Source organism: Intrasporangium oryzae NRRL B-24470, assembly GCF_000576595.1.
Taxonomy (GTDB): domain Bacteria; phylum Actinomycetota; class Actinomycetes; order Actinomycetales; family Dermatophilaceae; genus Intrasporangium_C; species Intrasporangium_C oryzae.
On the sequence record NZ_AWSA01000003.1, the window covers coordinates 55,725 to 110,936 of the forward strand.

Annotated in this window: 61 protein-coding genes (2 of these 61 running past the window's edge); 30 read left to right on the forward strand and 31 right to left on the reverse strand. The window is 72.9% G+C overall.

The window, feature by feature from the left end; genetic code table 11:
- Positions 1-18 carry the end of a pentapeptide repeat-containing protein gene (locus tag N865_RS01895; protein WP_051509868.1) on the forward strand. 795 nt of this gene lie to the left of the window's left edge, so only the last 18 of its 813 coding nucleotides appear in the window; the start codon falls outside the window, past its left edge; the stop codon is at positions 16-18.
- A 388-nt stretch (positions 19-406) separates the two neighbouring features.
- Positions 407-1,024 (forward strand): hypothetical protein, encoded by a 618-nt coding sequence (locus N865_RS01900; protein WP_034800924.1) that lies wholly within the window; start codon positions 407-409, stop codon positions 1,022-1,024.
- Between the two features lie 13 nt (positions 1,025-1,037).
- On the opposite strand, the gene N865_RS01905 is transcribed toward N865_RS01900, so the two are convergent.
- The gene (locus tag N865_RS01905; protein ID WP_034800926.1) at positions 1,038-2,024 is read right to left on the reverse strand and encodes a DUF389 domain-containing protein; all 987 of its coding nucleotides are present in this window, start codon (positions 2,022-2,024) and stop codon (positions 1,038-1,040) included.
- Between the two features lie 138 nt (positions 2,025-2,162).
- Between N865_RS01905 and N865_RS01910 the strand changes: the two genes are divergently transcribed.
- Entirely contained in the window at positions 2,163-3,347 is a 1,185-nt protein-coding gene (locus N865_RS01910; RefSeq protein ID WP_051509934.1) for an MFS transporter, read from the forward strand.
- Here the strand turns inward: N865_RS01910 and pdxR are convergent.
- Positions 3,344-4,792, reverse strand: a complete 1,449-nt coding sequence (pdxR, locus tag N865_RS01915) for a MocR-like pyridoxine biosynthesis transcription factor PdxR (RefSeq protein ID WP_034800928.1) — start codon at positions 4,790-4,792, stop codon at positions 3,344-3,346. The two genes, N865_RS01910 and pdxR, sit on opposite strands and share 4 nt — an antisense overlap.
- 96 nt (positions 4,793-4,888) lie before the next feature.
- Here pdxR and N865_RS01920 point away from each other — a divergent pair, with 96 nt between their 5' ends.
- Positions 4,889-6,232: an amino acid permease gene (locus N865_RS01920; RefSeq protein WP_051509870.1), complete on the forward strand. Its 1,344-nt coding sequence runs from the start codon at positions 4,889-4,891 to the stop codon at positions 6,230-6,232.
- A 213-nt stretch (positions 6,233-6,445) separates the two neighbouring features.
- On the forward strand, positions 6,446-8,263 hold the full coding sequence (locus tag N865_RS01925; protein WP_407636734.1) for an APC family permease: 1,818 nt from the start codon (positions 6,446-6,448) through the stop codon (positions 8,261-8,263).
- Positions 8,264-8,343: 80 nt separating this feature from the next.
- Here the strand turns inward: N865_RS01925 and N865_RS01930 are convergent, their stop codons facing one another.
- Positions 8,344-8,877, reverse strand: a complete 534-nt coding sequence (locus N865_RS01930; protein WP_034800932.1) for a GNAT family N-acetyltransferase — start codon at positions 8,875-8,877, stop codon at positions 8,344-8,346.
- 99 nt (positions 8,878-8,976) lie between these two features.
- Here N865_RS01930 and N865_RS01935 point away from each other — a divergent pair, with 99 nt between their 5' ends.
- The 3 genes from N865_RS01935 (at position 8,977) to N865_RS01945 (ending at position 11,942) form a co-directional block, all read left to right on the forward strand.
- On the forward strand, positions 8,977-10,059 hold the full coding sequence (locus N865_RS01935) for a GTP pyrophosphokinase (RefSeq protein ID WP_034800934.1): 1,083 nt from the start codon (positions 8,977-8,979) through the stop codon (positions 10,057-10,059).
- A 132-nt stretch (positions 10,060-10,191) separates the two neighbouring features.
- The gene (locus tag N865_RS01940; RefSeq protein ID WP_034800936.1) at positions 10,192-10,584 is read left to right on the forward strand and encodes a YciI family protein; all 393 of its coding nucleotides are present in this window, start codon (positions 10,192-10,194) and stop codon (positions 10,582-10,584) included.
- A 65-nt stretch (positions 10,585-10,649) separates the two neighbouring features.
- A complete protein-coding gene (locus tag N865_RS01945; RefSeq protein ID WP_034801115.1) occupies positions 10,650-11,942 on the forward strand; it encodes a DUF6596 domain-containing protein in 1,293 nt (430 codons plus the stop codon).
- Here N865_RS01945 and N865_RS01950 read toward each other — a convergent pair whose 3' ends face one another.
- A complete protein-coding gene (locus tag N865_RS01950) occupies positions 11,943-12,482 on the reverse strand; it encodes a DinB family protein (RefSeq protein WP_034800938.1) in 540 nt (179 codons plus the stop codon).
- A 114-nt stretch (positions 12,483-12,596) separates the two neighbouring features.
- Between N865_RS01950 and N865_RS01955 the strand changes: the two genes are divergently transcribed.
- Positions 12,597-13,223: a LysE family translocator gene (locus N865_RS01955; protein WP_034800941.1), complete on the forward strand. Its 627-nt coding sequence runs from the start codon at positions 12,597-12,599 to the stop codon at positions 13,221-13,223.
- An 87-nt stretch (positions 13,224-13,310) separates the two neighbouring features.
- On the opposite strand, the gene N865_RS21490 is transcribed toward N865_RS01955, so the two are convergent.
- Together N865_RS21490 and N865_RS01965 are read right to left on the reverse strand one after the other, a co-directional pair.
- Complete coding sequence (locus N865_RS21490) at positions 13,311-14,300, reverse strand: SGNH/GDSL hydrolase family protein (protein ID WP_051509872.1); 990 nt, start codon at positions 14,298-14,300, stop codon at positions 13,311-13,313.
- Between the two features lie 119 nt (positions 14,301-14,419).
- Positions 14,420-14,650: an inositol monophosphatase family protein gene (locus N865_RS01965; protein ID WP_034800944.1), complete on the reverse strand. Its 231-nt coding sequence runs from the start codon at positions 14,648-14,650 to the stop codon at positions 14,420-14,422.
- 334 nt (positions 14,651-14,984) lie between these two features.
- On the opposite strand from N865_RS01965, the gene N865_RS01975 reads away from it, so the two are divergent.
- Positions 14,985-16,439, forward strand: a complete 1,455-nt coding sequence (locus tag N865_RS01975) for an FAD-binding oxidoreductase (protein WP_245603633.1) — start codon at positions 14,985-14,987, stop codon at positions 16,437-16,439.
- 8 nt (positions 16,440-16,447) lie between these two features.
- Entirely contained in the window at positions 16,448-17,716 is a 1,269-nt protein-coding gene (locus N865_RS01980) for an SAM-dependent methyltransferase (RefSeq protein WP_245603634.1), read from the forward strand.
- Positions 17,717-17,783: 67 nt separating this feature from the next.
- Here the strand turns inward: N865_RS01980 and N865_RS01985 are convergent, their stop codons facing one another.
- The 4 genes from N865_RS01985 to N865_RS02000 all read right to left on the reverse strand — a co-directional run bounded on the left by N865_RS01985 (position 17,784) and on the right by N865_RS02000 (position 19,568).
- Complete coding sequence (locus N865_RS01985) at positions 17,784-18,269, reverse strand: hypothetical protein (RefSeq protein WP_051509875.1); 486 nt, start codon at positions 18,267-18,269, stop codon at positions 17,784-17,786.
- A gap of 157 nt (positions 18,270-18,426) precedes the next feature.
- Entirely contained in the window at positions 18,427-18,687 is a 261-nt protein-coding gene (locus tag N865_RS01990) for a metal-sensitive transcriptional regulator (protein WP_034800954.1), read from the reverse strand.
- A gap of 86 nt (positions 18,688-18,773) precedes the next feature.
- Complete coding sequence (locus N865_RS01995) at positions 18,774-19,109, reverse strand: YnfA family protein (protein ID WP_034800956.1); 336 nt, start codon at positions 19,107-19,109, stop codon at positions 18,774-18,776.
- A 60-nt stretch (positions 19,110-19,169) separates the two neighbouring features.
- Positions 19,170-19,568 (reverse strand): VOC family protein, encoded by a 399-nt coding sequence (locus tag N865_RS02000; protein WP_034800958.1) that lies wholly within the window; start codon positions 19,566-19,568, stop codon positions 19,170-19,172.
- A gap of 134 nt (positions 19,569-19,702) precedes the next feature.
- On the opposite strand from N865_RS02000, the gene N865_RS02005 reads away from it, so the two are divergent.
- Entirely contained in the window at positions 19,703-19,918 is a 216-nt protein-coding gene (locus N865_RS02005) for a hypothetical protein (protein ID WP_034800960.1), read from the forward strand.
- 147 nt (positions 19,919-20,065) lie between these two features.
- On the forward strand, positions 20,066-20,908 hold the full coding sequence (locus N865_RS02010) for an alpha/beta hydrolase (RefSeq protein WP_034800962.1): 843 nt from the start codon (positions 20,066-20,068) through the stop codon (positions 20,906-20,908).
- A gap of 24 nt (positions 20,909-20,932) precedes the next feature.
- Here the strand turns inward: N865_RS02010 and N865_RS02015 are convergent, their stop codons facing one another.
- On the reverse strand, positions 20,933-21,550 hold the full coding sequence (locus tag N865_RS02015; protein WP_034800964.1) for a class I SAM-dependent methyltransferase: 618 nt from the start codon (positions 21,548-21,550) through the stop codon (positions 20,933-20,935).
- On the reverse strand, positions 21,537-22,322 hold the full coding sequence (locus N865_RS02020) for a DedA family protein (RefSeq protein WP_084327863.1): 786 nt from the start codon (positions 22,320-22,322) through the stop codon (positions 21,537-21,539). Before N865_RS02020 ends, N865_RS02015 begins: the two co-directional genes overlap by 14 nt.
- 171 nt (positions 22,323-22,493) lie before the next feature.
- Here N865_RS02020 and N865_RS02025 point away from each other — a divergent pair, with 171 nt between their 5' ends.
- On the forward strand, positions 22,494-23,024 hold the full coding sequence (locus N865_RS02025; protein ID WP_051509877.1) for a flavodoxin family protein: 531 nt from the start codon (positions 22,494-22,496) through the stop codon (positions 23,022-23,024).
- Positions 23,025-23,124: 100 nt separating this feature from the next.
- Here N865_RS02025 and N865_RS02030 read toward each other — a convergent pair whose 3' ends face one another.
- From N865_RS02030 to N865_RS21495, 5 genes are all read right to left on the reverse strand, one after another.
- Positions 23,125-24,060: an alpha/beta fold hydrolase gene (locus N865_RS02030; protein ID WP_034800966.1), complete on the reverse strand. Its 936-nt coding sequence runs from the start codon at positions 24,058-24,060 to the stop codon at positions 23,125-23,127.
- 29 nt (positions 24,061-24,089) lie between these two features.
- Positions 24,090-25,331, reverse strand: a complete 1,242-nt coding sequence (locus tag N865_RS02035; protein WP_034800967.1) for an RNA polymerase sigma factor — start codon at positions 25,329-25,331, stop codon at positions 24,090-24,092.
- A gap of 19 nt (positions 25,332-25,350) precedes the next feature.
- Entirely contained in the window at positions 25,351-25,722 is a 372-nt protein-coding gene (locus tag N865_RS02040; RefSeq protein WP_034800968.1) for a YciI family protein, read from the reverse strand.
- Positions 25,723-25,889: 167 nt separating this feature from the next.
- Entirely contained in the window at positions 25,890-26,264 is a 375-nt protein-coding gene (locus N865_RS02045; protein WP_034800969.1) for a VOC family protein, read from the reverse strand.
- Between the two features lie 106 nt (positions 26,265-26,370).
- Positions 26,371-26,913 (reverse strand): phosphatase PAP2 family protein, encoded by a 543-nt coding sequence (locus tag N865_RS21495; RefSeq protein ID WP_169735682.1) that lies wholly within the window; start codon positions 26,911-26,913, stop codon positions 26,371-26,373.
- A 160-nt stretch (positions 26,914-27,073) separates the two neighbouring features.
- On the opposite strand from N865_RS21495, the gene N865_RS02055 reads away from it, so the two are divergent.
- Both N865_RS02055 and N865_RS02060 read left to right on the forward strand, forming a co-directional pair.
- Positions 27,074-27,886, forward strand: a complete 813-nt coding sequence (locus N865_RS02055) for an HAD-IIA family hydrolase (protein ID WP_407636735.1) — start codon at positions 27,074-27,076, stop codon at positions 27,884-27,886.
- A gap of 98 nt (positions 27,887-27,984) precedes the next feature.
- Positions 27,985-29,220 carry an aminopeptidase gene (locus tag N865_RS02060; RefSeq protein ID WP_051509883.1) on the forward strand — a complete coding sequence of 412 codons (1,236 nt, stop codon included), beginning with the start codon at positions 27,985-27,987 and terminating at the stop codon, positions 29,218-29,220.
- Between the two features lie 135 nt (positions 29,221-29,355).
- Here the strand turns inward: N865_RS02060 and N865_RS02065 are convergent, their stop codons facing one another.
- From N865_RS02065 to N865_RS02080, 4 genes are all read right to left on the reverse strand, one after another.
- Entirely contained in the window at positions 29,356-29,877 is a 522-nt protein-coding gene (locus N865_RS02065) for a DnaJ family domain-containing protein (RefSeq protein ID WP_051509885.1), read from the reverse strand.
- 51 nt (positions 29,878-29,928) lie between these two features.
- The gene (locus N865_RS21500) at positions 29,929-30,399 is read right to left on the reverse strand and encodes an META domain-containing protein (protein ID WP_051509887.1); all 471 of its coding nucleotides are present in this window, start codon (positions 30,397-30,399) and stop codon (positions 29,929-29,931) included.
- 89 nt (positions 30,400-30,488) lie between these two features.
- On the reverse strand, positions 30,489-31,331 hold the full coding sequence (locus N865_RS02075; protein ID WP_034801136.1) for a uracil-DNA glycosylase: 843 nt from the start codon (positions 31,329-31,331) through the stop codon (positions 30,489-30,491).
- 64 nt (positions 31,332-31,395) lie between these two features.
- Positions 31,396-31,935, reverse strand: a complete 540-nt coding sequence (locus N865_RS02080) for a COG4315 family predicted lipoprotein (protein ID WP_034800972.1) — start codon at positions 31,933-31,935, stop codon at positions 31,396-31,398.
- A gap of 197 nt (positions 31,936-32,132) precedes the next feature.
- Here N865_RS02080 and N865_RS02085 point away from each other — a divergent pair, with 197 nt between their 5' ends.
- The 4 genes from N865_RS02085 to N865_RS02100 all read left to right on the forward strand — a co-directional run bounded on the left by N865_RS02085 (position 32,133) and on the right by N865_RS02100 (position 34,976).
- Positions 32,133-32,621 carry a sigma-70 family RNA polymerase sigma factor gene (locus tag N865_RS02085; RefSeq protein WP_034800974.1) on the forward strand — a complete coding sequence of 163 codons (489 nt, stop codon included), beginning with the start codon at positions 32,133-32,135 and terminating at the stop codon, positions 32,619-32,621.
- Entirely contained in the window at positions 32,618-33,388 is a 771-nt protein-coding gene (locus tag N865_RS02090; RefSeq protein WP_034800976.1) for a zf-HC2 domain-containing protein, read from the forward strand. Before N865_RS02085 ends, N865_RS02090 begins: the two co-directional genes overlap by 4 nt.
- 179 nt (positions 33,389-33,567) lie before the next feature.
- Positions 33,568-34,377, forward strand: a complete 810-nt coding sequence (locus N865_RS02095; protein WP_051509889.1) for an HNH endonuclease family protein — start codon at positions 33,568-33,570, stop codon at positions 34,375-34,377.
- A gap of 350 nt (positions 34,378-34,727) precedes the next feature.
- Positions 34,728-34,976: a DUF2630 family protein gene (locus N865_RS02100; RefSeq protein WP_034800978.1), complete on the forward strand. Its 249-nt coding sequence runs from the start codon at positions 34,728-34,730 to the stop codon at positions 34,974-34,976.
- A gap of 76 nt (positions 34,977-35,052) precedes the next feature.
- Here N865_RS02100 and N865_RS02105 read toward each other — a convergent pair whose 3' ends face one another.
- Positions 35,053-35,406 (reverse strand): VOC family protein, encoded by a 354-nt coding sequence (locus tag N865_RS02105; protein WP_211244831.1) that lies wholly within the window; start codon positions 35,404-35,406, stop codon positions 35,053-35,055.
- A 102-nt stretch (positions 35,407-35,508) separates the two neighbouring features.
- On the opposite strand from N865_RS02105, the gene N865_RS02110 reads away from it, so the two are divergent.
- Positions 35,509-36,474, forward strand: coding sequence for a sigma-70 family RNA polymerase sigma factor (locus N865_RS02110; RefSeq protein ID WP_051509891.1), 966 nt, complete (start codon positions 35,509-35,511; stop codon positions 36,472-36,474).
- Between the two features lie 52 nt (positions 36,475-36,526).
- Here N865_RS02110 and N865_RS22570 read toward each other — a convergent pair whose 3' ends face one another.
- Together N865_RS22570 and N865_RS02115 are read right to left on the reverse strand one after the other, a co-directional pair.
- A complete protein-coding gene (locus N865_RS22570; protein WP_157557513.1) occupies positions 36,527-36,676 on the reverse strand; it encodes a hypothetical protein in 150 nt (49 codons plus the stop codon).
- 1 nt (position 36,677) lies between these two features.
- Positions 36,678-37,208, reverse strand: coding sequence for a DUF4396 domain-containing protein (locus tag N865_RS02115; protein WP_211244832.1), 531 nt, complete (start codon positions 37,206-37,208; stop codon positions 36,678-36,680).
- Between the two features lie 185 nt (positions 37,209-37,393).
- On the opposite strand from N865_RS02115, the gene N865_RS02120 reads away from it, so the two are divergent.
- Positions 37,394-38,464, forward strand: a complete 1,071-nt coding sequence (locus tag N865_RS02120; RefSeq protein ID WP_034800980.1) for a patatin-like phospholipase family protein — start codon at positions 37,394-37,396, stop codon at positions 38,462-38,464.
- Between the two features lie 67 nt (positions 38,465-38,531).
- Positions 38,532-39,347: an arylamine N-acetyltransferase family protein gene (locus N865_RS02125; protein WP_051509893.1), complete on the forward strand. Its 816-nt coding sequence runs from the start codon at positions 38,532-38,534 to the stop codon at positions 39,345-39,347.
- A 6-nt stretch (positions 39,348-39,353) separates the two neighbouring features.
- Here the strand turns inward: N865_RS02125 and N865_RS02130 are convergent, their stop codons facing one another.
- The gene (locus N865_RS02130) at positions 39,354-40,145 is read right to left on the reverse strand and encodes an inositol monophosphatase family protein (protein WP_034800982.1); all 792 of its coding nucleotides are present in this window, start codon (positions 40,143-40,145) and stop codon (positions 39,354-39,356) included.
- A gap of 242 nt (positions 40,146-40,387) precedes the next feature.
- Between N865_RS02130 and N865_RS02135 the strand changes: the two genes are divergently transcribed.
- Entirely contained in the window at positions 40,388-41,683 is a 1,296-nt protein-coding gene (locus N865_RS02135; protein WP_034800985.1) for a hypothetical protein, read from the forward strand.
- A gap of 146 nt (positions 41,684-41,829) precedes the next feature.
- Here the strand turns inward: N865_RS02135 and N865_RS02140 are convergent, their stop codons facing one another.
- On the reverse strand, positions 41,830-43,410 hold the full coding sequence (locus N865_RS02140) for a helix-turn-helix transcriptional regulator (RefSeq protein ID WP_034800988.1): 1,581 nt from the start codon (positions 43,408-43,410) through the stop codon (positions 41,830-41,832).
- Between the two features lie 335 nt (positions 43,411-43,745).
- Here N865_RS02140 and N865_RS02145 point away from each other — a divergent pair, with 335 nt between their 5' ends.
- Both N865_RS02145 and N865_RS02150 read left to right on the forward strand, forming a co-directional pair.
- Positions 43,746-44,924 (forward strand): GNAT family N-acetyltransferase, encoded by a 1,179-nt coding sequence (locus N865_RS02145; RefSeq protein WP_034800991.1) that lies wholly within the window; start codon positions 43,746-43,748, stop codon positions 44,922-44,924.
- A gap of 126 nt (positions 44,925-45,050) precedes the next feature.
- The gene (locus tag N865_RS02150) at positions 45,051-45,401 is read left to right on the forward strand and encodes an antitoxin (RefSeq protein ID WP_034800993.1); all 351 of its coding nucleotides are present in this window, start codon (positions 45,051-45,053) and stop codon (positions 45,399-45,401) included.
- Positions 45,402-45,485: 84 nt separating this feature from the next.
- Here the strand turns inward: N865_RS02150 and N865_RS02155 are convergent, their stop codons facing one another.
- On the reverse strand, positions 45,486-46,349 hold the full coding sequence (locus N865_RS02155; RefSeq protein WP_034800995.1) for a slipin family protein: 864 nt from the start codon (positions 46,347-46,349) through the stop codon (positions 45,486-45,488).
- Positions 46,350-46,513: 164 nt separating this feature from the next.
- Entirely contained in the window at positions 46,514-47,593 is a 1,080-nt protein-coding gene (locus N865_RS21505) for a DUF2510 domain-containing protein (protein WP_051509896.1), read from the reverse strand.
- A gap of 320 nt (positions 47,594-47,913) precedes the next feature.
- Here N865_RS21505 and N865_RS22125 point away from each other — a divergent pair, with 320 nt between their 5' ends.
- Positions 47,914-48,303, forward strand: a complete 390-nt coding sequence (locus N865_RS22125; protein WP_169735683.1) for an NINE protein — start codon at positions 47,914-47,916, stop codon at positions 48,301-48,303.
- A 15-nt stretch (positions 48,304-48,318) separates the two neighbouring features.
- Here N865_RS22125 and N865_RS02170 read toward each other — a convergent pair whose 3' ends face one another.
- Together N865_RS02170 and N865_RS21510 are read right to left on the reverse strand one after the other, a co-directional pair.
- The gene (locus N865_RS02170) at positions 48,319-50,229 is read right to left on the reverse strand and encodes a cytochrome c oxidase assembly protein (RefSeq protein ID WP_051509898.1); all 1,911 of its coding nucleotides are present in this window, start codon (positions 50,227-50,229) and stop codon (positions 48,319-48,321) included.
- Complete coding sequence (locus tag N865_RS21510) at positions 50,226-51,335, reverse strand: transposase (protein ID WP_084327866.1); 1,110 nt, start codon at positions 51,333-51,335, stop codon at positions 50,226-50,228. The genes N865_RS02170 and N865_RS21510 overlap by 4 nt, the downstream gene beginning before the upstream one ends.
- A gap of 221 nt (positions 51,336-51,556) precedes the next feature.
- Here N865_RS21510 and N865_RS02185 point away from each other — a divergent pair, with 221 nt between their 5' ends.
- The gene (locus N865_RS02185; protein WP_034800997.1) at positions 51,557-52,333 is read left to right on the forward strand and encodes a hypothetical protein; all 777 of its coding nucleotides are present in this window, start codon (positions 51,557-51,559) and stop codon (positions 52,331-52,333) included.
- Positions 52,334-52,453: 120 nt separating this feature from the next.
- On the forward strand, positions 52,454-53,092 hold the full coding sequence (locus N865_RS02190) for a hemerythrin domain-containing protein (protein ID WP_034801000.1): 639 nt from the start codon (positions 52,454-52,456) through the stop codon (positions 53,090-53,092).
- 48 nt (positions 53,093-53,140) lie between these two features.
- Here N865_RS02190 and N865_RS02195 read toward each other — a convergent pair whose 3' ends face one another.
- Positions 53,141-54,415: an amidohydrolase gene (locus N865_RS02195; RefSeq protein ID WP_051509904.1), complete on the reverse strand. Its 1,275-nt coding sequence runs from the start codon at positions 54,413-54,415 to the stop codon at positions 53,141-53,143.
- A 257-nt stretch (positions 54,416-54,672) separates the two neighbouring features.
- Here N865_RS02195 and N865_RS02200 point away from each other — a divergent pair, with 257 nt between their 5' ends.
- Positions 54,673-55,212 carry the 5' end (the start) of a ferredoxin reductase family protein gene (locus tag N865_RS02200; protein WP_051509907.1) on the forward strand. The gene runs 831 nt beyond the window's last position, so 540 of the gene's 1,371 nt are visible here — the first part of the coding sequence; it begins with the start codon at positions 54,673-54,675; the stop codon falls past the right edge of the window.

Below are 55,212 nucleotides of genomic sequence, written 5' to 3' on the forward strand. Positions count from 1 at the left end.
GCCGCGGCCCGGACCTGAGCCGGAGCGGTCGAGATGGGCCAAGGAGGGACACGTGACGGCGCGCGCTACGGCACTGCCCAGCGAGGTTGAGCAGTGCCGTGGCGAACGCGGAACGGCCCGCACCCCTTACGGCACTGCCCAGCGAGGTTGAGCAGTGCCGTAGCCAACGCGGAACCGCACCCCGCAGCCCTTACGGCACTGCCCAGGAATCGTGAGCAGTGCCGTAGCGAACGCGAAGCAGCACCGCATCACGTCGTGGGTAAGTTCGTGGCGTTCGGGCCCCACCGGGCCGTCCGACGACTGACAATCAGTCGACCCAGACCAGCCAGACCAGCCAGTCCAGCCAGACCAGCGAGACCAACCAGACCAGCCAGACCAGCCAGAACGACCGACCGGGGAGACGGACGTGCGCCACACCACCGCAGCCGCGCTGCTCATCGCCGCTGCCCTGCCCGGACTCGCGGCGTGCACGTCGGGCAACCCCCAGGTCGAGCTCAGCCAGGCCGGGTCGGGGGCTGGGTCGACGCCGACCGTGACGGTGACGGTCGTCGACCCGAACGGTCCACCCGTCACTGCGACGGCCACCGTGACGGTGACGGCGACCCCGACGGTGACCGTGACCATGCCGCCGCGGCCCACGCCGACGACGACGGCGGCGTTCACGCAGGCCGTCGCGCTCGTCAGCTACCAGAACCTCGTGTCCGACATCGCCCTTCTCGACGCCATGACACTGACGGGCAGCCCCGCCGCACTCCAGCTCGACGTCCTCGCGCAGCACTTCGCAACTCTCGAGTCGACGGGGGCACCGCCCGGTCTCGACCCGCCCACGTACTTCGGCCGTCTCGCCTCCCTCCGGCTCTTCGCCGATGCAGCGTCCGAGGAAGCGGCCGCGGGTTCACCCCAGGCCGCAGCCCGCTACGTCGTGATCCGCCGCGAGACCGGCGTGCTCCTCGGGCTCGTCAACGGCGCCCTCCGGACGTCGCTGGCGCTGCCGGCTCCGCCGGCAACCTCGACGACGCACTGAGCGACCACCCCGGTCACGCCGTGTCTCGAGAGGGCGGCGGGTCGGCGTGGACCCACCGCTTGAGGCTTGATCGGCGCCGCGCCGGCACGCGGGACCAGACCGCCTGCTGGAGGGCGAGGGTCGCCCACCCCGCGATGGCCATGCCGGTGAGGTTGACGACGAGCTGCAGGCCGCTGCCGCGCACCTCGTCCCAGGCGCCGAACGCGAGGCCGAGCGCGACGTTGCCTGCCGCCGGGATCGTCGTGACCGAGATGAAGACGCCACTCAGGCCGCCGACCTTCGCCGAGGTGAGGGAGAGGACGCCGGCCGCCGCCGCGAGGACGGCGACGATCACCGACCACTGGTCGGGCGTGTAGATGAAGCCGGTCTGGGGCCGGGGGCCGGTGACGTCCCGGAGGGTCACCCAGCCGAGGGCCCGGCCGAGGAGTCCGGCGCCGGCGGTGACGACGATCGCGACGGCGAAGCCGACGAGGAGGGCCCGGAGAGCCACCCCGAAGAGCAGGGGACGCCGCCGGACCAGGGCGACACCCAGGGCCGCGATGGCCCCGAACTCCGGGCCGAGGACCATCGCGCCGATGACGAGGATCTGCGAGTCGAGGACGATCGCGATCCCCGCGATGAGCGTCGCGAGGCACATGAACGAGATGAACGTCCAGTTGAGCTCGCTGTCGTCGTAGGACCGCTGGGCCACCTCAGCCCAGACGACGGCATCCGCGCTGCTGCCCGGCATCCGCTCGTCGGCGTCGAAACCCGACTGGGAGATCCACGTCGTGACCGGCTCGACGTGGAGACTGCCCTCGCGATGGACGCCGATCTCGCGGAGCCGGTCGATGACCTCGTTCGCCCCCTCACGGGCGACGTCGGCGTGGACGAGGTCGCCGGGCGGGCGCACCGAGGCGCCGCGAACCACCGACAGGGTGCTGACGGCGGGTGAGGCCCCGAGGGCCTCGGTCACCTCGTCCGTGAGGGCGCCTGGCGTCGTGATGGTGAGTCGGAGCATGGGGCTCAGTCTCCACCGCCCCGGGCCGCACGCCCGGCGAGACGCGGCGGGCGGCCAGAGGCCGGCACCCGCCGGCCCACATCTCGATCCCGCACGACCCCTTGACGGCGGAACGCCTCGCCGGGGAGGGTGCGCACCGTGACCTCACTGACCGAGCACCCGCACGCCCGCCACCGCCTCGCGGCCGGGGCCGCCTTCTTCGTGCAGGGGCTGCTCTTCATCTCGCTGACGACGCGCCTTCCCCAGATCCAGCGCAGATGGGACCTCGACGAGCTCGCCGTGAGCGGCCTGCTCCTCCTGGTCGTCCTCCTGGCCGGCGCCGGCTCGGTCCTCGCGGAGCTCGTCGCGGCACGGTCCTCGAGCGCCGTCGTCGTCCGTCTCGGGTTCGTCCTCGCGACCGTGGGGTTCGCGGCGGCGCTCCTCGCCCCGGCGTTCGGGGTGTTCGTCGCCGGGCTCGCCGTGTACGGCCTCGCCCTCGGGATCGTCGACGCCTCGAGCAACATGCAGGCGGTGACTGTCGAGCACCTCTACGGCCGGCCGATCCTCCCGTCGTTCCACGGGTTCTGGACTGCGGGCGGCATCGTCGGCACGCTCCTGACGCTCGCGACCGCCGGCACCGAGCTCGGCGTCCGCCTGCTGCCGCTTCTCCTCTTCCCTGTCGCGGTGCTCGCCGCGCCCTTCGTCACGAAGGACCGCCTTCCCTCCCCCGCCGCAGCCGCGGCGGTGCCGTGGCGGCGCATCGTCCTGCTCGGCCTCGCGATGGTGCTCTTCTACATGGTCGACACCGCTGCCACGACGTGGGGGCCGGTCTACCTCGGCGGGACGCTCGATGCCCCGGAACGGCTCACCGCCCTCGCCACCCTGCCCTACCTCGTCGCGACCCTCATCGCGCGCGGGCTCGGCGACGGCCTCGTCGACCGGCACGGCGCCGTGTGGATGCTGCGCCTCAGCGGGGTCGTCGCGTCGGCCGCTCTCGCCGTCATCGTCTTCGCCCCGACGTGGCCGATCGCCGTCGCCGGGTTCACCGTGCTCGGCGGCGCCGTCGCGACGATCGCACCGCTCAGCTTCTCCGCCGCGGCGGCCATCGCCGGTGGCGACGACTTCGCGAGCAGCCAGGACCGCGTCGACCAGGTCATCGCCCGGTTCAACCAGTTCAACTACGTCGGGGCGCTCCTCGGCGCCGTGCTGACCGGTGCCGTCGGGTCGGGCAACCTCCGGCTCGGCTTCGCCGTGCCGATGGTCCTCATCCTCGGGATCATCCCGCTCGCCTCGCAGTTCGCCATCGTCCGGCGCCGGGTGCCGGCGGTCGCCCCCTCGAGCTAGCGAACGGCGTCGATCGCGCCGGCAAGTCGCCGGACGACGAGAGGGATCGCCTCGGCCCCGACCGCACCGAACCCGAGCGCCAAGCCCTGCCGCGCCGGCTGGTCGCCGTATCGCACCGACAGCGGGTCGACGCGGACCCGCGCGGCGAGCGCCGCCTCGGCCACGTCCACGTCGGAGACCCGCTCGTCGCGCAGCACGGCGCAGACGTGCAGCCCGGCGGCCGACGGGACGACGTCGACAACGCCGGAGAGCTGCCCGTCCAGCTCGCTGAGGAGGGTCTCGCGCCGCTCGCGGTAGACCTTCGTGGCGCGACGGACGTGCGCCGCGTGGTGGCCCTCGGCGAGGAAGCGGGTGAGGGCGCCCTGGGTGACGGGGTCGCCGTTCCAGTCGGAGACCCGCTTCGCCTCCCGGAAGGCCCGCTGGACCGAAGTCGGCACGATGGCGTAGCCGACCCGCAGTGCCGGGAGCAGCGACTTGGAGAACGAGCCGACATAGACGACGCGGCCGTCGGCGTCGAGGCTCTGGAGCGGCTCGAGCGGCCGGTCGGCGAACCGGAACTCGCTGTCGTAGTCGTCCTCGACGACCACCGCGTCATGGCGGATCGCCCACTCCAGCAGGGCGGTCCGGCGGGCGAGCGACATGGCGACCCCGGTCGGGAACTGGTGCGAGGGCGTGACGTAGACGACCCGGGCGTCGTCGGGAAGGGCCTCGACGACGAGCCCCTCCCCGTCGACGGGGACGCCCACGACCCGCGCTCGGTGCGTCTCGAGGAGACGGCGGGCCGCGGTGTATCCGGGGTCCTCGACGGCGACGACGGCGCCGGGCTCGACGAGGACCCGCGCCACGAGGTCGAGCGCCTGCTGGGCCCCGGTCGTGACGACGACGTCGTCACGGGAGGCGACGACGTGACGGGACAGACCGGCGTACCGCGCGATCTCGGCCTGCAGGAGCGGGTTGCCGGGAACGTCGTAGGTCTCCCACCCGTGCGGGGCGCGGCGCAGCTGCGCCGAGACGAGCCGCCGCCACAGGGCGAGCGGGAAGAGCGAGACGTCGGGCACGCCGAGCGTGAGGTCGTATGCCGCCGGGCCGGCTTCCCGTCGGGAGGCGGCGAACGCGGGTGGCGGGTCGACCCCGGCCCAGAGCGGAACCGGCGACACGACCCCGGGACGCGCGTGACGGGCGAGCCGCGGGCCTTGGCGGCAGGCGTCGGTGACGTAGGTTCCCGACCCGGCCCGGCTGTCGAGGAACTGTTCCGCGACGAGACGGTCGTAGGCCGCGCTGACGGTCCCACGTGCGACGCCAAGGGACCGGGCGAGCTGGCGCGTCGGGGGGACGCGCACCCCGGGCGCGAGCCGCCCGTCGAGGACGGCCACGCGGATCTGGGCGTAGATCGAGGTGGCGAGGTCACCGGTGCCGGTCTCGTCGAGGCCGATGTGCAGCTCCATCGGCCCAGCCTAGGCGCGCGACCCGCTGATTGGACCAAACCGAATGCCAGGATCTGGATCTTCTCACCGGTCCACCTGACCGGCAGGCTGGTCAGCATGGCCAGCCGCACCTCCACCCCGCCCGCGCCCGCCCTCACCCGGGACACGGCCGGGACCGGCGCGCCCACGGGCCGCCTCACGGTCGCGCAGGGGGCGGCCCTGACGATCGGCGCCGTCCTCGGTACCGGCGTCATCACCCTGCCCGCCATCGCCGCCGACGTCGCCGGGCCGGCGTCCCTCGTCGCCTGGGCGACGCTCGTGCTCCTGTCGGTCCCGCTCGCGAGCACCTTCGGGGCGCTCGGCTCGCGGTACCCGGACCCGGGCGGCGTCTCCGGCTACGTGCGCCGGGCCTTCGGCGAGCGTGCGGCTGCGGCCGTCGGCTGGTGCTTCTACTTCGCGGTCCCGGTCGGGGCCCCGCCCGCGACGATGATGGCCGGCGGCTACGTCGCCGACGTCGTCGGGGGCGGACGCACAACGACCGTGGCCGTCGCCGCCGCGCTCATCGGCGTCACGTGGGCCATGAACGCGGCCGGGCTGCGCTTCTCCGGGCGGGTCCAGCTCGTCCTCGCGAGCACCCTCGCCCTGCTCATCACCGCGACGGTCGTCGTCTCCGGTCCGCACGCCCGCACCGAGAACCTCACCCCGTTCGCCCCGCACGGGTGGACCGCCGTCGGGTCGGCCGCCGCCCTCCTCGTCTGGGGCTTCGCCGGCTGGGAGGCGGTCGCCTCGCTCGCCGGCGACTACCGCCGGCCGCGCCATGACGTGCCGTGGGCGACCGGCATCGCCGTCGTCGTCGTCGGGGTCCTCTACCTCGGCCTCGCCGCGGCGAGCGTTCTCGTCCTCGGCCCGGGGGCCGCATCGAGCCAGGCACCCCTGTCCGACCTCATGGCCGTCGCGCTCGGCGACCAGGCCCGCGTCGTCACCGCCGTCGCGGCCCTCATGCTGACGCTCGGTGCGACGAACGCCTACTTCGCGGGAGGATCGCGCCTCGGCGCGGCCCTCGCCCGCGACGGCGCCCTCCCGGCCGCGCTCGCCCGGGGGAGCGCGGCCGGGCAGGTCCCCCAGCGCAGCCTCGCCCTCATCACGATCCTGTCGACCGGGTCGCTCGCCGTGTCCGCGCGGCTCGGTCTCGGCCTCGAGCCCCTCATGCTCCTCGCGACGGGCTGCTTCACGCTCGTCTACGTCCTCGGCACGGCCGCCGCCGTGCGCCTCCTCCCCCGGTGGTCGCCGTCGTGGTGGCTCGCCGTCGTCGCCTTCGCGTCGGTCACCGCCCTGCTCGTCGTCAACGGCGTCCACGGCCTGTGGGCGCTCGGCCTCGTCGCCGCCTCCCTCGCCTACCGGGCGGTGCGCCGAACCGCCCCGGCCCCCTCCACGACCGCGGGCGACCCCGAGGCGGGCTGAGCGGCATACGACCGGATGCCGCCGGGGCGGTCCGTTGCGGTCGACCCCTCCCAGACCCAGCCCCTACACTGCTCGGCCGTGACCACGACGCGCGACGAGCGCACCCCCTTCAACCGCTGGTTCCTCGACGCCGACGAGCCCGACCCAGGCGGCTACTACGAGGACGAGCGCGAGGCCCGGACCCAACACCACGTCCAGCCGTGGTGGCGCGTCATGTGCCTCACCGGCGTCGACTACTTCTCGACCCTGGGGTACCAGCCCGGCATCGCCGCACTCGCCGCGGGCGCCCTCTCCCCCATCGCGACGCTCGTCCTCGTGCTCATCACCCTCTTCGGGGCGCTGCCGATGTACCGCCGCGTCGCCGAGGAGAGCCCCCACGGCGACGGCAGCCTCTCGATGCTCGAGCGGCTCCTCTCCTACTGGCCGAGCAAGCTGCTCGTGCTCTCGCTCATCGGCTTCGTCGCGACCGGGTTCATCATCACGATCACCCTCTCGGCCGCCGACGCGAGCGCCCACCTGCTCGAGAACCCCTACCTCAAGACGGCGCTCTCGGGGAAGCAGGTCGCCGTCACCCTGACGCTGCTGCTCCTCCTCGCGGCGATCTTCCTCAAGGGGTTCAAGGAGGCCATCGGCATCGCCGTCGTCCTCGTCGTCGCCTACCTCGGGCTGAGCGTCGTCGTCATCGCCCGGGGCCTGCTCGAGATCCGCAACCACCCGACCGCCGTCGGCGACTGGGTGGACGCGATGACGTCCGCGCACTCGGCCCCGTTCGGGATCATCGGGGCGAGCCTGCTCGTCTTCCCGGCGCTCGCCCTCGGCCTCTCCGGCTTCGAGACGGGCGTCGTCGTCATGCCGCTCGTCAAAGGCGACCCGGACGACACCGAGGAGCACCCGGCCGGCCGGATCCGCAACGCGAAGAAGCTCCTCACGACGGCGGCCCTCATCATGAGCGTCCTGCTCATCGGCAGCTCGCTCGTCACGACCCTCCTCATCCCGCACGCGGCCTTCGAGCCGGGCGGCGCGGCAAACGGGCGGGCGCTCGCCTACCTCGCCCACGACCTGCTCGGCGAGGGGTTCGGCACGGCCTACGACGCCGCGACGATCGGGATCCTCTGGTTCGCCGGAGCGTCCGCGATGGCCGGCCTGCTCAACATCGTGCCGCGCTACCTGCCCCGCTACGGCATGGCACCCGACTGGGCCCGCTCGACCCGGCCGCTCGTCGTCGTCCTCACCGTCATCGCGATCGTCGTCACCCTCTCGTTCCACGCGAGCGTCGACAAGCAGGCAGGCGCCTACGCGACTGGCGTCCTCGCCCTCATGACGTCCGCGGCGATCGCCGTCTTCCTCACCGAGCTGCGCCGCGGCCACCGCGGGACCGCGGCGTTCTTCCTCGTCATCAGCGCGATCTTCGTCTACACGATCGGCATCACGATCGCCGAGCGTCCCGAGGGCCTCATCATCGCCCTCGTCTTCATCGCCATGATCCTGACCTTCAGCGTCTGGTCGCGGATCGTCCGATCGACCGAGCTGCGCGTCCAGCGCGTCGTCTACGACGAGGGTGCGCAGGCGATCCTCGACGACGCGGCCCGCGGGATCCAGCCGCTGCGGTTCATCGCGAACAAGCTCAACGCGGGCGACCGCGACGAGTACCGCGCGAAGTCCCTCGACGTCCGGATGCACAACCACCTGAACGGACGCCAGGGCGCGATCTTCCTCGAGGTCGAGGTCTCCGACGCGAGCGACTTCGCCACGACGGTCCAGGTCACGTCGGCGATCGTCGGTGGCCACTACATCCTCCGCGCGACTGGCCCGTCGGTGCCGAACGTCCTCGCCGCCGTGCTCCTCGACGTCCGCGACCGGATGCCGAAGCCGCCGCACGTCTACTTCGAGTGGAGCGAGAAGGCGCCCGGCCAGAACGTCCTGCGCTTCCTGCTCGCCGGTGAGGGCGACATCCCGCCCCTGACGCACGAGATCCTCCGGCGCGCCGAGCCGGACGCGACCCGCCGCCCGCTGGTCCACGTCGGCGGCTGACCGTCCGGGGTCGCGCGGCACCGCGCGCCAGGCACCGACCCGACCCGGCGGCATACGGCCGTATGCCGCCGGGCGGCCTCTCAGGAGCGCGCGGCCCAGCGCTCGGGCGTGGTACGGAAGACCCGCGACTCGCCCGCGTACCACCGCTCGAGGACACCGAGGTCCTCCATGCCGAGGCGGCGGCAGACCCGCTGGGACGGCTCGTTCGTCGTGTGGGTGATGGCGTAGAGCTCGGGCAGGCCCGCGTCGAACCCGTGCTGCACGACGGCGGCGGCGGCCTCGGTCGCGTACCCGTGACCCCAGGAGTCGGGGTGCAGGTGCCAGCCGACCTCGACCTCGCCGGCCTCGCTGTTGGGCAGGACGGACAGCAGGACCGTCCCGGCGACCTGTCCGGTCTCGTTGACCTCGATCGCCGAGAACCCGAGGGGAGCGCTCTCGTTGCGGACGGCGTAGCGGTCGATCCGCGCGTGCGCCTCCTCGAGGTCCTTCATGAGGACCGGTTCGCCGTCGCCGAGCCACTGGACGACCTCGACCCGGCTCAGGATGTCGAGGAGCCGCGCCGCCTCGTCGTGCGACCAGGGGCGGATGGTGAGTCGTTCGGTCCGCAGGTGCATGGCGCCACGGTGGCAGCCGGGTGCCTCCCGCGCACCCGAATTCCGGTGGGTCGGGGCCGCGCGCATGTCGGTGACCACCCTGGAGGGCAGGATGGGGCCATGTCGACCCCGCCCCTGCAGCCGCCCGAGCCGATCCGTGCGGCGGTGCGGGCCTACGCCGAGCGGCAGCCCACGCTCAGGGCGTCCACGGCCCTCTTCGTCGAGCTCATCACCTCGCTCCTCGACGATGCCGGCATCAACTACCTCAGCGTCACCGGCCGGACGAAGTCGGTCGAGTCGTTCGCGGCGAAGGCGGAGCGGACGCGCGACGGGGAGCTGCTCTACCGCAAACCCCTCGAGGAGATCACCGACCAGATCGGCGTCCGCGTCATCACCTACGTCCACGACGACGTCGCCGCCGTCGCCGACCTCCTCGCGGAGGAGCTCGCCGTGCTCGACGACCGCGACCTCGGCGAGGAGACCGCGCGCGAGGGCCGGTTCGGCTACGCGAGCCGCCACCTGCTCGTCGCCGTCGACGCGAGCCGCACCGTGCCGAGCGCCTATGAGTCGCTCCGCCGCCTGAGCGCCTCGGTCCAGGTCCGGACCGTCCTGCAGCACGCGTGGGCCGAGTTCGAGCACGACATCCGCTACAAGGGCTCGGTCCCGAAGGAGCACGCCCGCGACCTCGACCGGCGGTTCACGCTGGCGGCGGGCCTGCTCGAGCTCGCCGACCGGGAGTTCTCCGCGATCCGCGACCGGCTCAACGCCGGGGTGCCCGACCGGCCGGTGGCCGGATCAGGGACCGGATCAGGGACCGGACCGGTGAGCGGAGCCTCGAGCGGATCCGCGACGGCGACCGAGATCCCGGCCGATCCCCGCCTCGACGCCCAGGAGCTCGCGAAGTTCCTCGCCGCGGCATACCCCGACGCCGGGTGGTCGCGCACCGACCACTACACGTGGATCTCCGGGCTCCTCCTCGAGCTCGGGATCACCTCGCTCGACGAGCTGGGCACGATCGTCGCGCAGGTCGACCCGGGCGAGGTCCTCGCGGCGATGGGCTACAAGTACCCGCCCGGCGCCGTCCGCCGGCTCGACGACACGCTCCTCGCGATCTACGGCGAGACCTACCTCGGTCTGCACGGGAACCGGCACCGCGAGGCCTCGCTGCAGGCCAGGCTCGAGAAGGTGCGCGGCGCCGCCTGACGCTGCCACCCAGGGGCCCGGACGAATCCGTCCGGACGTCGTGTCGATTCCCGGACGGTGAGTTCGTCAGGATGGTGTGGCGAGGGTCGCCACGGATCGACAACGGATCGACCAGACGGCAAGGAGCCGACCATGACCGACACGTACGCCTACCTCATCCACGAGCCCGACTGGGACTCCGACGCCTACCTCGAAGGGGGCGACCCCGCGCTCGTCCCCTCCGGCCGTGACGCGAACTTCCCCGAGCACAAGGCCTTCCAGGTCGCGGTCGCCGATCTCGGCGCCCGCGTCGTCGGCGGCGCTGCCCTGCACAACAGCCGGCACGGCGGGACCGTCAAGCCCGGGGCGGGCGAGGGCGCCGTCGAGGACGCCGTCTGGACCGACGGGCCGTTCGCCGACACCTCCGAGGTCATCACCGGGTTCTACCTCGTCGAGATCGACGACGAGGACACCGCCCGTCGCGTCGCGGCCATGGTCCCGACCCGCGGCCACGTCGAGTGGCGCAAGGTCTTCCCGATGCAGTGACGGTCGCCCGGGTGCCGGCCGCGTGCGGGACCGTCTCGCTGCCCGACGAGCGACACAATGTCCGCATGCGGCCGACCCCGGACGAGTTCGAGCAGGCGTGGCCACGCATCGTGCGTGCCCTCGCCGCGTTCACCGGCAGTCTCGACGACGCGGAGGAGTTTGCCGCTGAGGCCGTCGCGCGTGCCGCCGCCTTCCCGGGGCGGATCGACTCCTTCGCCGCCTGGTGCACGTCCGTGGCCAAGCGTGCCTGGATCGACGACGCGCGGCGGCGGAAGGTCGAGGCCCGGCTCGCCCCCGAGCTCGTCCGGCCCGAGGTCGACCCCACCGCATCGGTCACCGCCATGGCCCCCGACGACCGGGTCGCCGGCGAGGGTCTCGACGACCGCCTCGCCCTGCTCTTCGTCGCCTGCGACGAGGCCCTCTCCCCCACCTCGCAGATGGTGCTCGCGCTCCGCGTCGTCTGCGGCCTGACCATCCCCGAGATCGCCGCGCACCTGGGCCTCCAGGAGCCGGCGACCGCCGCCCGGCTGACCCGCGCGAAGCGGTCTCTCGCCGAGGCCCGTGGCGCGTTCCGGGTGCCCGGCCCCTCGGAACGGGCCGAGCGCCTGCCCGTCGTGCTCGCCTGCGTCGCCGGGATGTTCACCGTCGCCCACCGGACCGTGCTCGACCCGGCCGACTCGCTCGCCGACACCGGCCGCCAGGCGCTGTCGATCGCCGATGCGCTCGTGGCCGCCTACCCCACCGACACCGAGGTGCGAGGCCTCCGAGCCGTGATCCGGCTCGGCCTCGCCCGGCGTCCCGGCCGCGTCGACGCGACAGGGACGGGTCTCGCCCTCGACGAGGTCGACCGCTCGCGCTGGGACCGGCGGCTCCTCGCAGCGGGACTCGACGACGCGACGTTCGCGGCCGCCGGCGACGGCCGGTTCGCCATCGAGGCGGCCATCTCCGGGCTGCACTCGAGCGCCCCGACCTTCGCCGACACCGACTGGGGCCGCATCGTCCTGCTCTACGGCGCCCTCGAGGAACGCTGGCCGGCGCCGTCGGTCCGCGTCGCCCGTCTCGCCGCGACCGCCCACGCCCTCCTCGCCATCGCCGCCCGCAGCGCTCGCGTCACCGGGGCGGAGGGCGGTGGCCCCACCGGACCCCAGGCCGAGGCCCTGGCCGCCGTCGAGGACGAGCTGCTCGCGCTGGAAGCCGGCCCAGCGGCATACGCGAGCCGCGACGCGGCCCTGACCCTCGCGGACGTCGCCTGGCGCACGGGACGGCGGGAGGAGGCCCGGGAGCGCTACACGGCGCTCGCCGAGGTCATGCGCGCCGAGGAGCTGAGGCGGTTCTGCCTCCGTCGGGCCGCGGGTTGATCACTCGCCCGTCTGCCCGTCGATGGACTCGCGCAGGAGGTCGGCGTGCCCGTTGTGCCGGGCGTACTCCTCGATGAGGTGGAGCAGGATCCAGCGGAGGCTGAACTGGCGGCCCTCCTTGCGGCTGCTGACGACGGACAGCCGGTCGAGGGCCGCCGGCCCGTCGCTCGCGACGACCTCCTCGATGATCCGGCCCGACTCGGCGACCGTCTCGTCGAAGAGGGTGCGCAGGGACTCCGGGGTGTCGTCGACGGCGCTGTGGAAGTCCCAGTCGACGTCGGCGTCCCAGTCGACCGAGGCCCAGGGCTCGGCCTCGGCCCGGCCGAGGAGGATGACACCGAGCCAGTTGCTCTCGACGAGCGAGAGGTGCTTGAGCAGGCCGCCCAGGGTCAGGGTGGACGGGGCGAGGGTGCGGTTCAGCTGCTCGGCGTCGAGGCCGTCGGCCTTGAGGCGGAGCGTGTCGCGGTGGTAGTCGAGGAAGGCGAGGAGCGAAGTCAGCTCGTCGGCGGCGAGGGGCGGATCGGTGCGGTTGATGGCCATCCGGCCACCGTAGTGACGACGTCGACGTGCCGGCGACCGCAATTCGGGCGCCCACGTGTCCCACGACGCGGAAACGGATGTGACGCCCCGAGGGCGGGGACGCACACTGGTCTCGTGCCGACATCGAGCCAATGGGTCGCGTTCCTCGTCGCGTCGATCCTCTTCATCCAGGTCCCTGGCCCCAGCCTGCTCTTCACCATCGGGCGCGCGCTGACGGTGGGGCGCCGCGAGGCGCTGCTCTCCGTCGTCGGCAACGGCCTCGGCCTCGTGACGCAGGTCCTCCTCGTCGCCGTCGGGCTCGGCGCCGTCGTCGCCGCGAGCGCGACCGCCTACACCGTCGTCAAGGCGGTCGGTGCCACCTACGTCATCTGGCTCGGCATCCAGGCGATCCGCCACCGGTCCGAGGCACGTACGGCCCTCGAGGCGAAGGTCCCCGGCCGGCGCGGGCACGCCCTGCGCATCGGGTTCGTCGTCGGCGTGACCAACCCGAAGACGATCATCTTCTTCCTCGCCTTCCTCCCGCAGTTCGCCAACGCGGGCGCCGGGCACCTCGGCCTGCAGATGGCCGTGCTCGGCCTCGTCTTCGGCGCCATGGCGATCTGCTCCGACAGCGTCTGGGCCGTGGCGGCGGCCAAGGCGCGTGAGTGGTTCGCCCGCAAGCCCAAGCGTCTCGACCGGCTGGGCGTTGCCGGCGGGACGATGATGGTCGGGCTCGGCACCTTCATGCTCGCCCGGGAGTAACCCCCCGGCGCCCCCCTTCCCACCCCCGGTTCGATGTATCCGCGCGTGCTATAGGTCGCGGGGATACATCGAACGGGGGGTTGCCTCTCAGCCCTGGGTCCGGGTCGCCGCCATCAGCTCCTTGACGATGACCGCGACACCAGCCGCGTTCGGGTGGTCGCCGTCGCCGGCGAGCAGCCCGGTCGGGTCGCCGTCGTTCTTGAAGGGCGGCACGAGGTGGACGCACGTGGCGGCGTTCGAGGCGGCCGCATCGCAGATGGCACGGTTGACGACCGAGGTCAGCCGCTCGCTCCACCGGAGCCCGCTCTCACCGACAGTGGCCCGGGCCACATCACCGTCCGTGAAGACGTTCCAGTAGTCCGTGACGAGGACCGCCGTCGGCTGGTCGTTCCGCAGGGAGCGGACGGTCGCGAGAACCCCGGCCAGCTGCCTCCCGATCGCCGCGACCGTGGGCGCGTAGCACGCCTGCTCGCACCCTTGGGCCATCCACGTGTCGCGCTGAGGGACCACGTCGTTGGCGCCGATCGTCACGAGGACGACGTCCGCCTTGGCGACGGCGGCCCGGGTGTCTGCGTCGTGGGCGAGGTGGTCGGCGAGGTCGGTCGTCATGTCGCCGGGTACGCCGAGGTTGGTCCCGGTGACCGGTCGGTTCGTCGCGTCAGCCAGCGCGTCGGCATACTCCGCGACGATGCCGCGGCAGTCGCAGTTGGCCCCGGACATGACGGAGTCGCCGAGGCCGACGACCTGCAGCGGACCGCTTCCGCCCGGGACGACCTGGGCGTCGAGTGCTCCCGTGCCGGTCGTCGTCGGCGTGGTCGGCGTGGTCGGGCTCGTCGGCGACGGGCTTTCGGGCGTTGTGCTCGTCGACCGTGACGTCGGCGGCGCGGGCGACGGGGTCGACCACGTCACGGACGCGCTGTGGGCTCCCAGGGAACGGTCGGCCATGGCGACGAGCCGGGCGGGCACCCCGAAGGCGACGGCCGCCGCCAGGGTCGCGACGACCATGGTGACGACCGCCGCGACGAGCGCGAGGTCGATCGCCGGGCGGCGTCGACGCCCGTTCCGCTGCAGAGCCATCGCTCGACGCTATGGCCGCTCGCTCCGCTCCCGCTGGCCGCCTGCTGTGAATCCGCTACGGATGCTCCCTGAGGCAGCCCGGTCCCGCTCCGGGAGAGCCGCACCGTCCGGCCGGCACCTCAGGGGTGCACGGGGCGCACGGGGTAGTCCAGCGCAGCGAGCAGCTGGGGGTGCAGGCGGGCGTTGGAGTAGAGGCCGCCGCCCCGGTCGGTGGCGTGCCCACCGGTGCGGTCGGTGAAGCGGCCGCCCGCCTCCTCGACGAGGAGGACCCACGGCGCGTGGTCCCACGCGAAGTAGCGCTCGGCCAAGAAGCCGTCGATCTCGCCACGGACGAGCTCGACGAGCGGCATGGGGCTCCGTGGCGGGCGAGCCGCCGCGTGCGGGAGCCGGTCCCGGGACTCGTCATCGACCCCGTCGAGCAGCGCGCCCTCGAGGGTCGCCGTCGCGCTGACCGTGAGCCGTCGCGTCGTGCTCTCCTCGCGCGGCCAGGACGACTCGAAGGACCCACCGCCGCGGGTGGCCCGGCGAGCTCGGCCGCACGGTCCGACGTCTCGAACGCGAGCCGGAGATCGTGATCGATGTCCACGTCGGTGACGCTAACCGCTGGGGGGCGTCCGCGTGACTCTGCCCATTTTCCGGAACGTTCGACTGCATCTTCCTGCGTGCGTTTGGTTGACTCGGAGAGTGACCCTCCCCCAGGTTGCAGGACACGAAGCCTCCACCGAGCGGGTGCGCGCGCACGAGCGGGCGATCGCCGACGTCGTCGAGGCGTATGCCGCCCTCCCGTCCGACGCGCCGGTCCGGCTCGCCAAGCGCACGTCCAACCTCTTCCGGCGCCGCGAGGAGGGTCCGGCCACGCGCCTCGACGTCTCGGCCCTCCACGGGGTCGTCGAGCTCGACGAGGATGCGGCGACGGCCCGGGTCGGGGGCATGACGACCTACGAGGAGCTCGTCGACGCCCTCCTGCCGCGCGGGTTCGTCCCCCTCGTCGTGCCGCAGCTGCGGACCATCACGATCGGGGGCGCCGTGACCGGCCTCGGCATCGAGGCCGCGTCGTTCCGCAACGGCCTGCCCCACGAGTCGGTCCTCGAGATGCGCATCCTCACGGGCACGGGCGAAGTCGTGACCGCCCGCCCCACCGGTGAGCACGCCGATCTCTTCCGGGCCTTCCCCAATTCGTACGGCTCGCTCGGCTACGCGCTCGACCTCGTCATCGAGCTCGAGCGGGCCCGGCCGTACGTCGCCCTGCGGCACGTCCGGTTCGACTCGGTGGCCGACCTGTCGACCGCCATCGGCCACGTGATGGACGAAGGGACGTGGGAGCGCGAGCGGGTCGACTTCGTCGACGGCGTCGTCTTCGGGGAGCGGGAGGCCTACCTCAGCCTCGGCCGCTGGACCGACGACGTCGAGGGGCAACCGCGCCCGAGCGACTACACCGGCGCGCGGATCTTCTACCGCTCGCTCCAGGAGCGGCGTCACGACGTCCTCACGGCCCACGACTACCTCTGGCGGTGGGACACCGACTGGTTCTGGTGCTCGCGCGCCTTCGGGGCCCAGCACCCCGTGGTCCGGCGGCTGTGGCCGCGCCGGCTGCTTCGGAGCGACGTCTACTGGAAGATCGTCGCCTTCGAGAACCGGCACGGCGTGATGTCGACCCTCGACGCGTGGCGCGGGCGACCCCCGCGCGAGCGGGTCGTCCAGGACGTCGAGATCCCGCTCGGCAACCTCGCGGCGTTCATGACCTGGTTCCTCCGGGAGGTCCCGATCCGGCCGGTGTGGCTGTGCCCGATCCGCCTGCGCCCCAACGCCGTCGGTTCGCGCGACGGTCTCGACGGCGCGACCACGGACGGTCCGCCGTGGCCGCTCTACCCGATGCGGCGCGACGAGCGCTACGTCAACGTCGGGTTCTGGTCGACGGTGGCCATTGAGGACGGCCGCGTCGACGGGGACGTCAACCGCGCCGTAGAGGACGAGGTCACCAGGCTCGGCGGCCACAAGTCGCTCTACTCCGATGCCTACTACGACGCGGAGACCTTCGACTCGCTCTACGGCGGCGCGGCCTACGCGCCGGTCAAGCGACGCTATGACCCAGATGGGCGGTTCCCGACACTCTACGAGAAGGCGGTGAAGGCGCGATGACGCTGACGGTGGGACAGGCATTCGACCGGGTGTTCGGACCGGATGCCCCGGTGCGGATCGAGGCGTGGGACGGCTCGACCGGGGGCAGCCCGGGCGGCCTCGTCATGCGCCTCGTGAACGAACGCGCCCTGACGTACCTCATGACGGCCCCCGGGTCCCTCGGCCTCGCCCGGGCGTACCTCATGGGCGACCTCGTCGTCGAGGGCATCGACGAGGCCGACCCGTACGAGGCCCTGCGGGTCCTCAACGACGGCCTGACGCCGCACCTCCCGGCGCCTCGCGACCTCGCCGAGCTCGCGGCCTTCGCGGCCCGGCTCCCCTTGCGGGTTTCGGACGTCCCGCCCGAGGAGACGCCGAGCCCGCTGCGCCGGACGATTCAGGGCCTGCGCCACGGCCGGGCCCGCGACGCCGCCGCGATCAGCCACCACTACGACGTGTCGAACGCGTTCTACGAGCGCGTCCTCGGCCCCTCGATGACCTACACGTGTGCGTGCTACCCGAGCGAGGACACGACGCTCGAGCAGGCCCAGGCCCACAAGTACGACCTCGTGGCCCGCAAGCTCGGCCTCGAGCCGGGCATGCGACTGCTCGATGTCGGGAGCGGCTGGGGCGGCATGGTGCGCCATGCGGTCAAGCACTACGGCGTCACCGCCCTCGGGGTCACCCTCTCCCGTGAGCAGGCCGCGTGGGCCCAGGCGGCGATCGAGGCCGACGGGATCGCGGACCGGGCCGAGGTGCGCCACGGGGACTACCGCGACGTCACCGAGCGCGGGTTCGACGCGGTCAGCTCGATCGGGCTCACCGAGCACATCGGGGTCAAGAACTACCCGACGTACTTCCGGTTCCTGCGCGACCGGCTCCGCGACGAGGGGCGGCTGCTCAACCACTGCATCACCCGGCCCGACAACGAGCATGCCGGGCTGCGGCAGCGCGGCTTCATCAACCGCTACGTCTTCCCCGACGGCGAGCTGACGGGCTCGGGCGACATCGTGCGCGCCATGGAGAACGAGGGGTTCGAGGTCCGTCACCAGGAGAACCTCCGCGAGCACTATGCCCGGACCTGTGCCGCCTGGAACGCCAACCTCGCCAAGCGCTGGGACGAGTGTGTCGAGCTCGCCGGGCGTGGGACGGCCCGCGTCTGGGGTCTTTACCTCGCCGGGTCGCGCCTCGCCTTCGAACGCAACGAGATCCAGCTGCACCAGGTACTCGCGTCGCGGACGAGCTCTGCGGGAGCGTCGGGCTTCCCGCTCCGGCCCCAGTTCGAGCCGACGCCCTGACGACCCCCGACCCCGTCCGGCGGCCCGGCCGGCCCCTCAGGTGGGGCCGCCGGGCCACGCCGACCGCTCAGCCCGAACCGCCGAGGTCGACGTCGTAGGCCTCGTACACGAGGTCGGCGCCCGTCTGGCGGTGCCGTCGGAGGCGGCGCACGAGCAGCGTCAGCTCCTCGCGGAAGGCCGGGAGGTCGGCCATCGTCCCGCCGTGCTCGAGGACGGCGAGGTAGCCGGCGATCTCCTCGCGGAGCGGTGCGTGCTCGGCGAAGAGCCGGTCGATGGGGCCCGAGAGCCGCGGCGCGTCGCGACGGATCCGCTCGTACAGACCGCCCGGGCTCTCGGTCAGGCAGATGTGGTCACTGAAGTCGTGGTCGAGCTCGGCGAGGGCTGCCCGGACGCGCTCCCGCCAGGGACCGCCTCGGGCGATCGCCGCCTCGAGCGCCTCGTCGACGGCGCGGATCGAGTCGCCGAGCTCCGCCCGGCGGGCCCGCACCTTGCCGAGGTACTCGGCAAGCTCTGGTGCTGTCGTCTGTCGCTCGTTCCCCGAAACAACGTCCATGGCGACCTCCCTGGCCCCATGGTCCTCCCGGCTCGCGGCGGCCGTAAAGGGCTCGGTCCGTGCGATTCGTCTCACGAGCGCGTATGCCGCTGGGCGGGGTCACGCGATGGCGTGACCCCGCCCAGCGGCATACGTGCTGGTCCTGGTGAGGAGGGCGTCAGGCGAGGGAGAGGAAGAGCTTCTCCATCTGGGCGACGTCCATCTCCTCGCCGTCGGGGTTGGTCAGGCACTCGCGCAGCCCGGTCGCGATGACGGCGAACCCGGCGCGGTCGAGAGCCTTGGAGACGGCGGCGAGCTGGGTGACGATGTCACGGCAGTCGCGCCCCTCCTCGATCATCTTGACGATCCCGCCGATCTGGCCGCGCGCACGGTTGAGGCGCCGGATGACCGACTGCATCTCGTCGAGGTCGAGCTCCACGGCTGCTCCTGGGGGGTGGTAGGGGCGGGGGGTAGCTCCATGATACCCCCGCCCGTATGGACTCACACGGGGACCGCCAGGACTGCTCAACCGGCCCGCGGGGCGTACATGATGACCGCGACTCCGACCAGGCAGACGAGGGCGCCGACGACGTCCCAGCGGTCCGGCCGGAACCCGTCGGCGACCATCCCCCACACGAGGGAGCCGGCGATGAAGACCCCACCGTATGCGGCGAGGATACGGCCGAAGTTCGCATCGGGCTGGAGGGTCGCGACGAACCCGTAGAGGCCGAGGGCGATGACGCCGGCGCCCACCCAGGCCCACCCCCGGTGCTCGCGAACCCCCTGCCACACGAGCCAGGCGCCGCCGATCTCGGCGACTGCTGCGAGGACGAAGAGCAGGATCGAGCGGGCGACGGTCACGCGGCCATGGTCGCAGAGCCGGCGCCAGAGCGCCGCTGCCCGCGGCCACCGTGGGCGAGCTCAGAGGTCGCCGGCGGCCCGGCGCTCGTCGTCGCTGCGCAGGATGCAGAACTCGTTGCCCTCGGGGTCGGCCATCACCCACCAGCCGCGCCCGTCGGCGGTGCGGCGGTCGTCGACGTCGGTCGCGCCGAGGGCGAGGACGCGCTCGTGCTCCTCGTCGCGCGGACGGTCGGTGGGGCGCAGGTCGAAGTGGACGCGGTTGCGCAGGACCTTCGGGTCGTCGACCTCGATGAAGAGGATCCGGTGGGACTCGTCGGGCGAGAGGATCAGGCACTCGTGGTGGCCGGGCTCGTTGGGGTCGGACGGGTCCTCGTGGTAGCCGAGCAGGTCGGCCCACCACACGGACTGGGCATGGGCGTCGAGGGCGTTCACGGTCGTGTGGGAGAGGGAGAGGGCCATGCCCGCAGTCTGGCGCGCGGGGCCCACGATGTCGCGCCCGTTTCGGACCGCGAGGCGGGTCAGTGTCAACGTTGGTTGACACGGCTCGCCGGCCGGCCTACTGTGTCAATGAAGGTTGACATCAAGGAGATGGCATGGGGGAGGACGAGATGGTGCGACTGGCCCTGGCGACCGGGGACGACGACCCTCGCGCGGCGCTCGCAGCGGCCCGAGAGCTGCGCCGTGCGGCGGACCGGACGGAGGCCGCGGTCGTGCGCCGCGCCCGCAACGCCGGGCTGGCCTGGGCGGAGATCGCCGAGCAGCTCGGCGTCTCGCGGCAGGCGGTCCACAAGAAGTACGGCCGACGCTGAGACGGCGCGCGCAGGGCGCTGGAGAGGGCGCTGGAGCCAGCGCGAGGCGGGCGAGGCGGGCGTCGGGACGCGGTGCCGCATCTCACCGGCGAAAAGCGCAGGTCCCAAAGCCCTGTTCCGTCCGGCCGTGGGCGTGAGGATGGGGCCATGGACGAGACCGACCTCCAGTTCGAGGGGCACGAAGGAACGATCGTCGGGCGCCGCTGGCAGCGCGACACAGACGGGGCGGACGGACCGAGCGGTGGCGACCCGACCTACATCGCCCTGATCGTCCACGGCTACGGCGAGCACTGCGGCCGCTACGCCCACGTGGCCCGGCGCCTCGTCGACGACGGGGCGGTCGTCTACGCCGTCGACCACGTCGGCCACGGCCGGAGCGAGGGCGAACGCGCCCTCATCGACGACATCGAGACCGTCTGCGAGGACGTCCACCTCCTCGAGGGCCTGGCCCGCGGCGAGCACCCGACCCTCCCCCTCGTGCTCATCGGGCACTCCATGGGTGGTCTCATCGCGGCGCGCTACGCCCAGCGGTGGGGCGACGGGCTCGCGTGCATCGTCCTGTCGGGGCCGGTCATCGGGACGTGGGCGCCGCTCGACGGCCTCCTCGCGGCCGACGTGATCCCCGACGTGCCGATCGACCCAGCCGTCCTCAGCCGCGACCCCGCCGTCGGGCAGGCCTACCTCGACGACGAGCTCGTCTGGCACGGGTCGTTCAAGCGTGCGACGCTCGAGTCGCTGCGGCACGCCATGGGCAACGTCCGGGCCAGCGGGCCGGTCGACGACCCGCTGCTCTGGATCCACGGCGAGGAGGACCGGCTCGTCCCCATCGCGGGGTCACGCATCGGCTGGCGCGACCTCAAGGGGCGCCACTCCTCGGCGAAGTCCTACCCGGGCGCGCGCCACGAGATCTTCAACGAGACCAACCAGGACGAGGTCATCGGCGACGTCGTCGCCTTCATCCACGAGCACGTGCCGCAGCCGGTCGCCTGACCCCGGGGGCCGCCCGGCCGAGCGTCAGCGACGGCGCAGGACGGCAACCGTGTCGAGCGCCTCGCGGGGGCCCTCGTCGGTCTCGACGGGACGGACCCGGATCTCGGCGCGCTCGACCTCGACGGGGAGGTCCTCGACCGCGTCGACGACCTCGTCGGGGTCGTAGAGCACGGACCGGTCCCCCGGCCCGCCCCAGCCCTCGGCGAGGTTGCGTCCGGCGTGGGCGACGATGACGACGTGCCCACCGGGGCGGACCGCGCTGACACCCTCACGGAAGGCGCGCCGCAGCTCGTCACGGGGCAGCTGGAGGTAGCAGAACACCGCGAGGTCGTATGCCGCCGGGCCGCCCGGCGCGGGCATCGTGGCGTCGGCGACCCGGGCCGTCACCTGCCCCGCGTTCTCGCCGAGCACCTCGAGCGCCCGGGCCCGGGCGCGCTCGATGGCGACGGGCGAGTAGTCGGTGGCGACGACGTGCCAGCCCTGCTCGGCGAGCCAGATCGCGTTGCGTCCCTCGCCCGCGGCGATGTCGATCGCGGTGCCGGGCGTGAGCGGGGACACGAGCTCGGCGACGAAGCGGTTGGGCTCGGCCGACCACACGAGGTCGCGGGCGGCATACCGCTCGTCCCAGTCACTGGCGTCCATGGTCCCAGCCCTCCCTGGTGTGTTCGGCGGCGGACCGGGCGGCCCGCTCGGCGTGCGCCCCGACCGGCTCGTCGACAGCGGCATCGTGCTCCAGCGCCCCCGGCTCGTCGACGGCAGCCCTCTCCTCCACGGCGGTGTCGACGGCGGTGTCGAGATCCTCCTCGGTCCGGTGCCGGCGCACCTGCCAGATGACGAGGGCCACGACGACGACGACCGCGATGACGACCGCGACGCCGCGGCCGAGCCACTTCTCCACCTGGGCGTAGGAGTTGCCGGCGACGTAGCCGACCGTCACGACGGTGGCACCCCAGGCGATCCCTCCGGCGGCGTTCCACGCGAGGAAGGTCGGGTAGTGCATCCGGGACGTGCCCGCGAGCGCCGGCATGACGGCCCGGAAGAAGGCCGTCCACCGGCCGAGGAAGACCGCCGCGCCGCCTCGGCGGGCGAGGAAGTCCTGGGCTCCGGTCAGACGGGCCTGGTGCCTGGCCAGGACGGGCATCTGGAGGATGCGCGGGCCGACGTGCTTGCCGACCTCGAACCCCACGGTGTCGCCGACGATCGCGGCGACGATGACCACGACGAGGACGGCCGGGTAGGGCACGTGGCCCAGGCTCGCCGCGACCCCACCGAGGATGGCCGCCGTCTCCCCGGGGATGACGAACCCGACGAAGAGGGCGTCCTCGGCGAAGACGACGAGACCGACGATGAGGCAGACGAGCCAGGCCGGGGCCGCGAGGACCTGGCCGAAGACGCTGTCGAAGATGGAGCTCACCCGTCCATGGTCCCCCATCCCGGCTGGGTCCCGGCTGGGTAGGGCCCATCCGGGCCCTCCGGAGCCGGTCGGAGGTGCGGCGGCGCGCGCCCCGAGCCCAGGGCATCTCGTTGGTCACGTTGGACCCCGATCGCCCCCTCACCGACCTACCGTGAAAGAGGAAGGGAACCCATGATGTCTGTCCTCATCGTCCACGAGTCCATGTTCGGCAACACCCAGCGCGTCGCAGCCGCCATCGCCGAGGGCGTGCGTGAAGGCAGAGCCCCCGAGGACCCCGAAGGCGTGCGTCTCGTCAGCGTCGACGCCGCCCCGACGACGCTCGGTGACGATGTCACCCTGCTCATCGTGGGCGGTCCGACGCACGCCTTCGGCATGAGCCGGCCCAACACGCGGGCCGACGCGATCAGCCAGGGCGCTCCGCTCGGGACGACGACGGGGATCCGGGAGTGGATCCAGGCCGTGGGCGTGCGCCCGGGGCTGTCCGTCATCACGTTCGACACCCGGGTCCACGTCCACATGCTCCCCGGGTCGGCAGCCAAGATGTCGGCCAAGGCCCTGCGTGACCGGGGCTTCGACAGCACCGAGCGCGGCGAGACGTTCTGGGTCGAGGGCACGAAGGGGCCGCTCGAGCAGGGCGAGCTCGAGCGGGCCCGGGCCTGGGGCAACACCCTGGCCCACCTGCCTGCCGCGACGGCCCTCTGACCACCGTCAGCCCGCCGACCGCGCCCACCCCGCCGACCGAACGCAGCGTTCGTTTCTGGACTCAGCGTTCTGGCAGCGCGTTCGTGACCGAACGCCGCGTTCACTTGGCGGGTGGGGCGGTGTCGGCCAGCCAGGTCCGAAGGTGCCCGAGGACGACGTCCGGCACCTCGAGCTGCGGGGTGTGACCGACCCCGGGGAGGAAGACCGTGCGCCATCCCGGGTTGTCGGCCGCGGCCCGGCGCGCGGCCCCCACGGGCACGAGCCGGTCCTTCTCACCGTGGATGAGCAGGACGGGCTTCGACACGCCACGGATGAGAGCGGCATACCGTCCAGGGCCGCGCAGCACGCGAAGGAGGGAGCGGGCCGCCTTGACGTAGCCGGCGTCGACCCCCTGCAGCGAGCGACGGTAGGCCGACAGCGCGACTGACGCGTCGAAGACGCCGGCGTCGGACCTCGTCGGGTCCGCGAAGCAGAGGTTGACCGTTCGGGAGACCCGCTGCTGGTCGGTGAGCCGGCGCTCGAAGTTCGTGACGACGCGCTCGCCGACGAAGGGGGTCGCCTGGACGAGGAAGGCGAGCGCGACGCCGCGGTCCGGCGGGTGCCGCTCGGTCGGCAGCGACGGCGAGATGAGCGCGAGACCGTCGACGAGGTCTGGGCGAGCCGATGCGAGCAGGAGCGCGACCATGCCGCCCATCGAGTTGGCCACGAGGATCGCCGGAGCGCCGACGACCTCCTCGAGGAAGCGGGCGAGAAGCTCGGCGTTCGCGTGGACCGTCGTCGAGCGGTCGTGCCCGGGCGTCAGACCGAAGCCCGCGAGGTCGAGGGCTCGGACGCGGTAGGTGTCGGCAAGCGGCGAGGCGATCTGGACCCAGTTGAGGTGCGACCCACCGAGGCCGTGCACGAGGACCACGGCCGGGGCGCCCTCGGGCCCTCCGAAGTCGACCCAGTGGACCGGGCCGTCGAGGTCCGCGACCTGGCTGCGCCCGCCCCAGGGTGCGGCGAGGTCGAGGGGGGCGGCTCCGGTTCCTGCGGTCATGCGCGCAATGTAGCCCGCCGTTCTGTGACTCAGGACATCGAGCCCAGTGCCTCGCGGCGGCCCGCGAGGAACCGGCGCTCCGGCTCGTTGTCGCACAGGGCGATGGCGGACGCGTAGGCGGCGGCCGCTTCGGCATCCCGACCCAGCCGGCGCAGGAGGTCGGCGCGCACGGCGTGGAAGGAGTGGAAACCGACGAGCTCGGCCTCGAGCTCGTCGACGAGCACGAGCGCGTCCACGGGACCGCGCAGCTCGGCGACGGCGACCGCCCGGTTGAGCGAGACGACAGGGCTCGGCGCGAGCGCGAGCAGCTGGTCGTAGAGCGCGACGATCTGGCTCCAGTCGGTGTCGGCGGTCGACAGCGCGTCGGCATGAACCGCGGTGACCGCTGCCTGGATCTGGTACGGCCCGGGAGCGTTGCGGCGCAAGCACTTTCGCACGAGCGCCTGCCCTTCGGCGACGAGGTCGGCGTCCCAGCGCGACCGGTCCTGGTCGGAGAGGACGACGAGCTCGCCGTCCGGCCCGGTGCGAGCCGCACGGCGGGCCTCGGTGAGCAGCATGAGGGCGAGCAGGCCGGCCGCCTCGGGCTCGTCGGGCATGAGGTCGACGAGGACGCGACCGAGCCGGATCGCTTCCGCGCAGAGGTCGGGGCGCACGAGGTCCTCCCCCGCCGACGCGAGGTGCCCCTCGGTGAAGACGAGGTAGACGACGGCGAGCACCGCCCCGAGGCGGTCGGGCAGGTCCGCGTCGCGCGGGACCCGGTAGGGGATGCCGGCGTCACGGATCTTGGCCTTGGCCCGCACGATCCGCTGCGCCATGGTCGCCTCCGGGACGAGGAAGGCGCGGGCGATCTCGGCGGTCGTCAGCCCACCGAGGAGGCGCAGGGTCAGGGCGACCTGCGCGGGCCGCGCGAGGCTCGGGTGGCAGCACGTGAAGATCAGGCGCAGTCGCTCGTCACGCACGGGTCCCTCCTCTCGCGGGTGGTCGGGCGCGTGGAGCAGCAGCGACTCCGTATGCCGCTGGGCTCGGCTCGCCTCCCGGCGCAGCCGGTCTATGGCTCGGCGACGAGCGGTCGTGATGATCCAGCCGGCGGGGCTGGGCGGCATACCACTGAGGGGCCAGCGCTCCACGGCGACGGCGAACGCGTCCTGGACCGCGTCCTCGGCGAGGTCGATGTCACCGAGGACGCGGATGAGGACGGCGACGGCCCGCCCGTGCTCCTCACGGAAGACCCGTGCGATCTCGTCGCTCGTGACGGCCGTGCGGTCGGTCATGGACGGGCTCCCTGCCGGCTCACTGGGTCGTGGGTGCCTGACCGGGCCGACCCTGGTCCTGGAACGGGCGGACCTCGATGGGCAGGCCGGTCGCCTTGGCGATCCGGGTCGCCCAGTCGAGGACGACGTCGTAGTCGTCGGACTGGACGATGCTCAGGCCACCGAGGTGCTCCCGCGACTCGACGAACGGCCCGTCCGTCATGAGCGGGTCTGCTCCGGCCCGGACGACGGTCGCCGAGGCCTGCTCGGCGAGGCCGCCGGCGAAGACCCAGCCGCCCGCCGCGCGGATGTCCGCGTTGACGACCTCGAGGTCCGCCATGATCCGGGCGAGCTCGGCCTCGGGCGGCACCGGTCCGTCCGGTGAGAACAGGCTGATCAGGTAGGTCTTCATGGTGTCTTCCTCCTCCTCGCCGGGCTGACCGGCGGTTCGCTGTCGTGGTCGAGGGGCGCACCGGCTGCGCGCCTCTCACCCCCTACACGAACGGCGGGCCGCTGGATCGACACTCCGCCCCCAGTCTCGTCCTCGAGCGGGCCGGTCACCGGGCACCGCCTCTCGCGTCAGGCCCTGGGGCGCTGCTCGACCAGGCCGACGAGGTTGCCCTCGCTGTCACGGACGAAGGCGTGCCACTCGTCGGTGCCGGCCGGCCCCAGCGTGTCGTCCTCATGGCCGAAGATGACGTGCGGGCCGCTCTCGACGACGCTCCCGGCGGAGCGGAGCCGCTCGACCGTTGCCTCGAGGTCGTCGACGGCGAGGTAGAGGGTCGCGCTCGGCGCACCGACCTCCAGCAACAGCCGGACGCCGCCCCCGAGGTCGAAGAAGACGAGTCCCGGCGGGTCGTACGTCGCGAGCGGCTCGCGGCCGAGGAGGTCGGCGTAGTAGCCGGAGGCCCGGGCGAGGTCCTCCGCGCGCTGGGCAACCTGGACGAGCTTCACTGGTCCTCCTGGCTCACTCGGACGGGGACGAGGTGCGTCGGCCGCACGGGACCAGCGAACCACAGCATCCCCGCCCCCCGGCTGTGAGACGGGAGGATCTTGCCGCTCAGGCCGACGTCTGGGGCGCGGCCGAGCCGTCAGCCGAGCCGTCGACCGAGCGCTTGGCCGCCCGGTCTCGGACCGGCCACCACGAGCGCGAGACGAGCAGCCCTGACACGATGACGCCGACCGCCGCGGCGACGAGCCCGAAGGCGAGCCCGGCCGTCACGTCCGGGACGTGGTGCACCCGGGCCGCCACCCTCGACGCCGCCACGAGGACGGCGAGCACGAGCAGGGCGAGCCCCAGGCGGCGGCGCCACCACAGCACGGTCCCGGCGACGACGGCCGCCATCGCGGAGTGGTCGGACGGGAACCCGTTGTCCGCCGGGTGCGCGATCATCGGCGGCCGGCCGTCGACGACGAACGGCCGCGGGTCGGTCCACAGCATCGAGCCCGCCTTGATCAGGACGCCGACCGCCACGAGGGCAACCACGCCGGCCACGACCATCCGGGTCCGGTCGGTCCACCCCGCGCGGAGCCAGGCGAAAGCGGCCCCGGCGACGATCAGGAAGAGGCCATACGTGGCCATGAGCACGATGAGGGTCTGCACCGGGAAAGGGTGCCCCATCCGACTGGGAGCAGTCTGGGTCGCTCCGTAGGGGCGCTTCGGACGCCTCGACGAGAATCGGGCTTCTCGACCCCCGGACCCGCAGGACGGGGGCGACGTGGCGAAGGCGCGTTTCGGACAGCCGGACCTTCCGACCACCAGAATGGGGCCCATGGCCGAGCACCGACCCATCGAGACCTGGCTGACCGACATGGACGGCGTGCTCGTCCACGAGGAGGACGCCATCCCCGGCGCGGCTGAGTTCATCACCGCGCTGCGCGAGTCGGGGAGGCAGTTCCTCGTGCTCACCAACAACTCGATCTTCACCCCGCGGGACCTGCGCGCCCGGCTCCTCGCCAGCGGGATCGACGTCCCCGAGGCGGCGATCTGGACCTCCGCCCTGGCCACCGCCCAGTTCCTCGGCGACCAGCGGCCGGGCGGCTCCGCCTACGTCGTCGGGGAGGCCGGACTCGTGACGGCGATGCACGACGTGGGCTTCGTCATGACCGAGCGCGATCCCGACTATGTCGTCCTCGGCGAGACGCGGACCTACTCCTTCGAGTCGATCACCCGGGCGATCCGGCTCATCGAGCAGGGCGCGAGGTTCATCGCGACCAACCCCGACCCGAGCGGCCCCAGCCCCGCCGGCACGCTGCCCGCGACCGGGTCGGTCGCCGCCCTCATCAGCACGGCGACGGGCCGCCAACCGTACTTCGTCGGCAAACCGAACCCGCTCATGATGCGCAGCGCCCTCAACCGGCTCGATGCGCACTCGGAGACGACGGTCATGGTCGGCGACCGGATGGACACCGACATCATCTCCGGGCTCGAAGCGGGTCTGCGGACCGTCCTCGTGCTCACCGGCTCGACGAAGCAGCACCAGATCGAGCGCTTTCCCTACCGGCCGAGCCGCGTCGTCGACTCGGTCGCCGACCTCGTCGACCTCGTGCACTCGTTCGGCGCACACCAGGCCTGACCGCGCGGCGGGCGCATGCGGGGCACCCGATCCCGCCTCCGCGCAGGGCAACCGGCGTAGCGTCGGTGTCCCCGACCCCGCGCAGAGAGGCCGCGACCGTGACCGAGCCCTTCGACCACCTGCTCGAGGCCTACGCACGCCTCGTCATCCGGATCGGCGTCAACGTCCAGCCCGGACAGCGCGTCGAGATCCGGGGCGAGCCCGAGCAGGCCGACACGGCCCGGGCTCTCGCCCTCGAGGCGTACCGCGTGGGCGCGAGCAAGGTGACCATCACGTACGTCGACCGGCACCTCCAGCGGGCCGAGGTGGAGCACGCCCCCGACGAGTGGCTCGGCCGCTCGCTCCCGTGGGAGGTCGAGGGCATCCGGGCCATGAAGGAGGACCGGCCCGCCGTCATCGCCCTCACCGGCAACCCCAACCCGCGCCTCATGGACGGCCTCGACCCGGCGCGCCTGGTCCGGTCGACCAAGCTCGACCAGGTGCGCGAGTTCCTCCCACTGACGTCCGCGTCCGAGATCGCGTGGACCGTCGTCGGCGCGCCGACCCCGGGCTGGGCCGAGAGCATCCTCGGCGTCCCCGACACGGCGCGCCTCTGGGACGCCGTGGCGACGGCGATGCGGCTCGACGAGGACGACCCGGTCCGGTCCTGGCGTGAGCACCTCGATGCCCTCGCCCTGCGCCGCAACCTGCTCAACGAGCGGTCGTTCGACCGGATCCGCTATCGCGGCCCCGGCACCGACCTGACCATCGGCGTCGCCGCCGAGTCGCGCTGGGTCGGAGGGGAGCTCACGAATGCCGAGGGGACGACGTTCGTCCCCAACATGCCGACGGAGGAGGTCTTCCTCACGCCGGACTGGCGCCGGGCCGAGGGGCGGGCCCGCACGACCGCTCCCTTCTTCCTCGCGACGTCGGGGACGCTCGTCGAAGGGCTCGAGGTCGAGCTGAGCGACGGCACGGTGACGGGTGCACGCGCCGAACGGGGCGAGCGCGAGATCCACGAGCAGTTCGAGAGCATCCCGCGGTCCCGCCACCTCGGCGAGATCGCCATCGTCGACGGCGGCTCACGCGTCCGCCGCAGCGGCCTCGTCTTCAACGACATGCTCTACGACGAGAACGTGGGCTCCCACATCGCCTGGGGCAACGGGTGGAACTTCGGGTTCGCCGGCTCCAACGACCTCACGCCGGACGAGCGCGTCGCCGCCGGCCAGAACCAGTCGGCAACGCACGTCGACATCGTCATCGGCAGCCCCGATGTCGAGATCGACGGGATTGCCGCCGACGGCACCGTGACACCGCTCGTCCAGGGCGACACGTTCGTCCTCGACGGGGCCTGAGCCGCGACGCGAGGTGTCGCAAGGGCTGCGGTTCGGGTCAGCTGCTGCCCTGGCAACCGCAGCCCGTGTGACGAACCGCAGCCAGTGCGTGACTGGAGCCCGTCCGCCCGTATGCCGCTGGGCCGGGTCGCCGCGTCAGGCTCGGCCGGTGAGGCGCCGCCACCAGCTCGCGCGCGGCTCCTGTGCAGGAACCGGCTGTTCCGAGGCGCGGCGCGCCGCCGCCTCGGCCGCCCGGTCGGCGCGCAGCTCGCGCCACTGCGCGACCATGTCGTCGACGTCGACGGTCTTCGCCAGCAGCGGGGGCAGGTTGCCGACCGCGGGGCGCAGTCGGTCGGCGAGCACGCGGTGGTTGTAGTCGGTGAGGATCTCGCGGACCTGCTCCTCGCGCCGGACGTCGGCGAGTGACTCGGGGAAGCCCGCCGCCTCCTTGCGCAGGCCGAGCGCGCCCGGCAGCGCCCCCGACAGGTCGATCCCCTCGCGTCGCGCCATCCGCTTGACCCACCAGTCGGGGTCGCCGCTGTCGCTGAGGTCGAGGGGCTTGCCCGCTCCCGGAAGGTCGTCGAAGTCGCCCCGCTCCTGCGCCTCGCGGATCTGCCGCTCGACGGGACTCTCCCAGTACGGCTGGCTGGACGGCTGGTTGGACGGCTGGTTGGCCATGTCACCACGCTAGCTCGGAGTCGCCGCTCGGGGCGCCCCTGCAACCCTCCCTCAGGCCGGGCCCGGGGCCTCGCCCTCGCCGGAGGCCAGCCCGCCAGCAGGCCCGGGGGCTGGCCCCTCGACCGGCTCACCGACCCGCTCACCGGCTCCCTCACCGACCGGCTCACCGACCGGCACCGCTGCCTGCTCCATGAGGACCGCCGCCGGAACGGCACCGCCCGGGACGGGCCCGAGGACGAGCCGGTCACCCATGAGCGAGTACGTGACGTCGCCGGTGATGACGGCGAGGAAGCGGCTCTCCTGCTCCATCGCCTCCGGCAGGCCGGCCATCCGCGTCGAGCCGGCGTTGCCGAAGCGGATGACGTCGCCCTCGACCTCATACTGCCCGATGAGCCGGTTGACGCCGGTCGAGCCGCTGAGGCGCCCGTCGTCGCCGAAGGCGAGCTCGGGCTTGCGCCCGGTGGTCGGAGTCCCGCCGATCTCCTCGACGAGCCAGGTCGTGCCCTCGATCTCGTTTCCCATGCTCGCCAGCCAAGCACAGCGGGAGCCGGCGTGCGCGGGTTCCGGAGCCCGGCGGCATACGACGGGGCCCTTCTCAGGGGAACCCGGGCTCAGAGACGGGCGAGGACGTCGTCGAGCATCGCCTCGGTCAGCTTGCCCGTGAAGGTGTTCTGCTGGCTCACGTGGTAGCTGCCGACGAGCCGGACCGGCCGCCCCGCCGCGGTCGTCAGGAGCGCCTCCGCGCCGTGCCCGAAGCGCGGTTTGGGACGCGGGACGTCCCAGCCGCGCCTCCGGGCCGAACCGAGGGCGGCGTCCCACGCGATCGACCCGAGCGCGAGCATCGAGCGCAGATGCGGTTCGGCGAGCTCGAGGTCGCGGTCGAGCCAGTGGGCGCACGTCAGCCTCTCCTGCGTCGTCGGCCGGTTCGCCGGGGGCGCACACCGGACCGCGGCCACGATCCGCAGCCCGGTCAGCTCGAGCCCGTCGCCGGCGGCCACCGACGTGGGCTGGTTGGCGAACCCCGCCCGGTGGAGCGCGGCGTAGAGCCAGTCGCCGGAGCGGTCCCCCGTGAACATCCGGCCGGTCCGGTTCGTGCCGTTGGCCGCCGGCGCGAGCCCGACGACGAGGACGGCCGCCTCCGGGTCGCCGAACGACGGACCGGGCCTCCCCCAGTACGGCTGGTCGGCGAAGGCCGCCCGCCGCCCCTGGGTCGCGACGGTCTCGCGCCAGTCGACGAGGCGCGGGCAGGCCCGGCACACGGACACCCGCGCATCGAGCTCACGTATGCCGCTCGCACCCTTCGCGAGCCGGCGCACTTGCGCTTCGGTGCGGGCCACGGGCGTGTCCGCAGTCGCGGGATCACCGGGCCACCCGGTCCCCGGCGGCACGGGCGAGAGGAAGTGCGCGCCGGTGACCGGGTGGGGGTCGAGCTCGTCGGACGCTCCGGTGGACATGAGGTCACGGTAGGTCGCGAGCGCGCCGAGCGGCATACCCTCGGGCCTGACCGGCGTGGCGAGATCAGTACCCGCCGCGCGTCCCGCCCGAGGTGTTCTTGATCGCGCCGCCGGTCGGGTCGACGACCCACCAGATGCCGAGGATCCCCTGACCGGACGTGCTGCCCGCCGTCGTGTCCTTGACGTAGTGGTAGAGCGGGCGGCCGTCGAGGGCCAGCTGCTTCCTGCCGTCGGGCGTCGGGATCGTCGACACCTTCCCGGTCACGCCGGTCAGGGTCGGCATGGTGCTCCCGGCGAGCGCGACCGGCCACAGGGCCAGGCACCCGCCGGTGCACGCGCTGACCGTGGCCCCCTTCGCGTCCTTGTCGAAGACGTAGAGCGTCATGCCACGGTTGTCGGTGACGAACGTACCGAGGGCGGTCGTCGAGGTCGTCAGCCCGGTCACCTCCCCCGACGCGTTCGCGGCCGCCGACGAGGCAGCGGTGTTGAGTGCTGCCGGAGTCGCTGCGGACCCGTAGCCGCTGCCTGACGACGACCCGCACGCTGCGAACAGTGCGAGGCCCACCGCGGCCGTGGCCGGGGCGAGTACACGGATGGGACGCATGGTGACCTCCTGAGGTCGTGGGACGGACCCGGTTGCGCTTGGCGAGCCGTCGGTCCTCACGTCGTTCGACGTTCCCCACCCGAGGACGCCATCCGGCGCACCGTGGTTCAGTGCGGCGACGGGTGAACCGTCAGGGGCGTCCGGACGTCCTCGTGCATGGAGACCTGACACGCTCGGACGCGGAAGGAGGGCGGGCCATGCCACTCGACGACGAGGCGGTCGCGGCCATCTACCGCGAGCACGGGCCGATGCTGCGCCGGGTCGTCTGGCGAGCGACGAGCGACCCGGACCGCGTCGACGACATCGTCCAGGAGGTCATCCTCCGCGTCTGGAGGCAGGCCCCCGAGGTGGACAGCCTGCGTGCCTACCTCATCGCCACCGCCCGGCACCTCATCGTCGACCAGCACCGCGCCGCGGTCCGCCGGCCCCAGCAGGCCCGTCTCGTCGACATCGGCGAGGAGGAGTCGGCGATCGACCGGGCCCTCGACCAGGTGCTCGTCGAGGAGGCCCTCGGCCGGCTCCAGCCGAACCACCGGGACATCGTCCGGTGCCTCTACTACGAACGGCTCTCCGTCGCAGAGGCCTCGGACCGTCTCGGCGTGCCCGAGGGCACCGTCAAGTCGCGCGCCTTCTACGCCGTGCGCAACCTGCGCGTCATCCTCGACGAGATGGGAGTGACGAGATGACCACCGCGCCCGACGACCCGCACGTGCTCCTCGGCGCGTTCGTCCTCGGGGGACTCTCCGACGAGGACCACGGGGCCTTCACCGAGCACCTCCGCAGCTGCCAGGCGTGCAAGGACGAGCTGGGCCAGGTCTCGGGGCTCCCCCGCCTGCTCGACCTCGCCGGTCCGGGCGGCGGCCCGTACATCACCGGTGAGACGGAGCCTGGGGCTCCCGGCCCGCTCGGGGGCGGGCCGGGCTCCTCGGTCGGGTCCTGGGCGGGCTCGTCGATGGGCTCGTCGACGGGTTGGTCGATGGGCTCGTCGATGGGTTCTCCCCAGGGCTCCCCGCAGCTCGCCCATCTCCTGGACGAGGCGGCCCGCCAGCGGCGGCGCACCCGTCGGTGGCTCGCCGCGGCCGCGGCCGCCGCGGCCGTGCTGCTCTTCGCTGCCGGGGCCTGGGTCGGACCGCGCCTGGGCACGACGAGCCCTTCGGCGACCCACTACACGGCTGCCGCCGCCTCCGGCTCCGCGGCCAAGGTCGACATCGCCCTGGTGACGCGCGGCTGGGGGACTCAGGTCGACATCGCCTGCACGAACATGCCCACGACCGGGCAGCTGCTCCTCTGGGTCGTGGACGCCCAGGGCACGGCCCGACCGGTGGCCTCGTGGAGGGCGACCGAGGCGGACTACACGACGGTCACCGGCGCCACCGCCCTGTCTCCCGAGCAGATCAGCCGGGTCGAGGTGCGCACCGACACCGGCACGGTGATCGCGACCGCCACCACCTGATCGCCCTACACCCACCCCCATCCGCACCCCCAGATCCCGAGTCGATGTATCCCGCGGTCACGGGTGACCGCGGGATACATCGACTCGCGGGGTGGGTGGCGGTCGGACGGGGGCGGGGTGCCCTACGGTCGGGGGGCCCGCCCGACCCTGCCCACGGATTCCGGAGGATCCCCGCCGTCATGTCCCGCCTGCGCCTCGTGTTCATCGCCGTCCTGCTCGGCGCTGCGCTCGCCACCCCGTCGATCAGTCGCGCCATCCCCCAGCTCGAGGACCTGGTCAGGGGAGCCACGCAGGCCGCCTCCTCCTCCTCCGCCGCCCCGACCTCGACGCCGACGTCGGGCCCACCGACCACCGCGCCTTCAGGAGCCTCACCCGGCACGGCGGGGAGCGCTCTCGCGACCGTCGCCACCCTCACCGTGAAGGGCCGGGCGCCCCAGACCGGGTACGAGCGGGACCGCTTCGGCCAGGCCTGGCTCGACACCGACCACAACGGGTGCGACACCCGCAACGACGTGCTCCGGCGCGACCTCGCCCACGTCGAGGTGAGAGCCGGCACCCACGGCTGTGTCGTCCTGCGCGGGACCCTGAAGGACCCCTACACGGGCCGCACCATCGAGTTCGTGCGGGGCGCGTCCACGTCGGCGGCCGTGCAGATCGACCACGTCGTCGCCCTGTCGGACGCGTGGCAGAAGGGCGCCCAGGGGCTCTCGGACGCGACGCGTGCAGCACTGGCCAACGACCCCCTCAACCTCCTCGCCGTGGACGGCCCGACGAACCAGGCCAAGGGCGACGGCGACACGGCGACGTGGCTGCCGCCGGCCAAGGGCTACCGCTGTGCGTATGTCGCTCGCCAGGTCGCGGTGAAGGCGAAGTACCACCTCTGGGTCACCGCCGCGGAGCGGGACGCGATGCGCAGGGTCCTCGCGACGTGCCCGACACAACCGCTCCCCGCACCCTCGAGCGTCGCGGTCCCGGCACCGGCCGCCTGAGGTGGTTCACGTACCTCGACGGGCCAGCCGCCCCAGCTGTCACGGGCGTCCCCTGTGGACTCACCTGGTGGACTCCGCTGATGGAGAGTGGTGCGGGGCGGGCTGCCCGGGCCCCGCACCACCACGTGCAGGACAGAGACCCGAGCGGCATCGGTGATACCTCCGCGTCGGGCCGTGACGTCAGGGCCCAGAGCCGGGGGTGCCCGCCCGCTACGGCACTGCCCAGCATTCCTGGGCAGTGACGTAGGAGCGCGGGCAGACGCGCGGGACGGCGCGCGGACCAGCGCCCGCGGATCTCCCTCGACCGTCGAGGCGGCGCGTGATCCCACCGGCCGTGCCATAGTGACGGGATGGCTGAAGACGTCCCCATCCAGCACCACATCAAGGCGCTCATCGACGAGGAGCACCAGCTCCGCGCGGCCCTCCAGGACGGCTCGATCTCTGCCGACGAGGAGCAGTCCCGGCTCAAGCGCGTCGAGGTCGAGCTCGACCAGTGCTGGGACCTGCTGCGGCAGCGGCGCGCCAAGCGCGAGTTCGGCGGCGACCCCGACGAGGCGCAGGTGCGCGCTCCCGGCATCGTCGAGGGCTACACCGGCTGAGGCCGGACGGCCCGCGCCCCGGCGCGCCGAGCTCGGCACACCCCGGTGCACCGAGCTCGGCGACCCGCCTGCTGGGTCATGCCTGGACGAGGCCGATGACGTTGCCGTCGGGGTCCGCGAGGACCGCGGTCAGCTTGCCGCCGCCGACGTCGGTCGGCTGCTGGCGGACCGTGGCGCCCGCCTCGACGAGCCCGGCGACGTGGGCCGGGACGTCGTCGACGTGCCAGTACGGCACCGGGCCGGTCAGGCCCTTGGCGTGACCGTTGGGGTCGAGGGCGATCTCCTGGCCGCCGACGTTCCAGCCGACGTAGTACGGCTGGTCGGTGTGCGGCTCGGCGGCGAGCAACCGGGTGAAGATGGTCTTCGCGGCGGCGAGGTCGGTGACGGGGTAGACGACCGTGTTGACGGTGGTCGCGGTCAGGCTGGACATGGTGTTCTCCTCGGGTCAGCGCGGCGGCGGTCCCGCCGCTGTCACATCGAGCCGGTGGGGCTCGTCAGGCCTATGACGGATCCCGAGCGGAGGATGTGACACGTGGACGACAAGACTCCCCACAGCGAGCCGGACCCAGGGCCCCTCGACGACGGTGAGTGGCTGGCCCAGGCCTTCGAGAGCCACCGCGGGCACCTGAGGGCGGTGGCCCACCGGATGCTCGGTTCGGCCACCGATGCCGACGATGCCGTCCAGGAGGCCTGGCTGCGGCTGAGCCGGTCGGACCCGAGCGAGGTCGTCAACCTCGGTGGCTGGCTCACGACGGTCGTCGCCAGGGTCAGCCTCGACATGCTGCGGTCGCGCGCGTCCCGTCGCGAGGACCCCTGGGACGCGGAGCTCGCGGCACTCTCGGGCGACGACCGGAGACCTGGCGGGACGACCGTCGCCGACCCGGCCGCGGAGGCGGAGCTCGCCGACTCGGTCGGGGTGGCTCTCCTCGTCGTGCTCGACACCCTCGCACCCGCGGAGCGCCTCGCGTTCGTCCTGCACGACCTCTTCGGGGTCCCCTTCGAGGAGATCGCGCCGATCGTCGACCGGTCCCCCGCCGCCGCGAGGCAGCTCGCGAGCCGGGCCCGGCGCCGCGTCCGCGCCTCCGACGGCGACGGGGCCGCGCGCACGGAGACCAGCGAGGCGGAGGTCGGTTCCGACGCACCCGCGTCGCGCGAGGTCGTCGCGGCCTTCCTCGCGGCCTCGCGCGGCGGCGACCTCGGCCGGCTGCTCGAGCTGCTCGCTCCCGACGTCGTCGTGCGCGCGGACGCGGCCGCCGTCGCCATGGGCTCGGTGCCGCTCACGGAGGGTGCCGAGGCGGTCGCCCAGACGTTCGTGGGGCGTGCGCGCGGGGCGCGGCTCGCCCTCCTCGACGGCTCCCCGGGGGCGCTCTGGTCGGTCGGCGGGACCCCCAAGGTCGCCTTCGCCTTCACCGTCGACCATGGCCTCATCGTGGCCGTCGACCTGCTGGCCGACCCGGACCGCCTCGCGGCGCTCGAGGTGGCCTACCTGCGCGACTGAGCCCAGCGGCATACGGGCCGTGATGCCGTATGCCGCTGGGCTCGGTGGGCGGTCAGCGCCCGGTCCGCGCGTCGGTGACGACGGCGGTCGGGGCGGCCCCGTGGGTGGGGGCGTCGGCGCGTTCGAGCTGCGCTGCGGTCGAGACGACGAGGCCGCCGAGGAGGAAGCCGGCGATCGCCGCTGCGAGGGTCTTGGTGTCCATGTCAGTGCCCTTCAGTCGTGCCGGCCGCGTGCGCGTGCCGGCTGTGGTCGTGCTCGCCGTGGTGGTGACCGGCGTGACCGGCGTGGTCGCCGTGACCGGCGTGGAACGCGTGCGTCAGCGCATGCCCCTTGCCACGGGCGAGGAGGTAGGCGTTGACCGGGTACGCGGCAAGGAAGGCGATGCCCAGCGCGAGCGTCATCGCGATCCAGAAGAGGGGCTCGGTGAGTCCCGCGTCCATGGCTCCCGGGACGGCGGCGACGACGGCGTTGTCGACGATCTCCATCGTGAGGATCGAGAGGGTGTCCGCGGCGAGGACGAGCGTCAGCGCCCGGCGGACCGAGAGGCCGCCGCGCACGAGCGGGAGGCTCGAGAGCGCGTAGCCGAAGACGAAGGCGAGGCCGATGGCGAGGGCCATCGTCCGCATCGCGCTCCAGCCGAGGGCGGTGCCGATCATGAGGCCGGCGATCTCGCCGATGGCACAGCCGGTGAGGCAGTGCAGGGTGGCGCTGGCGGCCATGCGGTTGAGTCTCATCTCCGTGCTCCTTGGGTCTGGGCGGGTCGAGTGCGGTCGAGTGCGGTCGAGTGCGGTTCGGGTGCCGGTCGGGTTGCAGCGGACCGACGACCTGTAAATACCCCTGGGGGGTACTTCTATTCCCGACCGTCCCTTGTTCTGCCCGACGGTGCCGAGCGACGGACCCCTGCGGTTAGGCTCGAGACGTGGCAGACGGGGTGCGTGCAGCGGTGGTGCTCGGCTCGGGAGGCGCACGGGGCTACGCCCATGTGGGTGCCCTTCAGGTGCTCCGCGAGCGCGGGATCGAGGTCGTCGCCATCGCGGGAACGTCGATGGGGGCCCTCGTCGGCGGGGTCGCGGCTGCGGGCAAGCTCGACGCCTACACCGAGTGGGCTCTCAGCCTGACGCAGCGCGAGGTCTGGCGCCTCCTCGACGTGAGCCTGACGAAGGTCGGCGGCGTCAGCCGTGCCGACCGGGTCATCGCCAAGGTCGGCGAGATCCTCGACGGCGCGACGATCGAGAGCCTGCCCATCCCCTACACGGCCGTCGCGACCGACCTCAACGCGCGCCGCGAGGTCTGGTTCCAGCACGGGCCGGTGGAGCACGCCATCCGAGCCTCGATCGCGATCCCCGGCGTCATCACACCGATCACGATCAACGGCCGCACCCTCGTCGACGGTGGCCTGATCAACCCCGTCCCCATCGAGCCGACGGCGGCCGTCACAGCCGACGTCACGATCGCCATCTCCCTCTCCGGCATGCGCTCGTCGTCCGGCACGGCGACCCCCGTCAAGGAGACCTCCGAGCCGCGCCCCCGGGAGGAGTGGGCGCTGCGGTTGCGCCGCGGCACGGCGGAGGTCCTCGAGTCCGAGCGACTCCGGGCCATCACGAGCCGTCTCAGCGTCCACCGCCGCGACCACGAGGTGACCTCGGCGCTCGCCGACGACCTCGCGAGCGCCTCCGGGCTGGTGTCCGGCGAGAGGGCGCCGATTGCGGCCCCCGGCACCACCGACTCCCCCGTCGACGCGTCCGGTCTCGCCCAGCCCGAGCTGCTCGTCTCCACGCACAGCGAGATCAGCGTCCTCGAGCTGCTCAACATGAGCTTCGAGACGATGTCGGCGCTCATCTCCCGCTACCGCATGGCGAGCAACCCGCCCGACATCCTCGTCACGGTGCCGTCCAACGCGGTGCGCACGCTCGACTTCCACCGGGCCGCCGAGATGATCGAGCTCGGCCGACAGCTGACGACCGAGACCCTCGACCAGGCCGGGTACTGACCCGGGCGGAGGGCCTTACATCGATGCGGCTTGACCTCGAGGAGGCTTGAGGTCGGAGGATGGCGAGGTGGACCAGACGACATCGACCGGCCTCTCTCGGGCTCTGACCCCTGCAGAGTCGGCGGCCTACCTCGCCCGGATCGGGACGCTCGCCATCGAGGCGCCGACGCTCGGCGCGCTGGCCTCCCTGCACCGGGCGCACCTGCTCGCCGTCCCGTTCGAGAACCTCGACATCGCGCGCGGACGCCCGATCCGCCTCGACACGACGAGCCTCCTGCGCAAGGTCGTCACCGACCGTCGCGGGGGCTACTGCTACGAGCTCAACGGCCTCTTCGCCGCGCTGCTGCGCAGCCTCGGGTATGCCGTGTCACTCGCCTCCGCCCGCGTCGCCGGCTCCGACGGTCGGCTGAGTCCGGAGTACGACCACCTCGCTCTCATCGTCGGCTCCCCCCTGCTCGACGAGCGACAGCTCGTCGACGTGGGATTCGGTGACGCCTTCCTCGAGCCGCTGCCGATGGTCGACGGGTTCTCGCGGGTCGAGGGCGCCAAGAGGGTCGGCCTCGTCACCCGCGACGCAGGCGAGGAGGTCGGCGAGTGGACCTACCGCGAGGACGCCGGCGACGGCTGGCACCCGACCTACGTGTTCACGACGACACCCCACGTCCTCGAGGACTTCGCCGCGAGGAACGAGTGGCAGCAGACGTCACCCGAGAGCCACTTCACCCAGAAGCGCGTCGCCTCGGTCGCCACCCCGACCGGGCGCGTCACGCTGAGCGGGGAGCGGCTCATCACGACCACGGCATCGGGACGGACCGAGCGAGAGCTCGACCCGTCGGAGGTCGCCGCCGCCCTCGACGAGCACTTCGGGATCGTCCTGCGCTGACGCGCGTCAGCGCAGGTGGGCGCTCGAGGCGAGTGAGCGGCATACGACGTCGTATGCCGCCGGGCTGGCCGCGGCGAGCAGGCCGCGGGGCGCCGTGTCGCGGGGACGGTAGGGCTGCCCGTCGAGGGTGCCGACGAGTCCGCCCGCCTCGGAGAGGATGAGGGAGCCGGGGACGTGGTCCCACGGGGCGGCACCTCGGTAGAGGATGTAGTCCGCCTCGCCCTCGACGATCTTCGGGTAGTCGATCCCGCACGAGACCCAGGTCAGCGCCATGGGCTCAAGGCCGGCGAGCGACTGCCCGATCCAGGAGCGCCGCGAGGTGCGCCCGCGCAGTGCGGCGACGTCGCCGGGGGCCTGCCGGGTGACGCGCTCGCCGTTGCGGAAGGCGCCTGCGCCCCGCTCGGCGACCCAGGCGGCCTCGTGCTGCGGCTGCCAGATCCAGGCGCGCACGGCCTCGCCGCCGCGGGTCTCGCTCATCATGACGGCGTGGTCGGCCGAACCGTGGACGAAGTTCTTCGTGCCGTCGACCGGGTCGACGGTGAAGGCGTGCTCGGCGGCGGCGTAGCGGGCCATGAGGCTCGGGTCCGCGGAATGGGCCTCCTCGCCGAGGACGACCGCGTCGGGATAGGCCGCGGTGAGTGCCCTCGTGATGAGCACCTCGGCCTCGTGGTCGGCCACGGTGACAAGGTCGCCCGGGTTCTTCTCGTGGATCTCGCCGTCGGCGAGAGCCCGGAACCGGGGGGTGATGACCTCTGCGGCGACGTCCTTGAGCAGGGTGAGGACCTCTTCGGTGTGCACCCGCCCAACGTAGCCGGTCGCCGGGTCCGCCCCGAACCTGCCAGAACGCTGGGAGCCCGCTCCACGACAGCCGTGCATGGCCTGCATCACGGCTGAACGACCCCTGAATAGCACTGTGTCGCAACGAAATTGGTTAGGACGCACCAATCCGGGTAAACCCCCCGCGAACGGTCCACACGGCTACATTCCACCTTGGCAGGGGAAGCCACCACCTCGAGAACCCGGGAAGGGTTGATCACTCCATGCGTGTACCCAAATACGCAACCGCCTTCGTGATCGCGTCGGCGATGGTTGCGGCGCTCGGCACGACGGCGCACGCCGTCGCGCTGACGTCGGAGCCGCAGCTCGTCAACGACGCCGACCTCCAGGCGAAGTCGGTCACCATCGGCGGGGCCACCGTCCTGCCGACGACGAAGACGATCGCCCACTGGCACGGCCAGACGACTGATCCGAGCAACGGCGTCACCTACGGCTACAACATGGTCGGGGCCGACCCGAGCACGTGCTCCGGCGCCGACTGCGACACGACGATCCAGGTCGACATCACGCCGATCAAGGTCGTCGTGGGAGGTCTGACGCTCGACGGCTCCGACGTCCTCGCCGCGACGCTCGACTCGCCGCAGTTCGCGACGAACGACTACGGCTCGACGCCCGCTGCGACGCAGTCGAACTCGACGAGGGGCGCGGGCGGCGCGCTCTCCCAGCAGGATGCCGGCCAGCAGCTCCAGCTGCAGGACGCGACGATGCGGGCGCAGTTCGCGAAGACGGGTTCCAGCACCTACCACCTGCGGCTGCACCCGAACGTGACCGCACCGGTGACGATCACCGTCCCGTCGAACCAGGGCGGCCTCATCCAGAGCGGCCGCGGCGTCGTCGGCGCGAGCATCGACGTGGGCTGGTGGTCCTCGCAGATCAACAACCTCGAGACGTCGGCCGACCCGACGCACCTGCCGCTCTACCTGACCGACAACGTCTTCCTCCACACCGGCAAGTCGCTCGGTGACTGCTGCATCATCGGCTACCACGGGACCAAGGCCGCCGGCGACCGGCTCGGCAACGGCAAGACGCAGGGCAACGCCCCGGTCCAGACCTTCGCCTGGGCGTCGTACGTCCGTCCCGGCTTCTACTCGCGGGCGAACGGCGGCGTGAACTGGGCGCTGCAGGACATCCACGCCATCAGCCACGAGATCGCCGAGTGGGCGGACGACCCGTTCGTCAACAACACGGTCAACCCGTGGCTGACGCCGACCGCGCCGCAGTACGGCTGCACCGGGGTCCTCGAGACCGGTGACCCGGTCGTCGGCATCGGCTTCGCGATGGGCACGAACACCTTCGCCCAGGGCCCGAACCCCAATGGCACGGTGAGCGCCGACGGCGCCTACCACCCCGAGGACGAGGCGCTCCTGCCCTGGTTCCTCCGCCTTCCGTCGAACGCGACGGGCTCCGAGCCGAACCAGACCAGCCCGGGCGGCCGCTACACCCTGATGGGCGACCTCAACCCGTTCCCCGGGTTCCGCGCTCCCGCGACGGGCTGCTGACCGAGCCCGCTCGACCACCCGAGAAGTGAGGCGTATGCCGCCGGGCCCGGCCCGGCGGCATACGCCTTCTCGCGTCCGGGAGCGGGGCGGACCGGCTCCCCCGGCCCCCTGACTCACGCGACTCCGACCCACCCGACTCCGACGGTTCACGCCTCCGGGCGGATGTGGGCGGGCATCGAGAGCCACCAGCCGAGGACCGGCTGCGCGACCTCATTGACGACCGCGTGGTCGGCCGCGTGGTCGAGCGACGAGGAGAGCGCCGCGAGCGTGTCGAACCGCCCTCGCATGCCGAGGATGTAGGTCAGGCCGCGGACGCAGTCGGCCATTCGGTTCGGGTCGGCCGCGTGGTTGTCGTGGAGGACGTGTCGGAGACGGTCGGCGCAGCGCGCCTCACGGGCAGCCCGCACCGGCGTCCGCGGCTCGACGCAGTTGCCCGCCACGACACCCACCTCGGCGACCATCTCGGGCCCGGTCTCGGGCGAGCAGGCCATGTCGATGAAGAGCGGCAGGTCCTCGGCTCGCCCCAGCCAGGTCAGCACGGTGCAGCACTCGTGGGCGGCGATGACGTCCCCTTCGGCGCGTGCCGTCGCCAGCTCGGCGGCATACTCCCTGCCGACGACCTGACCCTGCGGGGAGATCATGAGGATGGAGAGCGCGTTGGAGCGTGTCATCTCGTCCGTGTGGCCGAGCGCCGTGTCGAGCAGGCGGTAGAGCACCGGCTCGCCGTCGGGCTCCGGCTGGCTCTCGTCGACCGCGGCGCGGACGCGGCGCCTGACCCGCCGCAGGGTCTCGGGCGGGACGGCGCGCCCCTCGAGGATGATCGAGGCCGCGAACGAGCGGTCCTCGGCCGTCAGAGCCTGCGCGAGACGGGTCCGACCCGGCAGCTCGAGCGCGCGCAGGAGGTTGGCCGCGCCTCTGTGGACCCGGTAGGGCGCCCGGGAGTCGCGGAGATGACCGATCGCGAGATGGGCCGCCGCGCGCGCCAGGCCGGGCGTCAGGTGGTCGCCGGTGACGAGCGACGTCAGGGCGATGAGACAGGCGCGCAGCGCGTCCGGGTTGGTCGGCGTGCTCAGCTCGTCGAGGAGGATCCGGAGGGCGGCCGGGTGGGTCGTGAACTGGAGCAGGCTCATCGTGTCGTTGTAGAACTGCGCCCGCGGGTCGTCGAGGATGTCGCGGACCATGTCCGCGACGACCGCGCCGCTCCGCGGGTGGCCGGCGAGGCGGGCGACGGCCTCGGCCCGGAGGTCGTACTCCAGGCCGACCGTGACGACGAGCTCGTGGATGCACCGTCGCATGAGGTGCTCCCAGTCGCCTGCCCGGACCATGGCGTGCGGCATGCGACCGAGGTTGGCGGACAGGCGGTCCCAGTCGTGGCCGGTCATCCGCTCGGGGGCGACGGCGCGCTCGACGAGCTGGAGCGTCTCGTCGACGTCGGGATCCTCTCTGGGGTTCAGCGCGGCCGTGGAGCGGACCGGCGAGGCGTTGCGCGCGAACTGGTCGATGGCGCAGAGGAGCTGGCCCTCCGGGAGCCCGAGGACGATCTCGTAGCGACGGACGAGGTCTTGCGTGATCTCGACCGCGCCGCTCTCCCAGCGCCCGACCTGGGCCCGGTGGACGGCCGGGGCACGTCCTGCCCCGGCCGCGAACCCCGAGGCGGTGCGCAGGCCGGGATCGGCTGCGTGCCGACGCGCGTTGCGCAACACCCAGAGCATCTCGTCGACCAGCACACTTCCCCTTTTCCCTGTAGGTCCGAACTCAACCGCCACCCCCGGTCCGGCGCGTCCGGTGTTGCGCCGGGAACAAACGTTCGCAACGTTGCCGGACCGGCCTCGCGGGGATGTCTACGGTGTGCACGGGCCGCATGGGGGGCACGGTCCACGGGGACGGGAGCCGGGTGGAGGGACGGCTCCCGTCCCACGCCCCCGCACCAGTCCCACATACCCCGTCCGAGTCGTCTCGCGCGGTATGCCGCTGGGCGGGGCCGGCGCCAGAGGGCGCGGTCCGTCCCCCCAACGGGAAACACCGTGGCCGAGTGTCGGGCGCCGGTGGCAGGCTGACGCGCATGGACGCGCCCGCCCTCACCGACCTCGTGCCCACCCTCACCGACGGCGTCATCACGTTGCGGGCCCACTCGCCCGCCGACGTCGACACGCTCGTCGAGCAGTGCACCGACCCCGACACCCTCCGCTGGACGACCGTCCCCCGCGGCTACACCAGGGACGACGCTGCGGGCTTCGTCCGGCACGCGGCTGCTCAGTGGGCCGACCCGTCCGGCAGCCGGATGTGGGCGATCGAGTGGGTCGACGACTCCTCCGGCGAGCCCACGCCACGTTACGGCGGCACGGTCGACCTCCGTCCCGGGGAGTCGCCGCTGACCGCGTCGATCGGGTTCGCCCTGCACCCCGCGGCACGCGGCACAGGCGCCATGTCGCGCGCGGTGCGCCTCGCGGCGGCCCAGGCGTTCGAGGCCGGGCTCTGGGGCCGGCCGCTCGAGCGGATCCACTGGCGCGCGATCGTCGGCAACTGGGGATCGCGCCGGGTCGCGTGGGCGACGGGCTTCACCTTCCACGCCACGCTGCCCGGCACGCACGTCGACCCGACCGACCCAAAGGGCCCGGCCCTCGACTGCTGGTACGCGAGCCTCGCCAAGGGCGACCCGATGACGCCCCAGACCCCGTGGTTCACGGCCCCGGTGATCGAGGAGGACGGGCTGCGCCTGCGCGTGTGGCGCCCCGACGACATCGAGGCGCTCGAGGAGCGCAACGACCCCGAGCACTGGATGCCGGCGCACGCGGTCCTCCGACCGGAGATGTTCCAGCGCTGGCGCCACCGGCGGCTCGAGCTCATGGCCGAGGGCATGGCCGTCGACTGGTGCGTCGCCGACGCCGACACCGACCGGGCCCTCGGCAGCGTCGCCGTCTTCTCCCGGATGGGACCGATGACCGGCGACGCCGCCGAGCTCGGCTACCAGCTCTTCCCGAGCGCCCGGGGCCGGGGCGTCGCCAAGACGGCTGCGCGGCTCGCGATCCGGCACGCGCTCACCCCGAAGGAGGCCGGCGGCCTGGGGCTGCGCCGCCTCGTCGCCGAGACGGCCGCCGACAACGCGGCGAGCAACCGTGTCCTCGAGTCCAACGGCTTCGTCGCCTTCGGCCGCGAGCACCACGTCGACCTGCTGGCCGACGGCACCTACCAGGACGGCCTCCACTGGGAGCTCCTGCCCCACGGGGCCGACCGTGTGTGAGCACGGGTGCGGGACGCGGCGTGACGCAGACGAGACCCGGATCTGCTTGCGGCGGCGCTCCACCGGGTACGACGCTGGCAGGGAGCGGTGCGGAACCAGCCGGGCCGGATGGCGGAGGAGACACGGATGTCGTTCAGTGAGCAGATGAGGCAGAAGGCCGAGGAGGTCCGTCTGCAGGCCAAGGCCAAGGATTTCGGCGACGCAGTCGCCCAGATGGTCAAGGCGACGGTCGAGATCGCGGCGGGCTACGCCTCGCAGAACCGCGCGAAGGTCGACGGCATGCTCGACAAGGCCGAGGTGACGATCGTCGACCGGACCGGGTCCAAGCACGCCGACACCGTCGCCAAGGTGCGCGGGAAGGTCGACCAGGGGTTCGACAAGCTCGTCGAGCACGGGGGCGCCAAGCCTGGAGTGCCCGACGACACGACCTCGGCCTTCACCGACGACGACGAGCCGTCGGCGGGCTCCCCGTCCTGACCGACGCGTGACCGGGTCGTATGCCGCAGAGCTCGCTCAGCGGCATACGGCCCGGTTCGTCGACCCCGTTCGGTGTGCCCGGCCTCAGGCGGACTCGCCCAGTGCGGGAGGAGCGTCCCCCGGCGGGGCCGAGCGGACCGGCGAGACCTGGTGGCCGTCCTGGCGGGCCTCCAGCGCTGCCGACTCCCGGGAGAGGAACGTGCCCATCTCCGCGATGGTCGACATGAGCGGCGCGGGGAAGACGACGACCGTGTTCTTGTCGACACCGATCTCGACGAGGCTCTGGAGGTTGCGCAGCTGGAGCGCGAGCGGGTGCGCCATCATCGTGTCGGACGCGTCGCCCAGGGCGGCGGCCGCGAGCGACTCGCCCTCGGCGTTGATGATCTTGGCCCGCTTCTCCCGCTCGGCCTCGGCCTGCTTGGCCATGGCCCGCTTCATCCCCTCGGGGAGCTGGATGTCCTTGAGCTCGACGAGGGTCACCTCGACGCCCCACTCGACCGTCGTGATGTCGAGGATCCGGCGGATGTCGACGTTGATCCGGTCGGTCTCGGCGAGGGTCTCGTCGAGACTGTGCTGGCCGACGACCTTGCGCAGCGTCGTCTGGGCGATCTGGTTGATCGCCGCGTTGACGTTCTCGATCGCGACGACCGACTTCACGGCGTCGACGACGCGGAAGTAGGCGACCGCCGACACGTCGACGCTCACGTTGTCGCGCGTGATGATCCCCTGCGACTGGATCGGCATGGTGACGACCCGCAGCGAGACGCGGTGGAGCACGTCGACGACGGGGATGATGACCCGCAGCCCGGGCTGGCGAACGCCGACGACCTTGCCGAGCCGGAAGAGCACCCCCAGCTCGTACTGCTTGACGATCTTGAGCGACATGGCCGCGATGACGACCAGCAGGATCGCGATGACGACGAGGGTGACGATGACGGTCGTGCTCATGACGAGCCTCTTCGTGCTCTGTGGTGCGCCACGGGCGAGGCCGGCTCGATCGCCGTCGTGCGAGGTGCCCGCGGTCCCTTCAGGCTACGCCGTCCGGCTGTGCCGACAGCGATAAGGAGACGGAGCGAACGTGCGGCTCCCACCGCCCCCACCGCGCCGAGGCGTCACACCTTGCGCAGCGTCCACTCGCCGCCGGTCCTGATCGTGATGATCGAGGGTCCGGCGCTCATCGGGACGGTTCCGGAGTAGCCGCCGTCGTGGTTGAGGAGCACGTCGGGGTAGCCCTGGCCGATCTGGACGACGGAGACGCCCGAGTCGCCCCGGTAGCGGATGCGCAGGCTGCTCGCGGCGCCGTCGTAGCGGAAGACGCGGTCGCCGGTGCCCGACGCGGAGCCGTCGAACCTCGGCGCGCTGCCCATCGGCGACACCGTCACGGTCCAGTCGCCGGCGGCCGTGATCTGCAGCTTGGTCGGCGCGGCCCCGAAGTCGGTGAAGCCGTAGGCCGTCGTCCCGGTGTAGCCCCCCGCGACGTCGACGAGCAGGTCGGACGTGCGCTGGTTGTTCGCGTCGAGGACCTGGACCGAGAAGCGGCCCTCACCCTGGTGGGAGGCCCGGACGAGTGCGGCCATGACCCCCGAGGGAAGGTCGACGACCCCGTCGCCGTGGCCCTTCACGGTGAACCGCTCGAACGTCCCGAAGGCCGCGTCGTACGTGCCGCGCAGGGGCGGCGCACCCTGGTCGATCGTCGCGGTCGCCTCGGTCGTCGGCGTCGCGGTCGGCGTCGGGCTCGACTCGGTCACGGTCGGCACCTCGGAGGGCGTCGGGTCGCTCGTCGTGGTCGCGGCCGGCCTGGTCGTCGCGGGAGCCGCGATCGGCGAGGCGGGCGGGGTGTCATCGCCCCCGCCCGTGAGCAGCAGCGCGACGACGACGACCGCTCCGAGGGCGCCGGGCACGATGAACCGCTTGCGCTGGAACCACGGCCGGTCGTCTCGCGGCGTCGACGTGAAGGTCAGCGCATCGTCGTCAGCCGATCCGGCGGCATACGCCCCGGCCTGGGCGGCGAGCTGGGAGGCGGTCGGGCCGAGGGAGAGCATCATCGTGTGGTTGACCTGCGGCACGGGAAGCGTCGTGCTCCGCCCGTTCGCCCCGGAGGCCGGCGCCGGGCCGTCGGTCCAGGCGAGGCCGTCCCAGTAGCGCATGGTCCCGTCGGCGTCGGGGTACCAGCCGGCTGGCGAAGGGGACATGGCTCATCTCCGTGTGGGTGAAACGGGCAGTCAAGCGGGCTCAGGGGTGACGCGCCCGGGGAGTCCTGGTCCCGGACGGTGAGCACGAGCCTTCGCCGTCCCGCGCACCGACCCCGGCCGAGAGCGTCGCGACAAGGTAGCCGATGGCGGGTGGCCGGCGGGAGGGGCGTTCGCTATCGGTTCGGTCACGGTGGGGGCGCCGTGGGGACGGGGGAGCTGATCCCGGCCGCTTGGTCCCGCTTGGCCCCCTGTCTCGCGCGCGTCGGGCATCCTTGACGGACGGCCACCGTGACCGTCGCTCGCCGATCGATGGAGAAGCCATGACGACACCGCCCGCACCCCGCGAGATCCCACCCGGCTGGTATCCCGATCCGGAGGGCAAGCCGCGGACCCGCTACTGGGACGGCGACGCGTGGACCGACCAGCTCGGTCCTGCCGTGCCGGCCATGGCCTCCGCCCAGGGGCTCCCCCGCCTCGACGTCGACCCGATGGGCCAGCCGGTGAGCCCGTACTCCCGACTCGCGGCTGCTCTGCTCTGCGGCTTCTTGGGCGTGCTCGGGGTGCACCGTTTCTACGTCGGCAAGATCGGGACCGGCATCGTCTTCATCCTCACCGGCGGCGGCCTCGGGATCTGGTGGATCGTCGACCTGATCCTGCTCCTCACCGGCAAGTTCCGTGACAAGGACGAGCGGCTCCTCCTCAACTGGTGACCGGCACCGCCACGCTCAGTGCCGGGGAGTCCGTCGGGCGGTCACGGCATGCAGCCACGTTGCGACCCGGACGACGAGGGCGAGGAGCAGCACCGCGGCGCCCGCGACGACCGCGAGCCGCCCCGCCGCCTGCTGGTCGGCAAGCGGGTCGGTCAGCCACGGGAGCCCGAGCGCCGTGAGGACGTCCTCCGCGAGCAGCTCGTGCGCCCGCAGGAGCACGAGCCCGAGGACGATGCAGAACGCCCCGAGCAGGGCGACCGCCCCGAGCCGCCGGGCCGCACTGCTGGCCGGCCACCCCGGCTCAGCCCCGACGAGGCGGAAGGCGAGGAGCGAGCCGCTGCCGAACGCTGCGACCATCGCGAGCTGGTGTCCGGGATGCGTGGTCATGACGACATCGAGCACGGGCCTCACGAGACCGAGGAGGAGCGCCGTCGACACCAGCGCCGCGGCGACCAGCGGGGTCACCCGGGCCAGCACGGCCGAGCCGACGACACCGTCGACGACCTCGCGTGGGCCGAGCGTGCCGTCGCGACGCCGGGTGAGCACGCCCCGGGCGAGCGGGACCGGGCCGCCGAGGGCGAGGAGGACCGGCACGACGAGCGCGAGGGTCAGCAGCTGGGCGAGGTGCCACGACAGGGTCACCCGCCCGTAGACCCCGGGCGCGCCGCTCGTCGCCCACACGAACGCCGCCCAACCGGCGGCCCAGGCCACGGTTCGCCCAACGGGCCACGACGAGCCCCGCCCTCGGACGCGACGGAGCCCGGCGGCGTACAGGCCGACGGCGAGAAGCGCGAGGGTGAAGGTGAGCCAGTCGACCCGCCACGTCGTGATCCAGGACGCCCACGTCGGCGCCGGCGGGGCGGGGAAACCGGTCAGGGCGAGCGTCGGAGACGGGTTCTCGACAGTCGTCGGCTCCGGTGGGGCGCTTCGGGCCAGGCCCGAGGCGACCCCGAACGCGACCGCCATGAGGAGGACCTCGGCGATCGCGAGCCGGACGAACGCCCGCGGGGCGTCGGCGAGCTCCGCGAGTGTCCTGCGCCGGTGCCACCAGCCGGCGGCGCCGAGGAGGGCGAGGATGCAGGCCTTCACGACGACGAGCAGACCGTATGCCGTGCCGAGGTCGCTCCACGAGCCCAGCCTCGTCGTCGCGACGACCACCCCGGAGGAACCGAGGGCGACGAACGACCACAGCGCCACCGCGGAGAAGCGACGGGCGACGACAGGCAGGTCGCCCCCGAGAGCCCGGCTGAGGACGAGCAGGGCGGCCAGCCCGCCGACCCACGCCCCCGAGGCGAGCAGGTGCAGACCCAGGGAGTCGACGGAGGTCTCGTGGTCGGCGGACGTGCCGGAGTGGCTCGCCTGGGCGATGAGCGTCATCCCGAGAACGGCCACGAGCGCCAGGCCGAGCAGGCGCGACCGGCTCGGCAGCTCGCTGGCACTGTGCCGGGCGGGCGCGTGCGACCGTGTCCCGGCGGCCACGACGAGCGCGCAGGCCGCCGAGAGGAGGCCGACGCGGCTCGGGTCGACGGTCCAGAAATCCGTCGTGAGGGACCGGTAGAGGTCGGGGTCAGTCAGCGGAAGCCCGACAGCGTCGGCGAAGGCGACGAAGGCGCCGACGAGGGCCAGCGCCGCCCACCACGCCGCAGCCCGTCTGCCGAGTCGCACAGCCGCGCCCAACCCCCGGGTCGGGGTGGGATCGGGGGCGGGGATCATCGTGGCCGCGAGGAGGAGTGCGCCCACCGTGAGGGCTGCCGTGAGGTCGCCCGCGACGCGGACGATCGGGACCGTCCAACGGACGAGCGGCCCCGCGTCTCCGACGAAGACGAGCGGGTCGAGGGCACCGGTCGAGCGCACGGCGAGCGCCGCCGCGACGGTGCCGAGCACCACCGCGGCGACAACCGTGAGAGCCTGGCCACGCCGGGTCATCGTCGACCGCTGGAGGTGATGAAGCCGATGGTCATCGCTCCCCACCAGCCGATCTGGGAGATCGTCGTCGACACGACGAGGATGCGCCAGTCCGTGCGCGGCAGCTGACCCGGCGTCGTGTCGGGGGGCAACCGAGCGAGGCGCCGGCGGAACACCGACATCGCGGCCCCGTTCCAGGCCACGGCGAGCACGAGCAGCAGCTTGACGACGGTGCGTGGCGCCGTCAGGTCGGGATGGAGGAAGGCGCCCGTCGCGATGAGGCCGGCGAGGCCCGCCCAGATCATCGGGCCCGAGGCGGCCGCGATGCGCGTCGACTCCATGAGGTGCCGGCGGCCGGCGAGCCAGAGCAGCCCGTGCCAGTCGATGACGAGGACCGTGCCGAACGCGACGATCAGCGAGACGACGTGGAGGGCGAGCACCACGGGACGGCCCGGGTAGTCGGCCGGGACGACGGTCGAGATCGCGACGGCCGCGACCAGGGCGAGCAGGATGATCGGGAAGCGGTAGGCGGGGACGATCCGGGCCAGGGCCGGGAAGATGTCGTCACTCGGGAGCAGCACGGTCTCGTGGGCCTCCTGGCCCGGAAGGACGTGCCACTCCGGTTCGGGCGCCAGGGCGAGCAACGCGGCTCGGTCGGCATTCTGCGTATGCCTGGACGGCCGGTACGCCTGCTCCGCGGAGAGGGCGGCTGCGCGGTCTGCGACGGGGTTCGGGTGCGGTGCCGGTGGTGGGTCACGCCGTGGGAGCGCTCGCGGCTGCGCGGCCGCCGGCTGCGCGAACGTCGGCCGGTCGCTCGCCGGCTGCTCGTGAGGCGGGTCGGGCGGCTGCTCGGGCGGCTGCTCAGGAGGCGGGTCGGGCGGCTGGTCGGGCGGTGGCTCCGGCCCTCTCACCGCATGCTCCCGCCGTGAGTCCTGCTGCGCCTGCTGCTCGGCCTCCCGCGCCGCCTGCTCGTGGGCCCGGACCCAGCGGCGCAACGTGCTCACGCTGACGCCGAGCTCCGCGGCGGTGGCAGACACCGTCACCCCCGCGGCGGACGCGCGCTCGACCGCGGCGGCACGAAAGGCGTCGTCGTAACGACGGTTCGGTCGAGGCGGTTGCTGAGTCACGCGGCACGCTCACCTTCGCCAGGTCGATCGGTTGAGCAGTTCAAACCCCGAGCTCGGCAGGCTATCGTCATTTCAGGTGGCAAGGGTTGCGTGCGTGGCGCACGCCGTCAGGGTTGTCACCTCGGTGCCGAAGCTCTCGTCCGCAGAACCTCGCCCACCTGTCGCGAGGACGGCCTTCGAGGACCAACGGGCCGAACCATGATGACAGGGAGGGACGCCGGATGGGCGAACAACCCAAGACCAGGAGCGAGATCCGCGGGGAGCAGCGCCGCCGCTCGACCTCCCCCCTCCTCATCGGCGCGGTCGCCGTCCTGCTCATCGGTTCGGGCATCTGGCTGGGCAAGAGCCTCTTCTTCGACGGACAGCCCACGGCGTCGCCGGTCAACACCTCCGCCCCCACGGCCTCCCTTGCGACCTCCACCACGTCGACGTCGGCGACACCGACCGAGACGGCCGACCCCACTGCCGCCGCGCTCGCCGCGAGCATCGCGTCGTGCCGCGACGCGTGGCAGCTGCGGTCGGCGGCCATGTCCACCGCGGCGACGGCGCTCGGCAAGTGGGCCACCCACCTCGCGATCATGAACGACCTCCAGGCCAACAAGATCACGCTCGCCACGGCGAAGGCCCGCTGGCCGGCGACGACCGCCAACGCACCGGCCGACATCAAGGCCTTCCGCGAGGCCGACGCCGCGCTCGCCGCGTCGAAGACGGCGTGCGCGGCCCCCGACGCAGCGGTCACGGGGCCGCAGGCGGACGCGCTGCGCACGTGCGCGGCGTCCGCGGCGGCAGCGGACGGCATACTCGCGCAGGCACGGACCGCGATCAGGCCGTGGGAGCTGCACCTCAGCGAGCAATCCCACTTCAAGGCGGGCGAGGTGACCCCGGCTGTCGCCGAGGCGAAGTGGCGGATCAAGTGGCAGGAGGGCCTGAAGACCCTTCCCGGCTACACGAATGCCGTGAAGAGCGCCGGCGCGCTCACGTGCCAGCTGCCCGCCTGACGCGTCGGGAGGCGACGCCGCGCGCCGGACCCCGTCGGCGCGGCTGGGTCGTTGCGGGCCCTCCGGCCACGTTGCTCGGGCAGAGTGGTGAGGACCAGTCCTGCAGCGAGAAGGGGTCCCGTGGACATCACCGAGATCATCGCCCACCAGCACGCGGAGCAGCGGCGGATGTTCGCCATGCTCGAGGAGTGGCCGCGCGACGACACCGAGGGGCTCGGGGCCGTCTGGACACGCCTTGAGATCCTCCTCGAGACCCATGCCGAGGCCGAGGAGCTCCACTTCTACCCGGAGCTGCTCAGGCTCGGAACGGGCGGCGGTGACGCGGAGTCGGTCGAGGAGGAGGTCGAGGACGCCGTCAAGGACCACAACGAGCTCCGCCAGGCGATCCGCAAGGTGGGCCGTTGTCGGACCGGGTCCGCCGCGTGGTGGACCGCGGTCACGGACGCGAACGTCTACAACAGCAACCACATGGCCGAGGAGGAACGACAGGACCTCGCCGACTTCCGACAGCGAGCCAGCCTCGAGCTGCGGCACGAGATCGCGATACAGTTCATCCGGTACGAGTCGCTCAAGGCTGCGCGCGGCATCACGCCGAAGGACAAGGACCCGAAGGGGTACGTCGCTGCGCGGAAGAGGTCCTCGACGACGGCCACCGCCAAGCGGGCGGCTCGCAAGGCCGCCGCGGCGACGAAGGCCTCCCAGCCGGTCAGGAAGGCTGCCTCCAAGAAGTCCTCGAAGGAGGCCGCCGAGGCAGGCTGAGCACCGACCGGCCCCGAGTCGGGGCCGTCCGCGCCCCGCGGAAGCCGGTCAGCCGGCAGGAAGCCAGGTGCGCAGCGCCAGGACGAGGGCCTCGACCCCGACGGGCAGGGTGAGCTCGGGCACGGGCGCGAAGAACGGCGAGTGGTTCGCGGGCAGGCCGCGGAGGACCTCGAGCGCCTCGTCGATCGTCGTCGCGTCCTTGAACGGCGACGGGTCCGCCCCGCCGAGGAACCAGAACACGCACGGCGCCCCAGCCGCCTCGGCGAGGATGCCGACGTCCTCGCTGCCGGTCATGCTGCCGGGGTCGAGCACGCGGGCGGGACCGAGCCAGCCCTTGAACGCCTCCCGGGTCCGTATCACTGCGGCCTCGTCGTTGCGCAGCGCGGGGAAGTGGTCGGTGTGTTCGACCTCGGCAGGAACGGGCGCGTTGGAGGCAGACGCCTCGGCCTTGGCGATCCGCTCGATCGCGGCGAGGGTCCGCTCGCGCACGTTCGGGTCGTAGGTGCGCACGCTCAGCCGGAGCTGGGCCTGGTCGGGGATGACGTTGTTGTTGGTGCCGCCGCTGATCATCCCGACCGTCACGACGGCCGTCTCGTTGCCTCCGGTCTCGCGGGAGACGATCGTCTGGAGGCGCATCACGGTCGCCGCCGCCATGACGATCGGGTCGACCGTGCTCTCCGGCCGGGAGCCGTGGCCGCCCTTGCCGTGCATCGTGATCGTCAGCGAGTCGCTCGCTGCGAGCGCAAGCCCGCTGCTCAGAGCGAGCGTCCCCGCGGGCATCGGGACGACGTGCTGGCCGAGGACGACATCCGGCTTCCCGAGCCGCTCGAAGACCCCGTCGTCGACCATGGCCTTCGCGCCCGCGCCGAGCTCCTCCGCCGGCTGGAAGGCGACCATGAGCCGGCCTGCCCAGAGGTGGCGCTCGGCCGCGAACCGGGCTGCGGCCCCGAGCAGGCACGCGACGTGGACGTCGTGTCCGCACGCATGCATCACCGGGACGTCGTTGCCCAGGCGGTCGGTCGCCCGTGCGGTGCTGGCGTAGTCGAGGCCGGTCTTCTCCTCGAGCGGGAGCGCGTCCATGTCGGCCCGGAGCAGGGCCGTCGGGCCGGCGCCGTTCTCGAGGACGCCGACGACCCCGGTCCGGCCCCAGCCGGTCGTCACGTCGTAGCCCCAGGAGCGGAGCCGGTCCTCGACGATGCCGGCCGTCCGGCTCTCCTGGAAGGAGAGCTCGGGGTGCTCGTGGAGGTCCTTGTAGAGGGCGATCAGCTCCTCGTCGGAGAGCGGCGAGCCGCCAGTCGTCGGTGCCGTCGAGTCGCCGGACATCGGGGTCCTTTCGGTTGTGTTCCGGGAACGGGCCCTCCCCCGTCGCCAGCCTGCCACACCGGGCCCGCCGCGGCGGCGGGTCCGGTGAGGGACGGCGCAGCCCGGCGGCGTACGGCCGTGTCGAGCGAGGACGCACGCGACGCGGCCCGCGTTCGCACTCGACTCGCGCGGGGTACATCCACCACGACGCGGCCACCCTGCGGCGTCGGTACGAGTCGCCGCGTACCCGCCCCTGAGGAAGCGGAGGAGGCACCCTCGTGACCGTGGACACCCGGCTCACCCACCGCCGGCCCTACCGCGGGTCGCACCTCGCCACGCGGCTCGTCGGGCCGCTCACGATCGCTGCGCTCGTCGTCGTCTTCGCGGTGCTGTGGGTCCTCGCCCGGCCCACCGACCCGGCGGCGGTCTCCTTCCCCGGCCAGCTCGCGGGCGCCGAGGGTGTGCTGCTCCTGTCGATCGGGCTCGTGCTCATCAGCACGTTGCAGGCGGTCGAGGGGTACTTCGACGGTGTCGACAAGGCGGCCGTGTGGCATCGGCGCGTCGCGATCACCGGGACGATCCTCATCGGCATCCACATCGCGACGACGGGCAACCCCAACGCCACGAACCTCGGCCCCACGCTCGGCACCATCGGCATCGTGGGCCTCGCGACACTGACCGTCTGGGCCATCGCGCCGCGCTGGCGCTCGATCACGCCCCGGCCCCTACGCGAGCCCGTCCTGCGCCTCATGGAGACCCGTGTGGCGGACGTCGTGAACCGCTGGGTCGGCAGCTACGGGCTCTGGCGCGGTTTCCAC

Coding starts and splice junctions, on each gene's coding strand:
- N865_RS02085 (WP_034800974.1), top strand. CDS start 32,133: ATGCCACTCGACGACGAGGCGGTCGCGGCCATCTACCGCGAGCACGGG.
- N865_RS02065 (WP_051509885.1), bottom strand. CDS start 29,877: ATGGCCAACCAGCCGTCCAACCAGCCGTCCAGCCAGCCGTACTGGGAG.
- N865_RS02105 (WP_211244831.1), bottom strand. CDS start 35,406: ATGTCCAGCCTGACCGCGACCACCGTCAACACGGTCGTCTACCCCGTC.
- N865_RS01985 (WP_051509875.1), bottom strand. CDS start 18,269: ATGGACGTTGTTTCGGGGAACGAGCGACAGACGACAGCACCAGAGCTT.
- N865_RS02195 (WP_051509904.1), bottom strand. CDS start 54,415: ATGTCCGGCGACTCGACGGCACCGACGACTGGCGGCTCGCCGCTCTCC.
- N865_RS02035 (WP_034800967.1), bottom strand. CDS start 25,331: ATGACCGACCGCACGGCCGTCACGAGCGACGAGATCGCACGGGTCTTC.
- N865_RS02095 (WP_051509889.1), top strand. CDS start 33,568: ATGTCCCGCCTGCGCCTCGTGTTCATCGCCGTCCTGCTCGGCGCTGCG.
- N865_RS21505 (WP_051509896.1), bottom strand. CDS start 47,593: ATGTCCCCTTCGCCAGCCGGCTGGTACCCCGACGCCGACGGGACCATG.
- N865_RS02025 (WP_051509877.1), top strand. CDS start 22,494: ATGATGTCTGTCCTCATCGTCCACGAGTCCATGTTCGGCAACACCCAG.
- N865_RS21500 (WP_051509887.1), bottom strand. CDS start 30,399: ATGGGAAACGAGATCGAGGGCACGACCTGGCTCGTCGAGGAGATCGGC.
- N865_RS02005 (WP_034800960.1), top strand. CDS start 19,703: ATGGGGGAGGACGAGATGGTGCGACTGGCCCTGGCGACCGGGGACGAC.
- N865_RS02170 (WP_051509898.1), bottom strand. CDS start 50,229: ATGACCCGGCGTGGCCAGGCTCTCACGGTTGTCGCCGCGGTGGTGCTC.
- N865_RS02115 (WP_211244832.1), bottom strand. CDS start 37,208: ATGAGACTCAACCGCATGGCCGCCAGCGCCACCCTGCACTGCCTCACC.
- N865_RS02030 (WP_034800966.1), bottom strand. CDS start 24,060: ATGACCGCAGGAACCGGAGCCGCCCCCCTCGACCTCGCCGCACCCTGG.
- N865_RS22570 (WP_157557513.1), bottom strand. CDS start 36,676: ATGGACACCAAGACCCTCGCAGCGGCGATCGCCGGCTTCCTCCTCGGC.
- N865_RS21490 (WP_051509872.1), bottom strand. CDS start 14,300: ATGGCTCTGCAGCGGAACGGGCGTCGACGCCGCCCGGCGATCGACCTC.
- pdxR (WP_034800928.1), bottom strand. CDS start 4,792: ATGGAGCTGCACATCGGCCTCGACGAGACCGGCACCGGTGACCTCGCC.
- N865_RS01950 (WP_034800938.1), bottom strand. CDS start 12,482: ATGGCCATCAACCGCACCGATCCGCCCCTCGCCGCCGACGAGCTGACT.
- N865_RS02055 (WP_407636735.1), top strand. CDS start 27,074: ATGGGGCCCATGGCCGAGCACCGACCCATCGAGACCTGGCTGACCGAC.
- N865_RS02150 (WP_034800993.1), top strand. CDS start 45,051: ATGTCGTTCAGTGAGCAGATGAGGCAGAAGGCCGAGGAGGTCCGTCTG.
- N865_RS01925 (WP_407636734.1), top strand. CDS start 6,446: ATGTGCCTCACCGGCGTCGACTACTTCTCGACCCTGGGGTACCAGCCC.
- N865_RS01905 (WP_034800926.1), bottom strand. CDS start 2,024: ATGCTCCGACTCACCATCACGACGCCAGGCGCCCTCACGGACGAGGTG.
- N865_RS02040 (WP_034800968.1), bottom strand. CDS start 25,722: ATGAAGACCTACCTGATCAGCCTGTTCTCACCGGACGGACCGGTGCCG.
- N865_RS02090 (WP_034800976.1), top strand. CDS start 32,618: ATGACCACCGCGCCCGACGACCCGCACGTGCTCCTCGGCGCGTTCGTC.
- N865_RS02135 (WP_034800985.1), top strand. CDS start 40,388: ATGCGTGTACCCAAATACGCAACCGCCTTCGTGATCGCGTCGGCGATG.
- N865_RS02100 (WP_034800978.1), top strand. CDS start 34,728: ATGGCTGAAGACGTCCCCATCCAGCACCACATCAAGGCGCTCATCGAC.
- N865_RS02155 (WP_034800995.1), bottom strand. CDS start 46,349: ATGAGCACGACCGTCATCGTCACCCTCGTCGTCATCGCGATCCTGCTG.
- N865_RS02010 (WP_034800962.1), top strand. CDS start 20,066: ATGGACGAGACCGACCTCCAGTTCGAGGGGCACGAAGGAACGATCGTC.
- N865_RS02075 (WP_034801136.1), bottom strand. CDS start 31,331: ATGTCCACCGGAGCGTCCGACGAGCTCGACCCCCACCCGGTCACCGGC.
- N865_RS01965 (WP_034800944.1), bottom strand. CDS start 14,650: ATGCCGCTCGTCGAGCTCGTCCGTGGCGAGATCGACGGCTTCTTGGCC.
- N865_RS02145 (WP_034800991.1), top strand. CDS start 43,746: ATGGACGCGCCCGCCCTCACCGACCTCGTGCCCACCCTCACCGACGGC.
- N865_RS01940 (WP_034800936.1), top strand. CDS start 10,192: ATGACCGACACGTACGCCTACCTCATCCACGAGCCCGACTGGGACTCC.
- N865_RS02080 (WP_034800972.1), bottom strand. CDS start 31,935: ATGCGTCCCATCCGTGTACTCGCCCCGGCCACGGCCGCGGTGGGCCTC.
- N865_RS01945 (WP_034801115.1), top strand. CDS start 10,650: ATGCGGCCGACCCCGGACGAGTTCGAGCAGGCGTGGCCACGCATCGTG.
- N865_RS01930 (WP_034800932.1), bottom strand. CDS start 8,877: ATGCACCTGCGGACCGAACGACTCACCATCCGCCCCTGGTCGCACGAC.
- N865_RS22125 (WP_169735683.1), top strand. CDS start 47,914: ATGACGACACCGCCCGCACCCCGCGAGATCCCACCCGGCTGGTATCCC.
- N865_RS02185 (WP_034800997.1), top strand. CDS start 51,557: ATGGGCGAACAACCCAAGACCAGGAGCGAGATCCGCGGGGAGCAGCGC.
- N865_RS01935 (WP_034800934.1), top strand. CDS start 8,977: ATGTCGACCCCGCCCCTGCAGCCGCCCGAGCCGATCCGTGCGGCGGTG.
- N865_RS01920 (WP_051509870.1), top strand. CDS start 4,889: ATGGCCAGCCGCACCTCCACCCCGCCCGCGCCCGCCCTCACCCGGGAC.
- N865_RS02000 (WP_034800958.1), bottom strand. CDS start 19,568: ATGGCCCTCTCCCTCTCCCACACGACCGTGAACGCCCTCGACGCCCAT.
- N865_RS02015 (WP_034800964.1), bottom strand. CDS start 21,550: ATGGACGCCAGTGACTGGGACGAGCGGTATGCCGCCCGCGACCTCGTG.